Annotated in this window: 53 protein-coding genes and 1 riboswitch (2 of these 54 only partly in view); of the genes, 21 read left to right on the top strand and 32 right to left on the bottom strand. The window is 74.6% G+C overall.

Annotated elements, in window-relative coordinates:
• A protein-coding gene (locus tag C8D89_RS23335) for a helix-turn-helix domain-containing protein (protein WP_116710531.1) crosses the window boundary here: on the top strand, positions 1–485 show its final stretch. Its footprint begins 1177 nt before the window's first position; 485 of the gene's 1662 nt are visible here — the last part of the coding sequence; its start codon lies off the left edge, out of view; its stop codon occupies positions 483–485.
• Positions 486–510: 25 nt separating this feature from the next.
• On the opposite strand, the gene lepA is transcribed toward C8D89_RS23335, so the two are convergent.
• A complete protein-coding gene (lepA, locus tag C8D89_RS23330; protein WP_116710530.1) occupies positions 511–2424 on the bottom strand; it encodes a translation elongation factor 4 in 1914 nt (637 codons plus the stop codon).
• A gap of 182 nt (positions 2425–2606) precedes the next feature.
• Between lepA and rpsT the strand changes: the two genes are divergently transcribed.
• On the top strand, positions 2607–2900 hold the full coding sequence (rpsT, locus tag C8D89_RS23325; protein WP_116710529.1) for a 30S ribosomal protein S20: 294 nt from the start codon (positions 2607–2609) through the stop codon (positions 2898–2900).
• A 155-nt stretch (positions 2901–3055) separates the two neighbouring features.
• Here rpsT and holA read toward each other — a convergent pair whose 3' ends face one another.
• Entirely contained in the window at positions 3056–4087 is a 1032-nt protein-coding gene (holA, locus tag C8D89_RS23320) for a DNA polymerase III subunit delta (protein WP_165825895.1), read from the bottom strand.
• A 157-nt stretch (positions 4088–4244) separates the two neighbouring features.
• Positions 4245–4355: riboswitch (SAM riboswitch) on the top strand.
• Positions 4356–4367: 12 nt separating this feature from the next.
• On the opposite strand from holA, the gene thrC reads away from it, so the two are divergent.
• On the top strand, positions 4368–5630 hold the full coding sequence (gene thrC, locus C8D89_RS23315) for a threonine synthase (protein ID WP_116710528.1): 1263 nt from the start codon (positions 4368–4370) through the stop codon (positions 5628–5630).
• A 92-nt stretch (positions 5631–5722) separates the two neighbouring features.
• Here the strand turns inward: thrC and C8D89_RS23310 are convergent, their stop codons facing one another.
• Complete coding sequence (locus C8D89_RS23310) at positions 5723–8104, bottom strand: ComEC/Rec2 family competence protein (protein WP_116710527.1); 2382 nt, start codon at positions 8102–8104, stop codon at positions 5723–5725.
• A 47-nt stretch (positions 8105–8151) separates the two neighbouring features.
• Entirely contained in the window at positions 8152–9246 is a 1095-nt protein-coding gene (locus C8D89_RS23305; protein WP_243418324.1) for a ComEA family DNA-binding protein, read from the bottom strand.
• Between the two features lie 365 nt (positions 9247–9611).
• Between C8D89_RS23305 and C8D89_RS23300 the strand changes: the two genes are divergently transcribed.
• On the top strand, positions 9612–10076 hold the full coding sequence (locus C8D89_RS23300) for an MSMEG_3727 family PQQ-associated protein (RefSeq protein WP_116710526.1): 465 nt from the start codon (positions 9612–9614) through the stop codon (positions 10074–10076).
• Between the two features lie 27 nt (positions 10077–10103).
• A complete protein-coding gene (locus C8D89_RS23295; protein WP_116710525.1) occupies positions 10104–11792 on the top strand; it encodes a PQQ-dependent dehydrogenase, methanol/ethanol family in 1689 nt (562 codons plus the stop codon).
• 15 nt (positions 11793–11807) lie between these two features.
• Here the strand turns inward: C8D89_RS23295 and C8D89_RS23290 are convergent, their stop codons facing one another.
• From C8D89_RS23290 to rsfS, 4 genes are read right to left on the bottom strand one after another with little or no spacing between them, the layout of a single operon-like run.
• Positions 11808–12239 carry an SRPBCC family protein gene (locus tag C8D89_RS23290; protein WP_116710524.1) on the bottom strand — a complete coding sequence of 144 codons (432 nt, stop codon included), beginning with the start codon at positions 12237–12239 and terminating at the stop codon, positions 11808–11810.
• Positions 12240–12293: 54 nt separating this feature from the next.
• A complete protein-coding gene (gene octT, locus C8D89_RS23285) occupies positions 12294–13019 on the bottom strand; it encodes a diglucosylglycerate octanoyltransferase (protein ID WP_116710523.1) in 726 nt (241 codons plus the stop codon).
• Positions 13016–13630, bottom strand: coding sequence for a histidine phosphatase family protein (locus C8D89_RS23280; protein ID WP_116710522.1), 615 nt, complete (start codon positions 13628–13630; stop codon positions 13016–13018). The genes octT and C8D89_RS23280 overlap by 4 nt, the downstream gene beginning before the upstream one ends.
• Positions 13627–14031 (bottom strand): ribosome silencing factor, encoded by a 405-nt coding sequence (gene rsfS, locus C8D89_RS23275; protein WP_116710521.1) that lies wholly within the window; start codon positions 14029–14031, stop codon positions 13627–13629. Before rsfS ends, C8D89_RS23280 begins: the two co-directional genes overlap by 4 nt.
• 93 nt (positions 14032–14124) lie before the next feature.
• On the opposite strand from rsfS, the gene C8D89_RS23270 reads away from it, so the two are divergent.
• Together C8D89_RS23270 and C8D89_RS23265 are read left to right on the top strand one after the other, a co-directional pair.
• Positions 14125–15279: an FIST signal transduction protein gene (locus tag C8D89_RS23270; protein WP_116710520.1), complete on the top strand. Its 1155-nt coding sequence runs from the start codon at positions 14125–14127 to the stop codon at positions 15277–15279.
• 87 nt (positions 15280–15366) lie between these two features.
• Positions 15367–15777 (top strand): pyridoxamine 5'-phosphate oxidase family protein, encoded by a 411-nt coding sequence (locus C8D89_RS23265; protein ID WP_116710519.1) that lies wholly within the window; start codon positions 15367–15369, stop codon positions 15775–15777.
• 637 nt (positions 15778–16414) lie between these two features.
• Here the strand turns inward: C8D89_RS23265 and C8D89_RS23260 are convergent.
• The 4 genes from C8D89_RS23260 to C8D89_RS23245 form a co-directional block, all read right to left on the bottom strand.
• Positions 16415–17770: a DUF6777 domain-containing protein gene (locus C8D89_RS23260; RefSeq protein ID WP_133252031.1), complete on the bottom strand. Its 1356-nt coding sequence runs from the start codon at positions 17768–17770 to the stop codon at positions 16415–16417.
• 173 nt (positions 17771–17943) lie between these two features.
• Positions 17944–18579 carry a nicotinate-nucleotide adenylyltransferase gene (gene nadD, locus C8D89_RS23255; RefSeq protein WP_116710517.1) on the bottom strand — a complete coding sequence of 212 codons (636 nt, stop codon included), beginning with the start codon at positions 18577–18579 and terminating at the stop codon, positions 17944–17946.
• A gap of 28 nt (positions 18580–18607) precedes the next feature.
• Entirely contained in the window at positions 18608–20071 is a 1464-nt protein-coding gene (locus tag C8D89_RS23250; RefSeq protein WP_116710516.1) for a VWA domain-containing protein, read from the bottom strand.
• A gap of 1 nt (position 20072) precedes the next feature.
• Positions 20073–20954, bottom strand: coding sequence for an AAA family ATPase (locus C8D89_RS23245; RefSeq protein WP_243418323.1), 882 nt, complete (start codon positions 20952–20954; stop codon positions 20073–20075).
• A gap of 174 nt (positions 20955–21128) precedes the next feature.
• Here C8D89_RS23245 and C8D89_RS23240 point away from each other — a divergent pair, with 174 nt between their 5' ends.
• The 7 genes from C8D89_RS23240 (at position 21129) to C8D89_RS23205 (ending at position 30105) form a co-directional block, all read left to right on the top strand.
• Positions 21129–22610, top strand: coding sequence for a hypothetical protein (locus C8D89_RS23240; RefSeq protein ID WP_116710514.1), 1482 nt, complete (start codon positions 21129–21131; stop codon positions 22608–22610).
• Between the two features lie 215 nt (positions 22611–22825).
• Complete coding sequence (locus C8D89_RS23230) at positions 22826–23269, top strand: BLUF domain-containing protein (RefSeq protein WP_116710512.1); 444 nt, start codon at positions 22826–22828, stop codon at positions 23267–23269.
• 35 nt (positions 23270–23304) lie between these two features.
• Positions 23305–25473, top strand: a complete 2169-nt coding sequence (locus C8D89_RS23225) for a RecQ family ATP-dependent DNA helicase (RefSeq protein ID WP_116710511.1) — start codon at positions 23305–23307, stop codon at positions 25471–25473.
• 72 nt (positions 25474–25545) lie between these two features.
• Positions 25546–27162 carry a glycan biosynthesis hexose transferase WsfD gene (gene wsfD, locus C8D89_RS23220; RefSeq protein WP_116710510.1) on the top strand — a complete coding sequence of 539 codons (1617 nt, stop codon included), beginning with the start codon at positions 25546–25548 and terminating at the stop codon, positions 27160–27162.
• A gap of 126 nt (positions 27163–27288) precedes the next feature.
• Positions 27289–27621, top strand: coding sequence for a DUF3040 domain-containing protein (locus C8D89_RS23215; protein WP_116710509.1), 333 nt, complete (start codon positions 27289–27291; stop codon positions 27619–27621).
• A 49-nt stretch (positions 27622–27670) separates the two neighbouring features.
• Positions 27671–28564 (top strand): MOSC domain-containing protein, encoded by an 894-nt coding sequence (locus C8D89_RS23210; protein WP_116710508.1) that lies wholly within the window; start codon positions 27671–27673, stop codon positions 28562–28564.
• A 32-nt stretch (positions 28565–28596) separates the two neighbouring features.
• Positions 28597–30105, top strand: a complete 1509-nt coding sequence (locus C8D89_RS23205; RefSeq protein WP_116710507.1) for an acyl-CoA synthetase — start codon at positions 28597–28599, stop codon at positions 30103–30105.
• A gap of 6 nt (positions 30106–30111) precedes the next feature.
• On the opposite strand, the gene C8D89_RS23200 is transcribed toward C8D89_RS23205, so the two are convergent.
• The 15 genes from C8D89_RS23200 to C8D89_RS23135 all read right to left on the bottom strand — a co-directional run bounded on the left by C8D89_RS23200 (position 30112) and on the right by C8D89_RS23135 (position 46160).
• Positions 30112–31404: an aldehyde dehydrogenase family protein gene (locus tag C8D89_RS23200; RefSeq protein ID WP_423717251.1), complete on the bottom strand. Its 1293-nt coding sequence runs from the start codon at positions 31402–31404 to the stop codon at positions 30112–30114.
• The gene (gene proB / locus C8D89_RS23195) at positions 31401–32537 is read right to left on the bottom strand and encodes a glutamate 5-kinase (RefSeq protein ID WP_116710506.1); all 1137 of its coding nucleotides are present in this window, start codon (positions 32535–32537) and stop codon (positions 31401–31403) included. The genes C8D89_RS23200 and proB overlap by 4 nt, the downstream gene beginning before the upstream one ends.
• The gene (gene obgE / locus C8D89_RS23190) at positions 32534–34051 is read right to left on the bottom strand and encodes a GTPase ObgE (RefSeq protein WP_116710505.1); all 1518 of its coding nucleotides are present in this window, start codon (positions 34049–34051) and stop codon (positions 32534–32536) included. The genes proB and obgE overlap by 4 nt, the downstream gene beginning before the upstream one ends.
• Before the next feature lie 170 nt (positions 34052–34221).
• Positions 34222–34491 carry a 50S ribosomal protein L27 gene (gene rpmA, locus C8D89_RS23185; RefSeq protein ID WP_116710504.1) on the bottom strand — a complete coding sequence of 90 codons (270 nt, stop codon included), beginning with the start codon at positions 34489–34491 and terminating at the stop codon, positions 34222–34224.
• Between the two features lie 30 nt (positions 34492–34521).
• Entirely contained in the window at positions 34522–34821 is a 300-nt protein-coding gene (gene rplU / locus C8D89_RS23180; RefSeq protein ID WP_116710503.1) for a 50S ribosomal protein L21, read from the bottom strand.
• A gap of 198 nt (positions 34822–35019) precedes the next feature.
• On the bottom strand, positions 35020–38280 hold the full coding sequence (locus tag C8D89_RS23175; RefSeq protein ID WP_116710502.1) for an Rne/Rng family ribonuclease: 3261 nt from the start codon (positions 38278–38280) through the stop codon (positions 35020–35022).
• Between the two features lie 195 nt (positions 38281–38475).
• Entirely contained in the window at positions 38476–39276 is an 801-nt protein-coding gene (locus C8D89_RS23170) for a TIGR03936 family radical SAM-associated protein (RefSeq protein WP_207787380.1), read from the bottom strand.
• Positions 39276–39800 (bottom strand): GNAT family N-acetyltransferase, encoded by a 525-nt coding sequence (locus C8D89_RS23165; protein ID WP_243418322.1) that lies wholly within the window; start codon positions 39798–39800, stop codon positions 39276–39278. Before C8D89_RS23165 ends, C8D89_RS23170 begins: the two co-directional genes overlap by 1 nt.
• A 2-nt stretch (positions 39801–39802) precedes the next feature.
• Positions 39803–41767: a TIGR03960 family B12-binding radical SAM protein gene (locus C8D89_RS23160; protein WP_243418321.1), complete on the bottom strand. Its 1965-nt coding sequence runs from the start codon at positions 41765–41767 to the stop codon at positions 39803–39805.
• Positions 41768–41867: 100 nt separating this feature from the next.
• Positions 41868–42272, bottom strand: coding sequence for a nucleoside-diphosphate kinase (ndk, locus tag C8D89_RS23155; protein ID WP_116710501.1), 405 nt, complete (start codon positions 42270–42272; stop codon positions 41868–41870).
• Between the two features lie 51 nt (positions 42273–42323).
• The gene (locus tag C8D89_RS23150) at positions 42324–42692 is read right to left on the bottom strand and encodes a DUF4233 domain-containing protein (RefSeq protein WP_116710500.1); all 369 of its coding nucleotides are present in this window, start codon (positions 42690–42692) and stop codon (positions 42324–42326) included.
• Positions 42689–44272, bottom strand: a complete 1584-nt coding sequence (gene folC, locus C8D89_RS23145; protein ID WP_116710499.1) for a bifunctional tetrahydrofolate synthase/dihydrofolate synthase — start codon at positions 44270–44272, stop codon at positions 42689–42691. The genes C8D89_RS23150 and folC overlap by 4 nt, the downstream gene beginning before the upstream one ends.
• Positions 44273–44296: 24 nt before the next feature.
• A complete protein-coding gene (locus C8D89_RS29890) occupies positions 44297–44572 on the bottom strand; it encodes a DUF6457 domain-containing protein (RefSeq protein ID WP_207787379.1) in 276 nt (91 codons plus the stop codon).
• Between the two features lie 77 nt (positions 44573–44649).
• Positions 44650–44784 carry an MFS transporter small subunit gene (locus C8D89_RS30855; RefSeq protein WP_279323403.1) on the bottom strand — a complete coding sequence of 45 codons (135 nt, stop codon included), beginning with the start codon at positions 44782–44784 and terminating at the stop codon, positions 44650–44652.
• A complete protein-coding gene (locus tag C8D89_RS23135) occupies positions 44781–46160 on the bottom strand; it encodes an OFA family MFS transporter (protein ID WP_116710498.1) in 1380 nt (459 codons plus the stop codon). Before C8D89_RS23135 ends, C8D89_RS30855 begins: the two co-directional genes overlap by 4 nt.
• A gap of 102 nt (positions 46161–46262) precedes the next feature.
• Here C8D89_RS23135 and fdhD point away from each other — a divergent pair, with 102 nt between their 5' ends.
• Entirely contained in the window at positions 46263–47111 is an 849-nt protein-coding gene (fdhD, locus tag C8D89_RS23130; protein ID WP_116710497.1) for a formate dehydrogenase accessory sulfurtransferase FdhD, read from the top strand.
• A gap of 8 nt (positions 47112–47119) precedes the next feature.
• Entirely contained in the window at positions 47120–48046 is a 927-nt protein-coding gene (locus C8D89_RS23125; protein WP_165825894.1) for an alpha/beta hydrolase, read from the top strand.
• A gap of 21 nt (positions 48047–48067) precedes the next feature.
• On the opposite strand, the gene clpX is transcribed toward C8D89_RS23125, so the two are convergent.
• The 4 genes from clpX to tig all read right to left on the bottom strand — a co-directional run bounded on the left by clpX (position 48068) and on the right by tig (position 52657).
• Positions 48068–49354: an ATP-dependent Clp protease ATP-binding subunit ClpX gene (clpX, locus tag C8D89_RS23120; protein ID WP_116710496.1), complete on the bottom strand. Its 1287-nt coding sequence runs from the start codon at positions 49352–49354 to the stop codon at positions 48068–48070.
• Positions 49355–49627: 273 nt separating this feature from the next.
• The gene (locus tag C8D89_RS23115; protein ID WP_116710495.1) at positions 49628–50281 is read right to left on the bottom strand and encodes an ATP-dependent Clp protease proteolytic subunit; all 654 of its coding nucleotides are present in this window, start codon (positions 50279–50281) and stop codon (positions 49628–49630) included.
• A gap of 29 nt (positions 50282–50310) precedes the next feature.
• Positions 50311–50913: an ATP-dependent Clp protease proteolytic subunit gene (locus C8D89_RS23110; protein WP_116710535.1), complete on the bottom strand. Its 603-nt coding sequence runs from the start codon at positions 50911–50913 to the stop codon at positions 50311–50313.
• Positions 50914–51088: 175 nt separating this feature from the next.
• The gene (tig, locus tag C8D89_RS23105; protein WP_116710494.1) at positions 51089–52657 is read right to left on the bottom strand and encodes a trigger factor; all 1569 of its coding nucleotides are present in this window, start codon (positions 52655–52657) and stop codon (positions 51089–51091) included.
• 605 nt (positions 52658–53262) lie between these two features.
• Here tig and C8D89_RS23100 point away from each other — a divergent pair.
• Entirely contained in the window at positions 53263–54060 is a 798-nt protein-coding gene (locus C8D89_RS23100; protein WP_116710493.1) for a pentapeptide repeat-containing protein, read from the top strand.
• 73 nt (positions 54061–54133) lie between these two features.
• Here C8D89_RS23100 and C8D89_RS23095 read toward each other — a convergent pair whose 3' ends face one another.
• Entirely contained in the window at positions 54134–54520 is a 387-nt protein-coding gene (locus C8D89_RS23095; RefSeq protein WP_116710492.1) for a DUF4180 domain-containing protein, read from the bottom strand.
• A 350-nt stretch (positions 54521–54870) separates the two neighbouring features.
• Here C8D89_RS23095 and C8D89_RS29485 point away from each other — a divergent pair, with 350 nt between their 5' ends.
• From C8D89_RS29485 to C8D89_RS23070, 4 genes are all read left to right on the top strand, one after another.
• On the top strand, positions 54871–55410 hold the full coding sequence (locus tag C8D89_RS29485) for a helix-turn-helix domain-containing protein (RefSeq protein WP_165825893.1): 540 nt from the start codon (positions 54871–54873) through the stop codon (positions 55408–55410).
• Between the two features lie 79 nt (positions 55411–55489).
• Positions 55490–55927, top strand: coding sequence for a Clp protease N-terminal domain-containing protein (locus C8D89_RS23080; protein WP_116710490.1), 438 nt, complete (start codon positions 55490–55492; stop codon positions 55925–55927).
• A 53-nt stretch (positions 55928–55980) separates the two neighbouring features.
• Positions 55981–56553 (top strand): Clp protease N-terminal domain-containing protein, encoded by a 573-nt coding sequence (locus C8D89_RS23075; protein WP_116710489.1) that lies wholly within the window; start codon positions 55981–55983, stop codon positions 56551–56553.
• 103 nt (positions 56554–56656) lie between these two features.
• Positions 56657–57091: the 5' portion of a class I SAM-dependent methyltransferase gene (locus tag C8D89_RS23070; protein ID WP_207787378.1), read on the top strand. 363 nt of this gene lie beyond the right edge of the window; 435 of the gene's 798 nt are visible here — the first part of the coding sequence; its start codon is at positions 56657–56659; its stop codon lies off the right edge, out of view.

Genomic DNA, 57091 nt, shown 5'->3' with positions numbered 1-57091 from the left:
AGGCGGCCGGCGCGGTCCGGCTGGCAGGAGGGCAGGCGCACGAAGCGCTGTCCGCGCTGCGGGACGCGTGTCGCGCCTGGCGGGAGCTGGGGGCGCCGTACGAGGCGGCGAGGGTCCGCGTGCTCCTCGCCGCGGCCCACCGCGAGCTCGGGGACGACGACACGGCGCAGTGGGAACGGGACGAGGCCGTCGCGACCTTCACCGCGCTCGGGGCCCGCCCCGATCTCCGTACCCTCGCCGATTCCGTGGGCGCGGCCCCCGGCGGTCTCACCGCACGGGAGGTCGAGGTCCTCCGTCACCTGGCTGCGGGCGCGAGCAACCGGACCATCGGCACTGCGCTGGTGATCAGCGAGAAGACGGTCGCCCGACACCTGGCCAACGTCTACACCAAGCTCGGGGTGACGTCCCGGACCGCGGCGGCCGCTGTCGCGTTCGCCCGCGGCCTCGCGCCACCCACCCCGGCCGCTCCCCCCCGACCGCGCTGACCGAGCGCGGCCACCGACCGCTCGGTTACTTCTTGCTCTTGCTCTTCTCCACCGCGTTCTGGTCGGTCGAGAGCGCCGCGACGAAGGCCTCCTGCGGGACGTCGACCCGCCCGATGGTCTTCATCCGCTTCTTGCCCTCCTTCTGCTTCTCCAGCAGCTTGCGCTTGCGGGTGATGTCCCCGCCGTAGCACTTGGAGAGCACGTCCTTGCGGATCGCGCGGATGGTCTCGCGAGCGATGATCCGCGAGCCGATCGCGGCCTGGATCGGCACCTCGAACTGCTGGCGCGGGATGAGCTCGCGCAGCTTGCCGGCCATGCTGTTGCCGTACGCGTACGCGGCGTCCTTGTGCACGATCGCCGAGAACGCGTCGACCGGCTCGCCCTGCAGCAGGATGTCGACCTTGACCAGGTCGGCGGCCTGCTCGCCCGCGGGCTCGTAGTTCAGCGACGCGTAGCCGCGGGTGCGTGACTTCAGCACGTCGAAGAAGTCGAAGATGATCTCGGCGAGCGGCATCGTGTAGCGCAGCTCGACCCGGCTGTCGGACAGATAGTCCATGCCCTGGAGCGACCCGCGCCGCGACTGGCACAGCTCCATGATCGCGCCGACGAAGTCCGACGGGGCGAGCACCGAGACCTTGGTGATCGGCTCGTAGATCGTCGACACCTTGCCCTCGGGCCACTCCGCGGGGTTGGTGACCTCGACCTCTCCCCCGTCGTCCAGCTCGACGCGATAGACGGTGTTGGGCGCGGTGGAGATGAGGTCGAGGCCGTACTCCCGCTCGAGCCGGTCGCGGGTGATCTCCAGGTGCAGCAGGCCGAGGAACCCGCAGCGGAACCCGAACCCCAGCGCCGCCGAGGTCTCCGGCTCGTAGGACAGCGCGGCGTCGTTGAGCCGCAGGCGGTCCAGCGCGTCGCGCAGGATCGGGTAGTCGGACCCGTCGATCGGATAGAGCCCGGAGAAGACCATCGGCTGCGGGTCCTGGTATCCGCCGAGGGGCTCAATGGCGCCCTTGCGCTCCCAGGTCACGGTGTCGCCGACGCGGGACTGGCGGACGTCCTTGACGCCGGTCATGAGGTAGCCGACCTCGCCGACGCCCAGGCCCTGGCAGGGCTTCTGGTCCGGCGAGATGATCCCGACCTCGAGCAGCTCGTGCACCGCGTTCGTCGACATCATCCGGATGCGCTCGCGCGGGGTGATCTTGCCGTCGACGACGCGGATGTAGGTGACGACGCCGCGGTAGGTGTCGTAGACCGAGTCGAAGATCATCGCGCGGGCCGGGGCGTCGGCGTCGCCGACCGGGGCGGGCACGCGGCGCACGACCTCGTCGAGGACGGCGGGCACGCCCTCGCCCGTCTTGGCGCTGATGCGCAGGACCTCGTCGGGCTCGCAGCCGATGAGGTGGGCGATCTCCTCGGCGTAGCGCTCGGGCTCGGCGGCGGGGAGATCGATCTTGTTGAGCACCGGGATGATCTCGAGGTCGTGCTCCATGGCCAGGTAGAGGTTGGCCAGGGTCTGCGCCTCGATGCCCTGTGCGGCGTCGACCAGCAGGATCGCGCCCTCGCACGCGGCCAGCGAGCGGCTGACCTCGTACGTGAAGTCGACGTGGCCGGGGGTGTCGATGAGGTGCAGGACGTGGTCGCGCATCTCGCCGTCGGGACCGGCGGCGTACCAGGGCAGGCGCACGTTCTGCGCCTTGATGGTGATGCCCCGCTCGCGCTCGATGTCCATGCGGTCGAGGTACTGCGCGCGGTAGGCCCGCTCCCCCAGCACGCCGGTCAGCTGCAGCATGCGGTCGGCCAGCGTCGACTTGCCGTGGTCGATGTGCGCGATGATGCAGAAGTTGCGGATGCGCTCGGGCGGCGTGAACGTCTCGTCGGCGTAGCCCGCCGTGCCCGGCCGTCCAGGGGTGCTCGCGGACTGCTGGGTGGTCTGGGTCAACGGATTCCTCACGTCTCGCTCGGCCGGGCTCCCCACCATCGTCCCATGCCGCGGGCCCGGGACCGGCCGCCGAGGCGATCGGCGGTGCTTGGTAACCTGGCTGCTACTGCGTGGTGCGGTCGAGCGCCCCCGCGCGCTCTCCAGTGCATCGACCCCCGACAGACGAAGGTTCCGGACACGCCGTGGCGAACATCAAGCAGCAGGTCAAGCGCATCCGCAAGAACGAGGAGGCGCGCCGCCGCAACAAGGCGGTGAAGTCGCGCATCAAGACCGCCATCCGCCGCTACCGCGAGGCCGTCGAGGCCGGGGACGGCGAGCAGGCCACCACGCGTCAGCGCGAGGCCGCCCGCCTGCTCGACAAGGCCGTCAGCAAGGGCGTCATCCACAAGAACCAGGCCGCGAACAAGAAGTCGCGCATGGCCCACCGCGCCGAGCGCTTCACGGTCGACGCCAAGGCGGGCAAGACCCCGGCCTGATCGGCCCAGCAGCTTCGACGGCCCGTTCCCGCGCCCGCGGGGACGGGCCGTTCTCGCGCGTGGGCACCGGGCGCGCCGGCCCCGGGTGCCGCAGCGAGGGACGCCCTGGCTGCGGGGGGCGCAGTCACGGTGTCCCTCGCTCCAAGGGGGACGGGTCAGCGGCGCGAGGTGCCCCGCGCCGCGACGACCTCCTGCACCGCGTGCTCGAGCGCGTACGACGGGTCGGCGGCGGCGCCCTTGACGTCGGCGTTGAGGTCGGCGACGACGCCCATCGCCCGGGTCAGCCCGTCGGCGCCCCAGCCGCGGGCCTGGCCCTGCGCCTTGCGGACCTTCCACGGCGGCATCTTCAGCGCCGACGCCATCGCGTAGGGGTCGCCACGGCCGGCGGCGCTGACGCGGGCGACGGTGCGGACCGCGTCGGCGAGGGCGTCGGCGACCAGCACGTGCGCGACGCCGGTCTCCAACGCCCAGCGCAGCGCCTCCAGCGCGCCGGCGCGGTCACCGGTGATCGCCCGCTCGGCCACCGCGAACCCCGTCACCTCGGCGCGCCCTCGATGGAAGCGGCGCACCGCGTCGGCGTCCACCTGTCCGCCCGAGTCCGACGCCAGCTGCGAGGCCGCCGCCGCGAGCTCGCGCAGGTCGGAGCCCACGGCGTCCATCAGCAGACCCAGCGCGTCGCCGGTGATCCGCCCGCCGGCCTGGCGCACCTCGGCGCGCACGAAGTCGGCCCGCTGGTCGTCCGACAGGCCGGTCGCCGGTGACTCGGTGGCCCCCGCCGACCGCAGCCCCTCGAGCAGCGCGTCCCCCTTGCCGCCGCCCTTGCCACCGCTCTTCTTGGCCGGACGCCGCCCGCCGCTCTTCGGTGGCCCGCGGTGCACGACGACGAGCGTGACGCCCTCGCTGGGCGCCTTGGCGTAGTCGAGCAGCAGCGTGGTGACCTCGGCGCTCGCGTCGTGGGCGTTCTCGAGCACGACGACGCGCGACTCGGCGAACAGCGACGGGCTCACGAGCTCGCCCAGGACGCCGGCGGTGACCTCGCCGACCGGCAGGTGCGCCACCTCCACCGCCGGGTCGGCCTCGCGGGCCGCGGCGATCGCGCGGGCCACCGCGCGCTCCACGAGCAGCGCCTCGTCGCCGACCACCAGGTGCACCGGCGCCGGCACCTCCGACGCGCTCGCGGGACTCACGGGATCGATGGTGTCACGCAGGTGCGACGCCCCGGACCGGACCGCCCTCGGCGGGTGAGCCGGGTCTCGATCCAGACACGGCCGGTGGTCGCCCTCGTCGGAAGTGACGTAGTGTCTTTGCCCGAGCGTCCCCCGGGACGCCGACACAACCACATACGGCTCATCCAGAGGGGTAGAGGGACCGGCCCGACGACACCCCGGCAACCGGCGTCAGCGTGCAGCGGCGATCACGGTGCCAATTCCGACCCGTCCGCGGGGAAGATGAGGAGGACTTCCTGCCATGACGCTGACTGCCCAGCCGACGACGAGTACCGGCTACGACCTCGGGCCCGCGTCCTCGCTCTCCTGTCGGGCCTGCGGCCACCGCATGGACCTCGCCGCCGAGTTCGCGTGCCCGCAGTGCTTCGGGCCCCTCGAGGTGGCCTACGACTTCGGCCGCGTGACCCGCGAGGACATCGAGCGCGGACCCCGCAGCATCTGGCGCTACAAGTCCTTGCTGCCGGTGCCGACGACCGTCGAGCGGCACCCCAACACCGATCCGGGCTGCACCCGCCTGCTGCGCGCCGACCGTCTCGGCGCCGCACTCGGCATCCGCAACCTGTGGGTCAAGGACGACACCGGCAACCCCACCCACTCCTTCAAGGACCGGGTCGTCGCCGTCGCCCTCGCCGCGGCCCGCGAGCTCGGCTTCACCACGCTCGCCTGCCCCTCGACGGGGAACCTCGCCAACGCCACGGCAGCCGCCGCGGCGCGCGCCGGCTGGGACTCGGTCGTGCTCATCCCGGCCTCGCTCGAGCGCGCGAAGATCCTCATGACCGCGGTGTACGACACGAACCTCCTGGCCTGCGAGGGCACCTACGACGACGTCAACCGCCTGGCCACCGAGCTCGCTTTCGAGCAGGAGGACTGGGCGTTCGTCAACGTCAACGTCCGCCCGTACTACGCCGAGGGCTCGAAGACGCTGGGCTACGAGGTCGCCGAGCAGCTCGGCTGGCGCGTCCCGACCCAGACGGTCGTCCCGATCGCCTCGGGCTCGCAGCTGACGAAGGTCGACAAGGCCTACGGCGAGCTCATGCGCCTGGGGCTGGTCGACGACACCGACTACAAGGTCTTCGGTGCCCAGGCCGCCGGCTGCTCGCCCGTCTCGACCGCCTTCCGCGAGGGCACCGACGTGGTCCGCCCGCAGAAGCCGGACACCATCGCCCGGTCGCTGGCCATCGGCAACCCCGCCGACGGGCCCTACGTCCTCGACGCCGTACGCCGCTGCGGCGGCGTGGTCACCGACGTCACCGACGAGGAGGTGCGCGACGGCATCCGGCTGCTCGCCCGCACCGAGGGTGTCTTCGCCGAGACCGCCGGCGGGGTGACCGTGGCCAACGCGAGGAAGATGGTCGAGTCCGGCGATCTCGACCCCGACGCCGACACCGTCCTGCTCATCACCGGCGACGGGCTCAAGACCCTCGACGCGATCGAGCACCAGGTGGGCCCGAAGGCGACGATCCCGGCGACGTCGTCGGCGGTCCGCGAGGCCCTGGGGCTGTAGTGGCGGGGTGGAGCGTGCCCTGGGGACACGCTCCGCCGTCCCTCCGGTGAGAGCCCGCGGAGCCCGTGTCCCGAGGACACGGCTCCGGGTGGTCACCGTCGCCTCGGGTCGGGGCGCGGGTCGCCGCGGGCGACCACGGACGGGCCGGCGCCGTGACCGGTGCCGGCCACGACCGCGATGTCGCCCGACTCGTCGGTGCGGCGCACGAGCGCCCCGCTGCGGGCGAGCAGGCCCACGATCTGCGGGTTCGGGTGCCCGTAGGTGTTGCCGCGGCCCACGCTGACCAGCGCGAGCGACGACCGCGCCGCGGTGAGGAAGGCCGGCAGCGACGACCGCGAGCCGTGGTGGGGCACCTTGAGGATCTCGGCGTGCAGGTCGGAGCCCACCCCGAGCAGCGAGGACTGCGAGGCCAGCTCGGCGTCGCCGGGCAGCAGGACCCGCCCGACCGGGGTGTGGGCGCGCAGCACCACCGAGGTGTCGTTCACCGCGGAACCGTCCTCCCCGTCCACGTGCGCCACAGGCCGGACGGGGCCGAGGACCTCGAGCACCAGCCCCGGCCAGCGCAGCACCGTGCCCCGCCCGAGCCCGACCAGCGGCGCCCGCGCCGCCCCCGCGCGCCGCACGACCTGCCCGAGGGTGTCGGCCGGCTCCCGCGCCGGCCCGAGCGCGATCCCGCCGACCGCCCGCCCCGCCAGCGCGCCGGCGAGCCCGCCCACGTGGTCGGCGTGCAGGTGGCTGAGCACCACCAGCGCCAGCGACCGCACGCCCAGCCGGGCCAGGCACGCGTCGATCACGCCGGCCTCCGGGCCGACGTCGACGAGCACCGCGCGCCCCGGCTCGCCGGTCGCCAGCACCAGCGCGTCGCCCTGACCGACGTCGCACGCCACCACCGACCACCGCGCGGGCGGCCACCCCGGCGGCGCGACCCGCGTCGGCACCAGCACCAGCAGCGCGCCGACCAGGACCGCGGCCACCACCGCGCGCAGGCGACGCCACCGCAGCACGACCGCCGCCAGCACCACGGCCCCGGCGAGCAGCAGCGCGCCCGGCACCCCACCTGGCCAGGTGATCGTCGCGCCCGGCACCGCCGCGCACCGCCGCGCCACCCACACCAGCCACGACACCCCGGGCCCGGCGAGCGACACCAGCACGTGGGCACCACCGGCCCACACCGGCGCCACCGCCGCGGTGAGCACCCCGAGCACGGTCACCGGGGCCACGGCGGGCGCCGCGAGCAGGTTCGCGACCACCGCGACCAGGCTCACCTCACCCGAGAGACCGGCGATCACCGGCGCGGTGACCACATGCGCGGCCACCGGCACGGCCAGGGCCTCCGCGACGCCCGGCGGCACCCCGCGCGCCCGCATCCGCGCGACCAGCCCGGGCGCGAACAGCACCAGCGCGCCGGTGGCGAGCACCGACAGCGCGAACCCCGGGTCGGTGGCCAGTCCCGGGTCGACCAGCAGCAGCACGACCACCGCCGCGCACAGCGCCGGCACCACCGAACGCCGCCGCCCCACCGCCAGGGCGAGCACCGTGACCCCGCCCATCACCGCCGCACGCAGCACGCTCGGCGAGGGACGGGCGAGCACCACGAACCCGACCAGCGCGAGCCCCGCCAGCACCGCCGCCGTCCGCGGACCCGCGCGGACGAGCCGGGCCACGAGCACCACCGCGCCGCACACGATCGCGACGTTGGTGCCCGAGACCGCGGTGAGGTGGGTGAGCCCGGCCGTGCGGAAGTCGTCGGCCAGGCCCGGGGCCACGCCCGAGGTGTCCCCGACGACGAGGCCGGGGAGCAGACCGGCCGGGTCCTCGGCGAGCACCGCGCGGGCGGCGTCGCGCAGCCCGGCGCGCAGCTCGCCCGCGACGCGCTGGGCCGACGGCACCGGTCCGGCCGCCCCGGGTGGCCCGCGGACCTGCAGCACCGCGACGGTGAGGTCGGCGCGGTCGGGCGGGGCGAGCTTCCCCCGCGCACTCACCCGCTGGCCGGGCAGCAGGCCCGCCCAGTGCTCGGCGGGCGCCATCAGCACGACCCGCCCACCCGCGCGCCAGGCCGGGGCACCGCCGATGTGTCCGCCGACCTGCCCTCCGACGAGCTCACCCCGGACCACGACCCGTCCGGCCCCGGGAACCGACGAGCGCACCGGCCGCGGATCGGCCGTGACCACGAGGTCCAGCCGGGCCGACGCCCCGGTGCCGGTGGCCGGGCGCACGGGATGGCTCGCGACGGCGTGGGCGGCGAACCCGGCGACCAGACCGACGGCGGCCGCGCACCCGCCGGCCGCGACCACCGCGGCGCGCAGGCCTGCCCGCCGCCGGGCGTCGACCCGCCGCGCGGCCACGACCACCGCCACCCCGGCGAGGGCGACGAGGACGGCCGCCGCGCCCCAGCCCGCGGTGAGGGCCGCGACGGCCACGCCCCACGACGCCAGCGCGGCGGGCACGAGGCGCAGGTCGGGCGGGGCGGGCACCTCCGACGGTGGGGTCGCCGTCCCCGGAGGGCGAGCCACACCGCGACTCACACCGTCACCAGGTCGCGCAGGTTGGCCAGGCGGGCCTCGCCGATGCCGCTGACCTCCTGCAGCTGCTCGACGGCGGTGAAGCGCCCGTTCTGCGCGCGCCACTCGAGGATCCGCTGGGCGGTGACCGGGCCGACGCCGGGCAGCTGGTCGAGCTGCTCGAGCGTCGCGGTGTTCAGGTCGACACGGCCACCCGGTGCGGGAGCGCCGCCCGCTCCCCCGCCCGTCGGAGCGGCGCCTGACCCCGCAGCGCCGGCGCCCGCCGCCGCGGGCGTCGGCACCCCGACGACCACCTGCTCGCCGTCGGCGATCCGGGCGGCGAGGTTGAGCCCGGTCAGGTCCGCGTCGGGTGTGGCCCCGCCGGCGGCGTCGACCGCGTCGCCGACGCGGCTGCCCGGGGCGAGGCGCACGAGACCCGGGCGGTGCACCTTGCCGGACACCGACACGACGATCGGCCCCGCGTCGACGGGGGCCGCCGAGGGCGGGCCGGCGGTCGCGGGCGGCGCGGGCGCGCCCGCGACCAGCGGCAACGACGGCACCGGCTCGGGCACCGGGCGGTCGGCCCACACGCCGACGGCCGCGACCACCGCGGCGACGGCGGCGACGGCGGCGAGGGCGAGCGCGCCGGTCCGTCCCGGATTCCAGCGAGCCCCCGCCCAGGACGCGGGGAGCCACCGCTCCGCCCACCGGCGCGCCCGGTCGCCCCGTGGCGACGGGTCCCAGGCGCTGCCGCGCCTCGGGGCCGCGACGTCGTCCGGGTCGTCGTCCCCGTCGTCCCACCACGGGTCGTCCGACTCCGGCGGCGCCTCACGAGCCCCGGCCGGAGACCGAGCACCGGCGGTCCCCGGGAGGCGCAGGCGCGCCGCCGGCGTGCCGGACGGGGCGCCGGGCCACCCGACCCGCGTCGATCCGTCCGCGCCCGACGGCGAAAGGTCGACCTCCCCGGGCCCGCCCCACGGGGTCCCCCCGACCGATCGCGCCGGAGCGCGATCGCTCCGTGGTGCCCCGGCCGACGTCGCGCCGAGCGAGCGGAGCCGGTGACGCGAGCGGTCGGCGGGCACGTCGGGCGCCGTCGACGCGGTGGAGCGGAACACGGTCGAGACGCTAGGAACGCCCTCCCCGGAGGCGGTACCGCTCGCCCCGGCCCTGGGGACGGCCGGTGACCCTGTGGACGAGACGAGGCCACGTCTCCCCGGAGCCAGGGACGGACGGCCGCCCCGGTTCGTCCGAACGCCGCGGCGAGCCCTCGCCGCCCGAGGGCCGTCAGCCGATCGCAACCTCGCGCCGTTGCCGGGCGGATCCGTGCGCTGCCACCGTCGGGTGACGGTTGACCGCTCAGCTGGGCCCCGCCTCGACGGCGACACCGTCCGCGACGACCCACTCCGGCGTCCGAGGAGCCCGACGGTTCCCGGCCGGTGTCCCCGTCCGAGGGCGACTTCTCCCGAACCTCGGAGCGCTGATGACCACTCGACTCCAGGACGTGTCCCAGGCCGTGGACGAACTCGGCCTGGACAGGAAGAACCGGGCGGCGATCGGACGGCTGACCGCGTCCGGCTCGGTCGGCTACGCCACCGAGGACGCCGACGGGTGGATGCGGGCGCGGGTGCGGATCGTGCCGGACCAGATGATCTGGGAACCATCGATCCTGGTGCTCCCGCACGGCGGCGACGCGGAGCTCGACGTCGTCAACGACGACGCCGGGACGCACGCGGCGCTGTTCCCCAGCAACGGTGACCGCCAGTTCCTCCCGCTGCCGTCGTACTCGCGCGGCACCGCGCGGATCAACCTCGACGGGCCGGGCCTGTACTGGTTCAGCTCCGCGATCGGCAACGACCAGGGCAGTGGCCTGCGCGGCGTCATCCTCGTCCTCGGCGACGTCCCCGACCACGCCCGGCTCGACCGTCCCGACCAGCCGCGCCCCTAGCCACGCCGTCCACCAGCGAGGTACCCCATGACCACCGAGTACGTCGACGCCGGCACCGCGACGAACCAGGGCGAGTTCAGCGGCATGACGGGCTCCGCGCCGCCGGTGACCCGTGACATCGCCGCCGAGCGGCTGCGCGACGCGCGCTCCGAGCCGCAGAACTGGATGACCTACTACGGCGCCTACGACGGCCAGCGGTTCAGCCGCCTCGACCAGATCACCCCCGACAACGCCCACCGGCTCGCGCCGGCGTGGATCTTCCAGTCGGGCTCCGCGGGGACGCATGCCGGCGAGTCCACCTACGCGTTCGAGGCCGCCCCGATCGTCGTGGACGGCGTGATGTTCCTGGCCGGGTGGGACGGCTGGGTGTGGGCCCTCGACGCGACCAACGGGCACCAGCTCTGGCGCTACAAGCACGAGGTGCCGACCGACCTGTCGCTGTGCTGCGGCAACGTCAACCGCGGCGTCGCCGTCGCCCACGGGAAGGTGTACGTGGTCACGCTCAACGCCCACGTCGTGGCCCTCGACGCCGCGACCGGCGCGTGCGTGTGGGACACCGCGTACGGCGACGTCCGCGCCGGCGAGAGCGCCACGGTCGCCCCGCTCGTCGTCAAGGACATGGTGATCGTGGGCAGCTCGGGCGGGGAGTTCGGCGTCCGGGGCCACCTCGACGCGTTCGACCTGGAGACCGGTGAGCGGCGGTGGCGGACCTACATGGTGCCCCGCCCCGGCGAGCCCGGCTCCGAGACCTGGCCCGACGGCGAGGAGTGGGCCCGCGGCGGCGGCAACTGCTGGATCACCGGCACCTACGACCCCGAGCTCGACCTCGTCTACTGGGGCACCGGGAACCCCTCTCCGGACTTCGACGGGGAGGTCCGCGAGGGCGACAACCTCCACACCGACAGCGTCGTCGCCGTCGAGCCCGACACCGGTGCCATCCGCTGGCACTACCAGTACACGCCGCACGACCTGTGGGACTACGACTCGAACATGGAGAACATCCTGTTCGAGTCCGACGGGCGCCGGCTGCTCGGGCACTTCGACAAGAACGGGTACTTCTTCGTCCTCGACCGCACCGACGGCACGCTGGTCAGCGTCACGCCGTTCGTCGACCGCATCACCTGGGGCGAGATCTCCCCCGACGGCACGGTCACCCCGAAGGTGTACCCCGCGGACGAGGGCGAGCCGGTGCACTTCTGGCCCGGGCCCGGCGGCGGGAAGGAATGGACGCACGCCGCCTACAGCCCCGACACCGGCCTCTTCTACGTCCCCGTGCAGGACGTCGGCGCGACGATCACCCGTCGACGCCAGGACTTCAAGGAGAGCGTCCCCTACTGGAGCGCCAGCGTCGCGGTCGACACCGAGGACATGGCCGGGTACCTCATGGCCTTCGACACCTCCGGGCGCGAGGTGTGGCGTTGGCACAACGAGGTGCCCATGTGCGCCTCGGTCCTCGCCACCGCCGGCGGCGTCGTGTTCACCGGCCGGCCCACCGGCGAGGTCGGCGCGTGGGACGCCCGCACCGGGGAGCTGCTCTGGGAGTTCCAGACCGGCAGCGGCATCCACTCCAGCCCCACCACCTACAGCGTCGACGGCCGCCAGTACGTCGCGGTCCCCTCGGGCTGGGGCAGCTGGGCCGACGGGTTCCTGCCCGGGCTGATCGGCGGTTCCCACGGCGACGCCGTGGTCGTGTTCGCCCTGCCCGAGGACCGCTGAGGGCAGCGCGCACGATCAGACCCCGGGCATCGTGAGCATCTCCGCGAGGCGGCGCATGTTGCGCCGGCCCGCGGCACGCAGGACGACACCGGCCGGCGGCAGCAGCGGTCGTGCCACCCCGCGCGCCCCGAGCTCGAGCGTGAGGGTCAGGTGGCACCCCCGCTCCCGGTCGGTGACCTCGCCGACGATGTCGACGTCGACGCCGCGGAACCGCAGCCGCGTGCGCCAGTACCACGGCCGGTCGAACGCGAGGATCTCCGCGTCCGCGGTCCCCATCCCGTGCCACGTCCCGCGGAAGCGCGACCCGACACCGAGCGGCTCCCGACCGAGAAGGTCGACACGGCGGCACGCCGGGTTCCACACGGCCTCGGTGCGCAGGTCCGCGACGTGGTCGAACACCGTCTCCGGGGCGGCGTCGACGTCCAGCCGGTTCACCACGGTCACCATGGGCACCACCGTCGCGCGACGACATCCCGGAGGGCAACGTCCCTGGCGATCGGCTCAGCCCGCCAGCGCCTCCCCGACCGCGCGACCGATCGCCTCGCCGACGACCGCGTGCGCCGGCCAGCCCCAGTGGATGCCGTCGGGGTTGCCGTGGCCGCCGAGCACGTGGTCGGCGACGAGCGGGGCCGGGTCGACGAGCACGACGTCGTGCGCGTGCGCCCAGGCGGTCATCGCCGCGACGTGGCGCTCCCGCCCGGCGTGCACCCCGCCGTAGAGCGGTGCCCGGTGCACCGCGGGCAGCATCCCGACCACGGGCAGGCCCGGGATCAGCGCGGTCACCGCGACGCGCAGCCGCTCGAGGTGCCGCACGGTCTCGCGCGGGGGCAGCGCCACCGGACCCGCCGGGCCCAGCAGCCGCGCCGCCCGGGGCGTCAGCCACGCGTGCCCGTCCCGCAACGCCCGCCGCAGCCGCGCCGGCCGCACGGCGGGGATCAGCTCGCGCACCGACGTCGGCACCGGCGAGGGCAGCGTGTCCATGCCCCCGACCCCCAGCACCACGGCGTCGGCGCGGCGCAGCGACGCCCAGATGCGCGGGTCGCCGGCCATCGCCCGCCACGCGTGGCGCGCCGTCCAGCCCAGGCCCGCGTGCAGCTCGGCCCGCCCGCCGGCCGTCCGCGCCGCGACGTGGGGCCACAGGCGGGGTTCGTCGGCCGGCTCGGCGCGGTCGGGGCCGTGGAAGGACAGCGAGTCGGCGACGACGACGAGCACCGGCCCGGCGCTCACGCCTCGAGGCCCCAGGCCCGCAGGCGCCAGCGGTCGATGCGGTGCTCGAGCACCGCCCAGGCGCAGTTGGCGAGCGGTTGCAGCGAGTGCCACGCCTCGATCGGCCAGCCCAGGGTGGACGCCGTCAGCGCGCTGATCGTGCCGCCGTGCGCCACGACCATCGCCGTCTGCCGCTCGTCGGTCCCGGCCAGCTCGCCGGCGAGGTCGTCGAGGACGGGGACGGCGCGGCGGGCGACGTCCACGCGGGACTCCCCACCCGGCGGCGCCCAGGCCGGGTCGGTGCGCCAGGACTCCAGCCCGCCGGGCCAGCCGTCCTCCACCTCGCGACCGGTGAGACCCTCCCAGTCCCCGAGCGCGGTCTCGCGCAGCCGCGGCTCCGGGCGGGGGACGAGGGCGGCCTCCTTGGCGACGGCCTCCGCGGTGCGCCACGCCCGGACCTGGTCGGAGGCGACGAGCAGCACCGGCTCGTAGACGGTGAGCACGGGCGCGGCGGCGAGGGCCTGGGCGCGTCCGGTCTCGTCCAGCTCGGGGTCCAGCCGCCCCTGCATCCGGCTCTCCGCGTTCCAGGTCGTGCGCCCGTGGCGCACCAGGACGAGGCGCTGGAGGCTCACTCGCCGGCGGCGCTCTGCTCGCGGTCCGCCGGCGGTCCGTACACCACGTCGGGCAGGGGCACCGACGGGCAGTCCTTCCACAGCCGCTCGAGGCCGTAGTACTCGCGTTCCTCGGAGTGCAGGACGTGCACGACGATGTCGTCGAAGTCGAGCAGCACCCACCGCGCCTCCTGCGTGCCCTCGCGGCGCACGGGCTTGGCGTCCAGCGCGCGCAGCTTCTCCTCGACGCTGTCGACGACGGCCTGCACCTGGCGCTCGTTCGGCGCCGAGGCGATGACGAAGCAGTCGGTCAGCGGGAGCCGCTCGGACACGTCGATGGCGACGACGTCGCGGGCGAGCTTGTCGGCGGCGGCGAGCGCGGCGGTCTCGGCCAGACGGCGCGCGCGGTCGGTGACGGCCACGAAACCCTTCGAGGGATCGGCGACGGGAGCACACCGATCCTACTCGACGCCCACACCGGGTCGTCGGCGCCGAGACGGCCTTATCCTGGTCGGATGTCGGACTTCGGGGACGGGCTGGCCCAGGGCGCCGACCTGGTGGCCGCCGCCGAGAACGCCGTCGCCCAGGCCACGGCCCCGCTCGGGGGCCGGCGGCCCGACCTGCTCGCCGTGTTCGTCTGCCACCCGGACCCCGGCGAGGTCGCCCGGGCGGGCGCGCGGGCGATGGAGGTGGCGGGCGCGCGAGCGGCGATCGGCTGCAGCGCCGGCGGCGTGATCGGCGACGGGCGTGGCGTCGAGGCCCGGCCCGCGGTCGCGGTGTGGGCGGCGGCGCTGCCCGACGCGACGCTGACCCCGTTCCGTCTCGAGGCCACCCGCACCGAGACCGGCATGGTGGTCGGCGGGATGCCGCAGCGCCGCGACGACGACGCGGTCGCCCTGCTGCTGGCCGACCCGTACACGTTCCCCATCCAGGGCTTCGTCGAGCAGTCCGGGGAGGCGCTGCGCGGCCTTCCCCTGGTCGGCGGCCTCGCGTCGGGACCCGGCGGGGCCGGCGCGGCGCGCCTGTTCCTCGACGGTGCCGTGCACGAGCGCGGCGTCGTCGGCGTGACGATCGGTGGCGACGTCCGGGTCCGCACGCTGGTCAGCCAGGGCTGCCGGCCCATCGGCCCGACGATGACGGTGACGGCCGCGGAGGGCCCGCACCTGCAGGGCCTCGCCGGCGTGCCGGCGTACCGCAAGCTCGAGCAGATCCTCCGCGAGCTCGACGAGTCCGAGCAGCAGATGGTCGCCCAGGGGCTGCACCTCGGCATCGCCATGGACGAGTACGCCGACGACCACCGTCAGGGCGACTTCCTCATCCGCGGCGTCGTCGGCGCGGACCCCGAAGGGGGCACGATTACGGTCGGTGACGTCGTCGAGGTCGGGCGCACGGTGCAGTTCCAGGTCCGCGACGCCCGGAGCGCCGACGCCGACCTCGACTGGCTGATGACGCGCCACCGCGGCGACGGCGACACCGCGGGTGCGCTGCTGTTCTCGTGCAACGGGCGGGGACGGGCGATGTTCTCCGACGCCGACCACGACGTGCTCGCCGTGCGGCGCGGCCTCGAACCCCAGGGCGTCGCCGGGTTCTTCGCCGCCGGCGAGATCGGGCCGGTCGCCGCGCGGAACCACCTGCACGCGTTCACGGCGTCGGTCCTGGCCTTCGGCTGACCCGACCCGGGCCCTCGATCGGGGCGGGACCACCGGCTCTACGGTGGAGGTCGACCACGAGCCCCGCACGAAGGACCACGACCACCGATGTCCGTCGCGCCCCAGCAGGTCGAGCGACTCCCGGACGACGTCGTCTCGCTGCTGCGCGGACCCAACCGGTGCTTCGTGGCGACCGTGATGCCGGACGGGTCGGCGGAGACCACCGAGACGTGGGTCGACACCGACGGCACGCACGTGGTGCTCAACGCGGTGGAGGGCCTGCCGCAGGTCCACAACGTCCGCCGCGACCCGCGGGTCTCGGTCGCCGTGGCCGAGGCCGGGCGGCCCGAGCACTACGTCGCCGTGCGCGGCCGGGTCGTCGAGGTCACCCCGGACGGCGCCGCCGAGCACCTCCAGGCCCTGGCGCGGCGCTACCTGGGCGGGCCCTGGCGAGGCGACCCCCGCCAACGGCGCCTCATCCTGCGCATCGCCCCGACCGCGGTGCACCGGCGGGGCTGACCCGCCCTCATCGGTGCACGGCGATGCCCTCGCTGCCGCCGGAGCGCGCGAGTCACTTGGCGAAGCAGTCGTCGGCGGGGCGGCCCAGTCGCACCACCCGTCGGCGCCCTCCGCCGACGACGCGGGCGTGGCCAGCACGTGACCCAGAAGTCGTCACCGGCGCAGACCGGCCGGTCGCCCGACCACAGCAGCCGCGCCTGCGGGTGGCGGGCCCGCAGCTGCTCGTGCTCGGCGAGGATCGCGGCGGCGTCCCACGCCTGCCCGCGGTCGACGATGCCCGGGCGCTTCACGAGCAGCGCGATCGCGCCGATCACGAGACCGCCGGGCCCGCGACGGGCGGGCGGGGGCGCGGGCCAGGGCGCGGGGATCGGCGGCACCGAGGGGTGGGGGTGCGGCGGCCACGGCGGCGCGGGCGGTCAGGGGGTCGAGGCGGACCGGCGATCGGGCCGTGATCGGCGGAAGTGCGCGTCGGCGTGCTCGCGGAGCCACTCGGCGCCCGTTTTCGGCGATCAGGCCCCGGGGCGGGTGCCGACGGCGGCGCGGCGGCGACCACGGCGAGCGGCACCACGCGCCGACGAGCCGCCGGCGGGCGGATCGAGGTCTTCCGCGCCGTCCGGCTCCGGGCGACGGTGCCGGCTCATCCCGATGCCTGGGTGAGCGTGCAGTCGGGGTTTCCGGTGGCGGTCCACGACGTGCCGTCGGCGTCGCTCGGCGCGAACCGGGTAGCGGGCGACCGGTCCGGGCTGAGCACGAGCCCGCCCGTGGAAACGGAGTACGACCCACCAGCCGGATTCCCCGAGTAGCTCCCTGCCCCATCGAGTACCAGTTCCGCGGGCAAGCCGCAGGCGTCGCTCGCCGTCCACGAACCCGCGAGGTCGGCGGTGGTCGGTGTGGCCGGCGTGCTCGACGGCGGCGTGGTCGTCGTGGTGGTGCCGGTGGTCGCGGCCACATCGGGCACCGCGACGGAGACGCCGGGCTCGCTCTCGGCCGGTGGCGGCGTCTCCGCGAGGCGCGGCGCGGCACCCCGCTGCGCGGACGGATTCCGGCCCTCGCGGGCCGTGTCCCCGGAGCTCTGCCCCGCCTCCTGCCCCGCCTCCTGCCCCGGACTCTGGTCCGAGTCCTCGTCCGCGTCCTGGTTGGTCGCGTCCTCGTTCGACTGGTCCGCGCCGCCGTCCGAGCCACCGCTCGACCCCTGGTCCGCGCCGTCACCCGAGCCACCGTCCGAGTCCTCGTCCGGCTCGTTCACCGGCGGCGGGAAGGTGACGGACACGTTGACGGTGACGTCGTCCCCGCCGTCGGTGCCCCCGGGGCGCCGGTGGCCGTGACCGGTGTGGACGTCGACGACGGTGTAGTCGTTCGTCACCGTCGTGGTCTGGTGGTCGATGACCGTCACCGAGCTCGAGGAGAACGACGTCCACTGCGGCCCGATGTAGGCGATCGAGCTGTACGACCGGGGCGCGGCCAGCGGGTTGCCGCAGGCACAGCGGATGACGGGATTGCCGTAGCGGTCGACGAGCACGGTGGTGCCGGCCTGCAGTACGGCGGGCCAGGCGTTCACCCGTCCGCCGACCCAGCCGTGGTTGGTGACGAAGGTGTCCGACCGCAGCACGACCGAGGTGAGCCCCTCGACGTACCGCGAGATCGTGGTGGTCGACGCGTCGCGCAGGCCGAGGACGGAGGCCCAGCCCGCCGCGCGGTCGGGATGCCGGGCGAGGGAACGGGTGAGCTGGCCGCGGTCGCACACGCCGCCGCTGCCGGCGCTGCCGTAGAGGCCGGGGCTCCTGCCGTCCCGGCGCCCGCCCGTGTTCGCGACCGGGCGGACGTCGGGGACGTCGGTACCGACAGCATCCATGAAGGGCGCGGTGCCCGTGGTGCCCACCGGCTCGAGCGCGACCCCGGTCGGCGCCCCCGTCTCGCGAGCGACGATCGCCCCGCCGAGCGCGGCGACGAGGAGCGCCAGCACCACGATCGCGATCATCGCGCTACGGGGCACGCGACGCGGTGGTGGCGCGACCTGAGCGAGGACGGGTGGCGGTGGCACGGACATCTCGAGATCGACTCCCCCGGTGGCCCGCCCCCGACGGGCGGCGTTCGAGTGGATCTCGGGAGACCGTCGCGCGCCGTTAGTCCAACGCTCAACCTGTCACTCGTTCGTGTGGCCCGTCGCTACTCGGAGACCACGTGCTCCGTCGGACCGAGCACCGCGCCCTGCTCGCGGTGGCGGTAGAGCCCGCGCTTGGCGATGTACTGCACGACGCCGTCGGGTACGAGGTACCAGACCGGCTCGCCCGCGGCGACGCGCTCGCGGCAGGCCGTCGACGAGATCGCCATGGCCGGCACCTCGAGCAGGCTGACCGCGCCGCGGGGCAGGTGGTCGCCGTCGAGCTCGAAGCCGGGCCGCGTGACCCCCACGAAGTGGGCGAGCCGGAACATCTCGTCGGCGCGGTGCCACGACAGGATCTGCTCGAGCGCGTCGGCGCCGGTGATGAAGAACAGCTCGTCGTAGGGGAAGATCGCCGCCAGGTCCTGCAGGGTGTCCACGGTGTACGTCGGACCGTCCCGGTCGACGTCGACGCGGCTGACGGTGAACCGGGGGTTGGACGCGGTGGCCACCACGGTCATGAGGTAGCGGTCCTCGGCCGCGCTGACCTCGTAGCCCGCCTTGCGGTAGGGCTGGCCGGTGGGCACGAAGACGACCTCGTCGAGGGCGAAGCGGACCTGGGCCTCGCTGGCCGCCACGAGGTGTCCGTGGTGAATGGGGTCGAAGGTGCCGCCCATGACCCCGATCCGGCGGCCGCTCATCCGTTCAGCCTAGATCGTCGGCGCACCCTCACACCGGCAACAGTCCCGACACCACGCCGGCGAGCTGGGCGGCCGTGCGGCACTCGTGCATCGGCACGACCTGGCCGTAGCGACGCGCGGCGGAGTCGCCGGTGCCCCACTGGGCCTGTGGCTCGGGGTTGAGCCAGTGGACGTGCCGCGCCTGCTCGGCGAGGTCGGCGAGCACCGCCAGGTTCGGGTCGCGGTAGTTGGTCCGGGCGTCGCCGAGCACGAGCAGCGAGGTCCGCGGGCCGACCACGTCCGGCCAGCCCGCACGGAAGCGACCCAGCGCCGACCCGTAGTCGCTGTGCCCGTCGAAGGCGACGAGCCCGGGCCGTGCGGTGATCTCGGACATCACCCCGGCGAGGTCCGCCCCCGGGCCGAACAGGTCGGTGACCTCCACGCACCCGTCGACGAAGCAGAAGATCCGGATGCGGGAGAACTGCTCGCGCAGGGCCTGGACCAGCATCATCGTGAAGTGGCTGAACCCCGCCACCGACCCCGAGACGTCGCAGAACAGCACCAGCTCGGGGCGTCCCGGCCGGGGCCGGCGGAACGCGGGGCGCATCGGGACCCCGCCGGTGGACATGGACCGGCGCAGGGTGCGCCGCAGGTCCATCGGCCCGCGGCGGGCACGACGGCGCCGGGCGGCCAGGCGCGAGGCGAGGTGCCGGGCCAGCGGGGCGACGCGGCGGCGCAGGTCGGCGAGCTGCTCGGCGTTCGCGGTGAGGAAGTCGACGCGGTCGCCCTGCCTGGGCACCCCGGTGCGCGCCGCCGCCTCGCGGCCGCGGATCTCGGCACCGCGCCGGCGGGTCTCGTCGGTGACCATCCGCCGGAACGACGCGATCCGCTCGCGCACCTCGCGGCGCGAGACCTCCTCGGCGAACGGGCTGTCCCACGCCGCGTCCGGCCCGCCGCGCAGGTCGGCGAGCACGCGGGCCAGCAGCGTCTCGGGGCGCACGGCGTTGAGGGCCTGGTAGGCCGACCAGCTCGACGGACGGCCGCCGTCACGACCACCGCCCTCGCCCCGGTCGCCGCCCCCGCCCTGCCCCTGTCCGCCCTGGCCCTGCCCGCGTCCCACGGCGCCGAGGCCGTCGACGATCGCGCGCGCGAGCTCGGCCATCGCGGCGGTGTCACCGTCACGCAGCAGGCCGGCGAGCAGATCGCGCAGCGCGTCGACGTCGACCGACCCGTCCTCGGCGTAGGGCAGCGCGACCTCGCCGAGGGCCGCGCCCTGCCCGAGCGGGAACCACAGGTCGAACAGCGCGTCGAACACCGCGCGCTGCCCCGAACGCCGCAGCATCGCGGCCGCCAGGCCCTCGCGCAGCTGCTCGCGGCGCAGCAGGTCCAGCTCGGCCATCACCGCCGCGGCGTCGACCGACTCTCCCGGTCCGACCGCGATGCCGGCCCGGCGGAGCGCGCCGACGAAGTCGACGAGGTGCGCCGGCAGGCCGCCGGTGGTCGGGGCGGACACGTCAGTTCAGTCGCAGCTCGGCGACCGCGCGCTCGGCGTCGGAGCGGTGCTTGAGCACGACACCGAGCGTGGCGCGCACGGTCGCGTCGTCGAGGGTGTCGAGACCGAGGGCGAGCAGCGTGCGGCCCCAGTCGATGGTCTCCGACACCGAGGGCGCCTTGCGGAGCTGGATGCCGCGCAGCACGCCGACGATGCGCACGAGCTCCTCGGCCAGCGCCTCGGGCAGCTGGGGCACGCGGGCGAGGACGATGCGCCGTTCCAGCTCGGGGTCGGGGAAGTCGAGGTGCAGGAACAGGCACCGGCGCTTGAGCGCCTCGGAGAGCTCGCGGGTGGCGTTGGAGGTCAGCAGCGTGAAGGGGCGCTGGTTGGCGGTGATCGTGCCCCACTCGGGCACGGTGACCTGGAAGTCGCCGAGCACCTCCAGCAGCAGGCCCTCGACCTCCACGTCGGCCTTGTCGGTCTCGTCGACGAGCAGCACGGTGGGGTCGGTCCGCCGGATCGCCGTGAGCAGCGGGCGCGGCAGCAGGAACTCCTCGGAGAACACGTCGTCGCGCGTCGCGTCCCACGACTCGTCCTGGCTGGCGGTGATCCGCAGCAGCTGCTTGGCGTGGTTCCACTCGTAGAGCGCGCGGGCCTCGTCGATGCCCTCGTAGCACTGCAGGCGCACGAGGCCGCTGCCCGTCGCGTCGGCCACGGCCCGCGCCAGCTCGGTCTTGCCCACACCGGCCGGGCCCTCGACCAGCAGCGGCTTCCCGAGCCGGTCGGCGAGGAAGACGGTGGTCGCCACCGCGGTGGACGCGAGGTAGCCGACGTCGGCGAGCCGGGTGGTGACGTCGTCGACGGAGTCGAACAACGCCTTCTGGTCGACCGGCTCGGTGCTCACGGGCCGCATCCTGCCCGGTGCGCGGGCACCTGTCCCGGCGATGTGGCCGCTTCGGCACCCGACCGGCGCCCCCCCCCGAGCTGGGGGAAGCGAACAAAATACTACGATCCGGGGAAGTTTGGGCAACGCGACGACGTGACATTCGTTGGAGTTCAGGTGAACGCTAAGCGAACGGTGTCGCCCCTGCGACTCCTCAGCGCCACGCTCGCGGCGGCGGTCGCGCTGCTGACCGTGCTGGCCCTCGTCGTCGCCCTCGTCCGCCCCGGCCCTCCGGGGTTGTGGGCCTACGTCGACGTCCTCGAGGCCTACAACCTCCCGACCTGGTTCGGCGCCGCGCTGCTGCTCGTCACCGCCGGCGCCCTGGTCGTCGCGGGCGCGGCCGCCCGCGCCGCCGGCGTGCGCGGGGCCTGGTGGTGGTACGCCGCGGCCGTCGGCCCGGCCGTGGCGTCGCTGTGCGTCGGGACGGGGCTGCACACCCGTGTCGACGGGCTCGCCCGGCAGGCGGTCGGCGAGAACGCCCTCACCACCGACTGGCTGCCGGCCGCCGTGGTGATCGGGCTGGTGCTCGCGGTGCCGTTCGGCGTGCTCGCGCGGTACGTCCCGCACGGGCGCCGGATGATCGCGGCCGTCGCGGTCTTCGCGGGGGGTGCGCTGGGCAGCGAGCTGCTGGTGCGCGCGCTCGGCGACGGTGGACGGGCCCTGGCCGTGGTCGCCGAGGGCGTCCAGCTCGCCGGCGCGGCCGGCCTGCTCCTGGTCGCCGTCACCGCCGTGCGGCTCGCCGGTGACGGGCCCGGGGTGCGCCTGGTCTCCACGACGCCGGCGGGCGCGGACCCCCTCGAGCCGGGCGAGCCCCGGCGCTGGCCGCTGTGGGCGGTCGCGATCGCGGTCACCGCGGGGCTCAGCGCCCTCAGCCTGGTCGCCAACCTCGCCTTCCCCGATCCCGGTCCGAAGCTGGCCCCCTGGATCGGCTACCTGGACGTCGACAACGAGGGCAACCTGCCCACCTGGTGGAGCGTCGGACTGCTCGTCTCGGCCGCCGTCGCACACCTCGTCACGGGCCTCACGGCACGCCGCGAGGGCGCGCCCGCGTCGACCGGGTGGTTCGTGGGGGCCTTCATCCTGCTGGGGATGTCGCTGGACGACATGACCACGATCCACGAGCGGGTCGGCGACATGGTGCGACCCGAGGGCGCCGGGGCGGCGGGCGCCGAGGGCGGCAACTTCTCCTTCTACTGGGTCGTCCCGGGCGCCGGGGTCGCCCTGCTCATCGCGATCGCGCTCGGTGCGCTGGCCCTCAAGCTGCGCGGCCGGCCCCGCTGGCTGCTGGTGGGCGGCCTGGGCGTGCTGTTCTTCTTCGCGCTCGGGGTGGAGGGCATCCAGGGCGCGCTCATCGCCGCGGGCGGCGGCGGGCAGACGCTCCAGGTGCTGGGCTACCACGTCGAGGAGCTGGGCGAGAACGCCGGCGCGCTCCTGCTGACCGCGGCCGCGACCGCCGCCCTCGCGGTGCGCCGCCGCGCGGGCGCCCTCGACGTCCGCTACGCCGGCCACGGGATCCCGGCCGAGGACCCGTCCCCGGTGGAGCCGGCGCCGGACACCCCCACCGAGGTCTTCGCGGCCGTCCCCGTCTCGGCGACCGCGCCCATCCGCCAGCGCTAGGCACCGCGCTCGCTCGCGGGCGGGACCCTCGGGTCGGCACGGCCCCCTCCTGCGGCCGGCTGGACCGCATCCGGCGACCCGGCCCGCGCCACGCCCGCGAGCGCCTCCGGAGCGCGGCCGAGCATGGTGTTCATGCGCGTGCACGCACTAGTTTCGTGGACCCTCGCGCGGCCGGCGGGCGGGTGCGCCAGGGCACTCAGCGTGGAGGTGGGCACATGTCCGACGCAGGCACCACGTTCCGGCTGATCTACAGCAGCCACAGCCGGATCCCCACGGCGGACCGGGAGACGGCGCTCGCCAGGATCTTCGACGTCTCCCGGGCGAACAACAAGAAGGCGGGCGTGACCGGCGCGCTGCTCATCACCGACCACTACTTCGTCCAGGCCCTCGAGGGCGACGAGGCGATCGTGACCGGCCTGTACGAGCGGATCAAGGACGACTCCAGGCACGACCAGGTGTCGCTCCTCGAGTCCGGCACCGTGGAGTCCCGGGCGTTCCCGCGGTGGTCGATGGCCCAGGTCTCGAAGAGCGGTCACGCCGACATCCCCCTCCACGACGTCGGCGGGCGCATCCACCCGGCCGCCCGCGCGACGCTGCGCGTCGACGAGATCGAGGTCCTCACGCGGATGAGGAACGTGATCGGGGCCGACACCGTCTGAGCCGGCCGGGTGCGTTGTCGGGCCCTTCGTCCACCATGGACCGCGTGACGACAGCGATCACCGACCTGCGCGCCGACGCCGAGGCCACGCTGCAGCGCCTCGCCGGCCCGGACGCCGTGCTGCGCGAGGATCAGTGGGCGGCGATCCACGCCCTGGTGGCCGAGGGCCGGCGGGCGCTGGTGGTGCAGCGCACGGGGTGGGGCAAGTCGGCGGTCTACTTCGTGGCCACCGCCCTGCTGCGTGCCCGCGGCAGGGGCCCGACGGTCATCGTGAGCCCGCTGCTCGCGCTCATGCGCAACCAGATCGAGGCGGCCGGACGGGCGGGCATCCACGCCGTCACCGTCAACTCCGCGAACACCGACGACTGGCAGGACGTCTACGGCCAGGTCCAGGCCGGCGCGGTCGACGTGCTGCTCGTCAGCCCGGAGCGGCTCAACAACCCCGAGTTCCGCGACCAGGTGCTCCCCGAGCTCTCGCGCACCGCGGGCATGCTCGTGGTCGACGAGGCGCACTGCATCTCGGACTGGGGGCACGACTTCCGTCCCGACTACCGGCGGCTGCGCACGTTGATCGCCGAACTGCCCTCGGGCGTCCCGGTGCTCGCCACGACCGCGACGGCCAACGACCGCGTGACGACGGACGTGGCCGACCAGCTGGGGGTGTCCCACAGCCGGGACGCGCAGCGCAGCGCAGCCGGACCCTGGGACCCCGCCGAGGCCCTGGTGCTGCGCGGCGAGCTCGACCGTGCCTCGCTGCGCCTGGGTGTTCTGCAGCTCGGCAAGGGCGCCGACCGTTTCGCGTGGCTCGCCCAGCACCTCGACGACCTCCCGGGCTCGGGCATCGTCTACACGCTCACGGTCTCCGCGGCCGACGAGCTCGCCGCGTTCCTGCGCGAGCGCGGCCACGCCGTCGCCGCGTACACGGGCAAGACCGACCCGGCCGACCGCGAGCGCGCCGAGGACGACCTGCTGGCCAACCGCGTCAAGGCCCTCGTCGCGACGAGCGCGCTGGGCATGGGGTTCGACAAACCCGACCTGGGCTTCGTCGTCCACCTCGGCGCACCGCAGTCGCCGGTCGCCTACTACCAGCAGATCGGGCGCGCCGGCCGCGGGGTCGAACGCGCGGAGGTCCTGCTCCTGCCCGGACCCGAGGACCGCGACATCTGGGCCTACTTCGCCTCCCTGGCCTTCCCCGCCGAGCCCCAGGTGCGTGTCGCCCTGAGCGTGCTCGGCGACGCCGGGCGCCCGATGTCCACCGCCGCGCTCGAGCCGCGGGTGGAGCTGTCCCGGGGCCGGCTCGAGATGATGCTCAAGGTCCTCGACACCGATGGCGCGGTGCGCCGGGTCAAGGGCGGCTGGGAGGCCACCGGCCGGCCCTGGGAGTACGACGGCGCGCGGTACACCGGCCTGGCCCGGGCCCGCCGCGCCGAGCAGCAGGCGATGCTCGACTACATCGCCACCGACGGCTGCCGCATGGAGTTCCTGCGCCGACAGCTCGACGACCCCGGGGCTGCGCCGTGCGGGCGCTGCGACAACTGCACGGGCCACCGCCACGACCCGACGGTGGGCGAGGACGTCCGGGTGCAGGCGCAGGAGACGCTCGACCGTCCGGGCGTCCCGATCGCGCCGCGCAAGCAGTGGCCCAGCGGCATGGACGCCCTCGACGTCCCGCTCAAGGGCAAGATCAGGCCCGAGGACGCCGCCGAGGAGGGCCGCGCGCTCGGCCGGCTCACCGACGTCGGCTGGGGTCCGCGCCTGCGCCCGCTGCTGCGCGCCGACGACCTCGTGCCCGACGCCGCGGTCGACGCCGCGGTCGAGGTGCTCAAGGGCTGGGACTGGGCGCAGCGCCCGGCCGGGGTGGTGTGGCTGCCGTCGCGGGCACGCCCGGTGCTGGTGGAGAGCTTCGCCCAGCGCATCGCGTCGATCGGCCGGCTGCCGCTGCTCGGTGCCCTCGCCGACTCCGCCCCGCCGCGCTACACCGACCCGGAGGACGACAGCGAGCCGGAGCCCCCGAACTCCGCCCAGCGCCTCGCCGAGGTGTACCGGCGCCTGTCCGTCCCGCCCGGCATCGACCCGCGCAGCGGCCCGGTGCTGCTCGTCGACGACGTCGCCGACTCGGGCTGGACGCTCACCGTGGCCGCGGCGCTCCTGCGTCGCGCCGGCGCGCCCGCCGTCCTGCCGCTGGTGCTGGCCACCACGGGCTGAGAGAGGCCTCTGGCATCCTGCTGCGCAGGTGGGGGGCCGATCGGGGCGTCCTCTGCCGACCCAGGGGGGACGATGACGGTCGGGACGACGGTGCCGGGGAGCGTCCTCGGTACACCCGGTCCCATCCCCGACGGGCCCGCCGGTCGACCCCGGATCCGCCGCCTGCTGCTCCCCCTCGTCGCCGCCCTGCTCGTGGGCGCGGCGCTCGTCCTGCGCCTCGGCCTCGTGGGCGGCGACGCGATCGGTGCCGCCGACAACGGCGACGGGATCCGTCTGTACTGCGTCGCCCAGCTCGCCCCCGACGCGACGGACGGTGTCGCCTCGGGCCACGGTGTCACCGTCACCGAGTTCCGCACCGGCGGTCCCGCCTGCCCGCGGGAGGCCCCGACGACGTCGGCGGGCCTGATCCTGCAGGCCACCGTCGCCGTCGCACCGCTGCTGGACCGCACGCCCCCCGCACCCGACGGCTCGCTGCGCTTCTCCCTCGAGTGGCTGGCCGCCGTCTACGTCACGCTCCTCGCCCTCGGTGCCGGGCTGGCGGCCGCGGCGAGCACCTCCGGCACCCGGCGTCGGCGCCGCGTCGCGGCGAGCGTCCTCGCCGTCGTGGGGCCGCCCCTGGCCCCGCTGCTCGTCGTGCCGTGGTGGTCCCGGTTCCTGGTCTCGACCTTCAGCGAGGCCGCCGGCCTGGTCGGCGCCGTGTGGCTCGCGTGGGGCCTGCTCGTGGTGGCCGTGACCCGCCCGACCCATCGGGGCGCCCGCGCGACCGGGCTCGCCCTGATCGCCGTCGGCGGCCTCGTCGCCGTGACCGCCAAGCCCGGCTACCTGCCCCTGGGCGTCGTCGTGGCGCTCGCGTGCCCGCTCGTCGCCGTGGGCGTCGGGTGGCGGCGGCGCCTGCCGGGGGTCGTCGCCGCCGTGGCCGTCGTCGTCCTGGCCGCTGCGCCGGTGCTGTCGTCGATGCGTGCCCAGGAGGCGGCCTACGACGTCGTGAACGCCCACAACCTCGCCTTCACCGCGGTGCTGCCCGAGTCCGGGCCGGCCGCGACCGCCGGGCTGGGGCTGGCGCCGGGCGCGTGGCGGCACGCCGGCGAGCACTTCTACTTCGAGGGCGGCCGCACCGTGCCCCGGTGGACCGAGACCGTGGCCGCCCGCCCCGACGACCTGCGGGCCGACGCCTACGCGTGGGTGATCGCGCACCCCCGGGTGCTGGCGCGGATGGTGCACCGCGGGCTCGTGGCGACGCTGCGTCCCCAGATCCCCTACCTCGCCCAGGAGACCTCCGGGCCCGGCACCACGAGCGGGGAGATCCGCCGGGAGCCCGTGCCCGAGGGGTCCCAGACGATGGGCCCGATGTTCGTCTACCTCGACGGGCTGTCGGGACGCTGGGTGCCCCCCGCCGTCCTCGCGATGGCGGTCCTCGCCGCCCTCCTCACCGTCGTGCTGCCGCGGCGCACGCGGGGGTCGCCGGACCTGCGCACGGCGGTCGGCCTGGCACGCACGGCGGGTCTGCTCGCGCTCACCGCGCTCGGGGTCGTCGTGCTCGCCGTCCTCGGCGACGGTTACTGCGAGCTCGCCAAGCACGTCTGGCTGGGTTCCTACGTCCTCGTCGTCGCCGGCACCGTGCTGGCAGCGGCCGCGGTGATCGCCGGCCTCCGCGTGGCGCGGAGCCGGCGCCCGGCCGACGGCCGATGAGGACCGACCCAGCTGCTCCACGATCCCCTCTCAGCGTCCGTTCAGCTCCGTCGGCGAGGGTGGAATCGCCGGGAATGTCCGTTCCCGGCGTTCCCTGCGCCCTCCCGCCGACGAGAGGACCCGGGCATGGCGACGTCCCGCTTCCCCGAGCCCCAGGAACCGCGGCCGCTGTCGGACCACGAGCAGCGGGCGCTGTCCGACCTGGAGCGGCGCCTCTCCGACGACGACCCCGCGCTGAGCCTGAGCATGCGCCGCCGCCGGTCGTGGTTCGGGTCGCTCTCCTCCCGCGCCTTCAACGCGATCATCCAGGTCGTGGTGGTCCTGGTCGTGCTCCTCGTCGTGCTGCCGTCACCCTGGGCGGCCACGCTGATCGCGCTGGTCGTCATGGTCGTCCCCACCGCGCTGCTGGCGTACGACATGCGGCGCGAGAAGCGGAAGCGCGACACCCCGGGGACCTGACCGAGCGGTCGGTTCCCGGCGGGGGTCGCGGGGTGGTAAGCCGTGCGGTGTGACGATCGCCGCCCTGTACCGCTACCCCGTCAAGTCGATGCTCGGGGAGTCCCTGAGCCGCGCCGTCCTCGATGAACGGGGGGTCGTGGGCGACCGCGCCTACGCCGTGCTCGACGTCGAGACCGGCATCGTCGCCAGCGCCAAGGTGCCCAAGCGCTGGGCGACGCTGCTGGAGTTCTCGGCCGCCTACACCGGGGAGCCGGTGCCCGGCGAGGCCGCCCCGCCGGTCGTCATCACGTTCCCCGACGGGTCGACCCGACGCAGCGACGATCCCGACCTCGACCAGGCGCTGACCGACGTGCTGGGCCGGGAGGTCCGGCTCGTCACCACACCGCCCGACGGCCCCAAGTTCGAGGAGCTCTGGGTCGACATCGAGGGTGTCGAACGCGCCGACCTGGCCCCGGAGAAGCTCATCGAGGCCACCACCTCGCGTCAGGAGGACACCGGCGAGGCGATCAGCAGCTTCGACGTCGCCGCCTTCGCCCCGCCCGGGCGGTTCTACGACCTCGCGGCCATGCACGTGATCACCGAGTCGACGCTGCAGCGCCTGCGGGAGCTGGCGCCCGAGAGCGATTTCGACGCCCGCCGCTACCGCCCGAACGTGGTGCTCGCCGACACCGACCCCGGGTTCGTCGAGAACGACTGGCCGGGCCGCGAGATGGCCCTGGGTGACGGCGTCCGGCTGACCTACACCTTCCAGACCATGCGCTGCGTCATGACGACGATGGCGCAGGAGGACCTCCCCGAGGACCGCAACACCCTGCGCACGGTCGCGAAGAACAACCGCATCCAGATCACACACGACGTGGTCGGCGGGATGTGGGCCTGCGCCGGCGTGTACGCCGACGTCAGCGCGGGCGGCGAGGTCGCCGTCGGCGACGCCCACGTCTGACACGCCGCCCGCGCACCCGAGGAAGGACACCCGTGGACCCCCGCTCGAGCACGGTCGACGGGGTGCTGGCGCGTAGCGCCCGCCGCACCCCCGACCGCGTCGCCCTGCACTTCGCCGACCGCACCTGGACCTACCGAGCGCTCGACGACGCGGTCACCCGCGCCGCGGGGTACCTCGGCGAGCTCGGTGTCGGCGCCGGCGACCGCGTCGCCACCTACGGGCGCAACTCCGACGCCTACCTGCTCGCCTTCCTCGGGTGCGCCCGGCTCGGCGCGATCCACGTGCCGATCAACTACGCGCTCACCGGCGAGGAGCTCGGCTACCTCCTCGAGCAGTCCGGCAGCCGCCTGCTGCTGATCGACCCGGCTCTGGCCGCCCCCGTCGACGCGCTGCCCCAGCAACCGAAACAGGTCGTGCCGTTGCGCGACGCGCCGGGTTCGCTGCTCGAGCGGGCCAGCAGCGGCGACGTGCCCGAGCTGACCGCCACCGTCACCGACTCCGACCTCGTCCAGCTGCTCTACACGTCCGGGACGACGTCACGCCCCAAGGGCGCGATGATGACCCACCGCGCGCTGGTCCACGAGTACGTCTCGTGCGTGCACGCCCTGGAGCTGGGCGCCGACGACGACCCGCTGCACCCCATGCCGCTGTACCACTCGGCGCAGATGCACGTCTTCCTCATGCCCTACCTCATGGTCGGCGCGATCAACCACCTCATGGAGGCGCCCGACGTCACCGAGATCCTCCGGCGCGTCGAGGCCGACCGCATCGGGGCACTCTTCCTCGCCCCGACGGTGTGGGTGCCGCTGGCCAACCACGCCGAGTTCGTCACCCGCGACCTGTCGAGCCTGCGCAAGGCGTTCTACGGCGCGTCGATCATGCCGGGACCGATCCTCGCGCGGCTGCGCGAGCACATGCCCGGCCTGCGGGTCTACAACTGCTTCGGCCAGTCCGAGATCGCGCCGCTGGCCACCGTGCTGCGCCCCGAGGAGCACGACGAGCGCCCCGAGTCGTGCGGGCGCCCGGTGCTGTTCGTCGAGCTGCGGGTGGTCGACGACCACGGGGAGGACGTCGAGCCCGGCGGCACCGGCGAGGTCGTCTATCGCTCGCCGCAGCTCTGCGAGGGCTACTGGGACAAGCCCGACGAGACCGCCGAGGCGTTCCGCGACGGCTGGTTCCACTCGGGCGACCTCGTCCGGATCGACGATCAGGGCTACATCACCGTCGTCGACCGGATCAAGGACGTGATCAACACCGGCGGGGTCCTCGTCGCCTCCCGCGAGGTCGAGGACGCGCTCTACACCCACGGGGCCGTGGCCGAGGCCGCGGTGATCGGCGTGCCCGACGAGCGCTGGATCGAGGCGGTGGCGGCGTTCGTGGTGCTCAAGGCGGACGTGCCGACGGACGAGCTGATCGCCCACGCGCGGGCCCACCTCGCCGGGTTCAAGACGCCCAAGCAGATCCACGTCGTCGACGAGCTGCCCCGCAACCAGTCGGGCAAGCTGCTCAAGCGCGTCCTGCGCGACCAGGTGCCGTCCTGAGCGGACCTACTCCGGGTGCCCGATCGCCGTCGAAGCCGGGACGACGACGTACTGGCGCAGGCACAGGTCGGTGAACACCACGGGCCCGCGGGGGCCGGGGACGTGGTCGACGTTGATGCCCGTCTCCGGCACGCGGCGGAGCTTGACCCCGTCGAGCAGGCGGGTGGTGGCGTTCCAGAACGCGCCGGTCCCGGCGTACGTGTCGAGGAAGGTGCGCGCGGCGGCCTCGTCGGCGGTGACGATCGCGGCGGCGAGGCCGGAGGTCTCGCGGTTGGCGATGGTCGCGGCGTCGCCCGGCCCGTCGGCGGGGGCGAGCGTCACCGTGCCCTCGTGCCCGTCGTCGAGCGCCCACTCGTGGCCCAGCGGGTGCTCGTGGGGCGGCAGGGACGCGCGCAGGCCGCGCTCGCCGAGCAGGTCGACGAGGCCGGGCACCAGCTCGTCCCAGCGGTGGCGGTCGACGAGCAGGAGGTTGAGGCGGTTGCAGACCCCCAGACGGTCGAGGGAGGAGGTCACCAGGGTGTGGGCCAGCTCGACGGTCGCGGCGCGGTCGACGTAGAGCACCCCGCCCCCGTCGGCGTGCGCGAGCGTCCGCACGCCGTGCTGCGCGGCCTCGAGCCCGAGCGCACGGGTGGTGTCGCCGGAGCCGCGCAGGATCACGAGCGGGATCAGCCCGGGCCGGCGCACGAGCTCGATCGCGCACTCGCGCCGCGGGTCGGTGACGAGCACGACGGCGTCGGGGTCGAGCCCCGCCCCGGCCAGCGCGGGCGCGACGACCGCCTCCATCAGCGCGGTCGCCGACGCGAGCGCCGCGCCGCCCGTGCGCAGCACGCCGGCGTTGCGTGACTTGACCAGCTGCGAGGCCACGTCGACGACGACGTTGGGGCGGGCCTCGAAGTTCGCGCCGATCACCCCGACCGGCCGACGGCGCTCGATGAGGCGCAGCCCGTCGGGGCGCTCCTCGAGGACGGTGTCGGTCACCGGCGTCGGGACGTCCGCGAGGTCGAGCAGCGACTCGGCCATCGCGTCGAGACGGGCCCGGTCGAGGCGGAGGCGGTCGACGAGCGCGCCGGTGGTGCCCGCCCGCTCGGCCGCCTCGACGTCGGCGGTGTTGGCGGTGAGCACCGTGTCGGCGGCCTCCGCGAGCAGCCCCGCCATCCCCCGCAGCGCGGCGGCGACCTCGTGATCGGCCGCGGCCGCCATCCGCGGGGCCGCCGCGGCGGCACGCCGCCCGCAGTCGGTGACGATCGCGGCGGGGTCGGTGGCCGGGTCGGTAGCGGTGGCGGCGGGGCTGGCGGTCACGACGAGCTCACCTCGGCGGGGACGGGATCGGGCGGGGACACGACGGGCACGAGGTCGTCGGCGTGCACCACCTCGCGGCGCTGCTCGGGCGGCAGGTCGTCGCTGGAGCGCCCGGAGATCTCCGGCAGCTCCTCGGCGTCGAAGGCCACCACCCCGCGGGCGACGACCTCGCCGCGCGGGTCGACGAGGTCGACCACATCGCCGGACTCGAAATCGCCGTCGGACCCCGTGATGCCGGCCGCGAGCAGCGAGCGGCGGCGCCCGACGACCGCGCGCACGGCCCCGGCGTCGAGGTGCAGGCGGCCGCGGGTGCCGGCCATGTGGCGCAGCCAGAACCGGCGCGCCGACAGGCGGGGGCCGTGCGGGGCGAAGACCGTGCCGACCTCCGCGCCGTCGAGGGCCGCACGCGCGTCGGCCGCGGCGGCCACGAGCACGGGCACCCCGGCGCCGCTGGCGAGGTCGGCGGCCGCGAGCTTCGAGGCCATCCCGCCGGTGCCCAGCGACGACGGCTTGCCGACGCGCACGCCGGCGAGGTCGGACCCGCCGGTCACCTCGCGGACCAGCGACGCGCCCGGCGCGCGCGGGTCGGCGTCGTAGACCCCGTCGACGTCGCTGAGCAGCACCAGGGCGTCGGCGGAGATCACGTGGGTGACGAGGGCGGCGAGGCGGTCGTTGTCGCCGAAGCGGATCTCGTCGGTGGCCACCGTGTCGTTCTCGTTGACCACCGGGACGACGCCCAGGCCCAGCAGGCGCTCGAAGGTGCGGCGGGCGTTGCGGTAGGGCCCGCGGCGCACGACGTCGTGCGAGGTGAGCAGCACCTGCCCGACGGTGCGCCCGTGGCGCGCGAAGGCCTCGGCGTAGGCGTGGGTCAGGTGCACCTGCCCCGCAGCGGCCGCCGCCTGCTGGGTGGCGAGGTCACGGGGCCGGCGCGGAAGGCCCAGCGGGCGCAGCCCCGCCGCGATCGCCCCCGAGGACACGAGCACCACCTGCGTGGCCTGCGCCCGTGCGGCGACGGCGTCGACGAGCGCGTCGAGGCGCGCGACATCGAGACCACCGTCGACGCTGGTCAGCGACGTCGACCCGACCTTGACCACCAGCCGGCGCGCACCGGCGACGGCGTCGCGGGCACTCATGCCTCGTCCTCGGCGAGGTCCTCGTACTCCTCGTGCCACGGCGCGATGCCCAGTTCGGCGTCGTCGCGGTGACGGCGGCGCTCGTCGCGAGCGGCCCGTCGCTCGGCGGCCGAGGCACGCTCGACGCGGCCGTGACCCTCGAGGCGAGGGTCGGCGCCGCGGTTGCTCCGTGGCTGCTGCATGGCCGCGACGCCCGCCGGCGTCGAGGGCTCCCAGTCGAACGTGTACACGCCGATCGTCACCATGTCGCCCGGCTGGGCCCCGGCCTCGGCGAGGGCCTCCTCGACGCCGAGACGGGCGAGACGGTCGGCAAGGTAGCCGACGGCCTCGTCGTTGGCGAAGTCGGTCTGGCGCACCCAGCGCTCGGGCTTCTCGCCGCGCACCACCCAGGATCGTCCTTCGTGGCCATCCTCGGGGTCCGGCTCGACCGTGAAGCCGGCGTCGTCGACCGCGGTCGGACGCAACACGACCCGCGGGGCGGCCGACGGCGCCGCGGCGGCGCGGGCGTCGTCCACGGCGGCGGCCATGGCGTAGGCGAGCTCCTGCAGCCCCGCGTGGCTCGCCGTCGAAATCTCCACCACCGGCCACCCGAACGCGGCCACGTCGTCGCGGACCATCTCGGCGAGCTCGGCGGCGTCCGGCACGTCCATCTTGTTCAGTGCCACGATCCGGGGTCGCTGCGCGAGGTCGGTGCCGAGCTGCGGGGTGTAGGCCGCGAGCTCGGCCTCGAGCGCGCGGATGTCGGAGACCGGGTCGCGGTCGGGCTCGAAGGTCGCGCAGTCGACGACGTGGACGAGCACCGAGCACCGTTCGATGTGGCGCAGGAAGTCCAGGCCGAGGCCCCGGCCCGCGCTGGCGCCGGGGATGAGCCCGGGGACGTCGGCCACGGTGAACGTGGTCCCGCCCGCGGACACGACGCCGAGGTTGGGCTGCAGCGTGGTGAACGGATAGTCAGCGATCTTCGGCTTGGCCGCGCTCAGGGCACTGACCAGCGACGACTTGCCGGCACTCGGGTAGCCGACCAGCCCGACGTCGGCCATCGAGCGCAGCTCGAGCACGAGGTCGCGCGATTCCCCCGGCTCGCCGAGCAGGGCGAACCCCGGAGCCTTGCGCGACGGGCCGGCCAGCGCGGCGTTGCCGAGCCCGCCGCGCCCGCCGCGGACGGCGACGAACCGCGTGCCCGGGCCGGTGAGGTCGGCGAGGACCTCGCCGTCGGCGTCGAGCACCACCGTCCCCTCGGGCACCGCCAGCTCGATGTCGTCGGCTCCTGCCCCGTGCCGGAAGCTGCCCTGACCCGGGCGACCGTTGCCGGCGGTGGCGTGCGGGCGGTGGTGGAAGTCGAGCAACGTGTGCACACCGGGGTCGACGACGAGGACGACGTCCCCACCCCGCCCGCCGTTGCCGCCGTCCGGCCCGCCGAGGGGCACGAACTTCTCCCGGCGGATCGAGGCACACCCGTGCCCGCCACTGCCCGCCGTGACGTGCAGCGTCACGTGGTCGACGAAGCGGGCCATTCGGGGGTACCGGTTCCTTCCGGGTTTGTCAGCGGTGGGCCATCGCTGACGTTGAGTGTCCGTAACACCACACGCTCGATGCGTCGCGTGCGCGACGCGCAGTGCGGAGAACGACGAAAGGGGTGGGCCCGATTCCCGGACCCACCCCTGACGCTACTGCTGAGTGCCTATCAGGCGGAGGCGGTCTCCTCCGCCGGGATCACGCTGACGTTCTTGCGCCCGCGGCGGGACCCGAAGGTCACGGCGCCGGGGACGAGGGCGAAAAGCGTGTCGTCGCCGCCGCGGCCGACACCCGTGCCCGGGTGGAACTTGGTGCCGCGCTGGCGGACGAGGATCTCGCCGGCCTTGACGACCTGGCCGCCGAAGCGCTTGACCCCGAGTCGCTGGGCGTTCGAGTCGCGACCGTTGCGGGAGCTGGACGCACCCTTCTTGTGAGCCATGAGCGGGCTTCCTCCTACCCAGGAAGGGTCTTACGCAGTGATGTCGGTGACCTCGAGGCGGCTGTAGCGCTGGCGGTGGCCGACGCGCCGCTTGTACCCGGTCTTGTTCTTGTACTTCAGGATCTTGATCTTCGGGCCCTTGGCGTCGCCGACGATGCTGCCGGAGATCGAGACCTTCTCCAGGTCGGACGCCGAGCTGAGCACGGTGCTGCCGTCGACGACGAGCACGGGCTGCAGGTCGACCGTGTCACCGTCGAGGAGCTCCACGTCGATGACGTCGCCGACCGCGACCTTGTACTGCTTGCCGCCGGTCTTCACGATCGCGTACATCTCCGCGTGGACTCCTGTCTGGCGTGGGGTTCGGGTCCCGGCGCGCGGCCCGTGCGGGGCGGGCTCGGCGCGCCGGTGCCGCGGGTAGGACCCGACGGGCACCGACGTCCTAGGCTACCCGTCCGCGAACCGCGGCCCGCACCCCGGGGGTCGGGCCGCGGCGGTCTCGCGCCGCGGGACGTGCTCTGTCGTGCTGTCTCAGCTGCTCTCGCCGGCCGGCGGACCCGCCGGCCGGGAGGCGGCGCGACGCCGTCGTGGGCGTCCCGACGATCCGGTCGGCACCTCGGGCGCCGGCGCCGGTGCGGGCTCCGCCTGGGTCTCGGGCGACCCCGCCGGTGTCACGAGCGCCGGATCCCGCCCGTTGCCGTTGCCGGCGGTGGCGCCGATCGCCCCGGTCACCCGCGGCGCCTCGGCGGGGGCGGCGTGGTCCGGCCCGGCGCCGTTGGCGACGGGGACGTGGTCGGCGAGGTCGGTCTCGAGGGCGACCTCGGCCTCCACCGCCTCGCGGATGACCTCCTCGACGCCCTCCGGGCTCTCGACCTCGTCGTCGGTGTCCTCGACACCCGCCGCCACGGTGGTTCCCGGTGTCGCGGCGGCCTCAGCCGCCTCGGCGGCGTCGGCCCCGGCGTCGGCCCCGGCGTCGGCCCCGCCGTCGGCTGGCGTGCCCGCGCCCGGGCTCGCGTCGGCCAGCCCGGCCTCGAGCGCCACCTCGGGCTCCTCGGCCCCGGCCACCGGCGCCTCCGCCGGCTCCGGCGGCTCCGGCGGCGTCACCGTGCCCGAGTCGGACGTGTCGGCGGCGTCGACGGTGTCGACCGCCTCGGTCTCGTCGGACGACCCGGCGAGCCCGCTCGCGGCCGCCACCGTGGCGGGCGAGGCGCCCTCGGAACGGTCACCGCGCCGCCCGCGCCGCCCCCGGCGCCCGGACGACCCGGACGACCCGGAGCCCGACCCGTTCGACCCGGACCCGGACCCGGTGGCCCCCGAGCCCGACCCCGAGCCGTTACCGGCGGCCGACCCGTTGCCCGGCCCGCCGTGCTCGTGGCCCATCACCGGCTCGGTCGAGACGATGACGCCCCGGCCCCGGCAGTGCTCGCACGTGGTCGAGAACTCGTCGAGCAGGCCCTGCCCGACGCGCTTGCGCGTCATCTGCACGAGGCCGAGCGAGGTGACCTCGGAGACCTGGTGCCGCGTGCGGTCCCGGCCGAGGCACTCGGTGAGCCGCCGCAGCACGAGGTCGCGGTTGGACTCCAGCACCATGTCGATGAAGTCGATGACGATCATGCCGCCGATGTCGCGCAGCCGGAGCTGGCGGACGATCTCCTCGGCGGCCTCGAGGTTGTTGCGGGTGACCGTCTCCTCGAGGTTGCCGCCCGAGCCGGTGAACTTGCCGGTGTTGACGTCGACGACGGTCATCGCCTCGGTCCGGTCGATCACCAGCGTCCCGCCCGAGGGCAGCCAGACCTTGCGGTCGAGCGCCTTGATCAGCTGCTCGTCGATGCGGTGCGCGGCGAACACGTCCTCCGGTCCGGTGTGGCGGACGAGCCGCCCGGCGAGTTCGGGGGCGACGTGCGACACGTAGCCCTCGAGCGTCTCCCACGCCCGCTCGCCGGAGACGACGAGCGAGGAGAAGTCCTCGTTGAACATGTCGCGCACGACGCGGATGAGGAGGTCGGGCTCCTCGTAGACCAGCGTCGGCGCCTTCGAGCTCTTGGCGCCGGCGGTCTTCTCGATGACCTCCCACTGCGCGGTGAGCCGGCGGACGTCCCGCTCGAGGTCCTCCTCGCTGACCCCCTCGGCCGCGGTGCGGATGATCACGCCCGACTCGTCGGGGACGATCCGCTTGAGGATCTCCTTGAGCCGCTTGCGCTCGGTGTCGGGCAGCTTGCGGCTGATCCCGGTGGCGCCGCCGGCGGGCACGAACACCAGGAAGCGACCGGGCAGGCTGATCTGGGTGGTCAGGCGGGCGCCCTTGTGGCCGACCGGGTCCTTGGTGACCTGCACCAGCACCTGGTCGCCGGACGACAGCGCCTGCTCGATCTTGCGCTGCTTGCCCTCGAGGCCGGACGCGTCCCAGTTGACCTCGCCCGCGTACAGGACGGCGTTGCGCCCGCGCCCGATGTCGACGAACGCGGCCTCCATCGACGGGAGCACGTTCTGCACCCGGCCGAGGTAGACGTTGCCGACCATCGAGTTCTGGCCCTCGCCCGCCACGAAGTGCTCGACGAGGACGCCGTCCTCCAGCACCCCGATCTGGCTGCGCCCGGCCTGCTGGCGGACGACCATCGTGCGCTCGACCGCCTCGCGGCGCGCCAGGAACTCCGACTCCGAGAGGATCGACGGGCGACGGCGGCCGGACTCGCGCCCGTCGCGGCGCCGCTGGCGCTTGGCCTCCAGGCGCGTCGAGCCCTTGACCCCGCGCACCTCGTCGTTCGACGACTTCCCGCCCTCCGGGCGCTCCACCCGGTCGCGGACGTGGGTGACGGTGTTCGGCGGGTCCTGCTCCTCGCCGTCGCCGTTGCCGTCGCCCTCGGCGTCCGAGGAGCGACGGCGACGCCGCCGCCGACGCCGCGAGCTGCCGGACGACTCGGAGCCCTCGTCGGACGACTCGGTGTCCTCGGACTCCGACCCGTCACCCTCGTCGGACGAGTCCTCAGACGATTCGTCGGCGCCGCCCTCGTCGGCGTCCTCGCCCGACTCGGACTCCCCGGCCTCGCCGTCCTCGCCACCACCCCGGCCCCGGCCGCGGCCGCGGCGACCGCGCCGCCGGCGACGGCGCGCGCCGTCGTCCTCGTCGCCGTCCTCGCCGGTGGTGTCGGGCCCGGTGTCGGGAGCCGTCGTGTCCGGGGCCTCGGTCGGCGTCTCCGCGCCGCTCGCGGCCTCGTCCTCGCCCGGCGGGGCGTGGTCGCCGGTGGTCTCGGTCTCGGTCGCCTCGCCGGGGGTCACGACGCCGGTCGAGCGGCTCCCGCGGCGGCGCCGCGAGCGGGAGGGGGCCGCCTCGGCGCTCGTCGCCGCGTCGGGCGCCAGGAACATCGGCGCGGCGAACGCCGGCGCGGCCGGGGCCGCGGGGGTCGACGGGGCCACCGGCGGCGGGAGCGTCGTCGCGGTGTCGCCCTCGGTGTCCACCGCGTCGAGGGCGTCGGGTTCGGCGACCTCGGTCGGCCCGCCCGCGGTCGCCTCGGCGACGGTGCCGGCGGCCGGGAGCTCCGCCGAGGGGAACAGGTCGTCGACCACCCGGGCCACGACGTCACGGTCGACGCTGGACTGCGCGCTGCGCGCCCCCACCCCGAGGCGGGCCAGGACGGCCAGCAGCTCGCGGCTCGACGTGCCCACCACCCGGGCCAGTGCGTGGACCCGCACCCTGTCCGGGAGCGCGGCCAGGGCCTGCGCGTCGGGGCGTCCGGGTGCGACGGAATCCCCCGTGGCGGTGTCTCCGCCGGACGGGGTGTCGGTGTCGGTCATCCATCTCCTCCGCCCCCGGGCGCGACACGGGGGTCGCGGCCACACGGGGACCTCGCGTGGTCTCGCCGTGGCGGCCGTCGGGGACGGTCGCCGACTTCGGCACGGCCGGCGGTGTCGGGCCGGTGGGCCCGGGAGCCGTCGGGTCGTGCGGTTCGGCGACGTGGGAGCACCGGGGCCGACCGGGTCCGCCCGTGGCTACGCGGTGGGTGCCGCGCGGTCCGCCGCGAGCGGGTCGATCAGCTCCCCGCGCTCGTCGAGCCGACCCTGGGCTCTCCGGGTGGCCCTGACGGGCTCCGGGAACTCGAGGCCGGCGACGGCGCGGAGGGCACTGCACACGTCGTCGGGTCGCGCGGCCGGCGTGGTGTGCCGTACGACCGCCGTCAGTCTCCCACACGTCGCCGCTCGTGCACGGTCCTCCCGGCCCCCCTCCGTGGGTTCGTCCGTCCGGGTGAGCGCGAGCACCAGTTCGGCGACGGCCGCGCGCACGTCGAGGGGACGCGGCCCGTTCTTGGTGAGGCGCTCCACGGACACCTCGCGGGCCGCGACGAACGCCGCCACCGCCGAGGCGAGCACGTCGTCGCCCACCCCGGGCGTCTCGATCTCCCAGCGGCTGGCGTCGATGCGGTCGGCCAGCGCCCCCGGTCCGGCCAGCACGCACTCGACGACCGCCAGGCCCTCGGGCAGCACCGCGTCCACCTCACGGGCGACCAACGCCGGGTCGAGGTCCTCGGTGACGCCGATCTCGAGGTATTCGGCCTCGCTCGCCGCGCCGGTGGGGGCGGCGCCGATCCAGGAGAGCTTCGGGTGCGGGCTGAAGCCGTGCGACAGGGCCACGGGCACCCCGGCGCGGCGCAGCGTCCACTCCATGGTGCGGGCGATGTCGCGGTGCGAGCTGAACCGCGCGCGGCCCCGCTTCGCGTAACGCATCCGCAGCTTGGCCACGGTCGGCGCCGACGGGTGGGGTGCCTCGCCGGCCTTGGGGCTCCGAGCGGCCATCACCCCGTCCCTCCCGGTCCTCCGCCCGCGGTGGGCAGGACCACGATGTCGTCCCCGGCCGGGGTGAACCCGGCCGCACGGTAGAACGCCGCCCCCGCCGGGGACGGTCGCAGCACGAGCCGCACGAGACCCCGCTCGCGGGCATGGGTGACGGCGGCGCCGAGCAGCCTGCGCGGCACGCCCCGCGGCGCAGCGCCCAGGGCGACGAGGCTGCCGACGTAGCCCCACCGCTCCCCCGGACGGCCGGGCGCGGGCATCGCGGCGACCTCGGCGACGTCGAGCGAGCCGACCACGCCCCAACCGGACCCCGAGCGGACCTCGGCCACCCACACCGCGTGGTGTGAGAGCTCGGCGCGCCACCACGTGGCGAAGCCGCGCTCGAAGCCGGGGTCCGCGCCGGGCGCGACGCGCCCCCGCTGCTCGACCCACGCGCGGCGCAGGGCGGCGACGGCGTCGCCGTCGGGGGCACCCGCCCGGCGTACGCGGACCTCCGGCTGCTCGGTCGGCGGGCCCTCCGTCGTCACGGTCAGTCGCTGCGATCGGCGGCGAAGGCGGGGTTGCGCACCGGGGTGGACGTGCGGTGCTCGACGGGAGTGAGGGGCAACGAGACGCTGCCGGGAGGCGCCATCTGGATCTCCGTGCCCATCGTCGGGCAGACGCCGCAGTCGAAGCACGGCGTCCAGCGGCAGTCGTCCTGCTCCTCGGCGGCCAGCGCGTCCTGCCAGTCGTCCCAGAGCCAGCCGCGGTCCAGACCCGAGTCGAGGTGGTCCCACGGCAGGATCTCGTGCTCGCCGCGCTCACGGGTGGTGAACCAGGCGAGGTCGACCCCGTCGAGCTCCGACGCGGCGGCGGCGACCCAGCGCTCGTAGGAGAAGTACTCGCTCCACCCGTCGAACTGCTGCCCGTCGCGCCACGCCCGCTCGATGACCCGCCCGATGCGGCGGTCACCGCGGCTGAGCAGGCCCTCGATCATGCTGGGCTGGCCGTCGTGGTAGCGCAGACCGATGTTGCGGCCCAGGCTCCGATCACTGTTGATGGCCTCGCGGAGCTTGCGCAGCCGCGCGTCCACCACCTCGGGCGCGGTCTGCCCGGCCCACTGGAACGGCGTGTGCGGCTTGGGGACGAAGGCGCCGATCGAGACGGTGGCGCGGACGTCGCCGCGGCCCGCGGCCCGGCGACCCGCCCGGATCACCTCGTGGGCCATCGACGCGATCTGCAGCACGTCCTCGTCGGTCTCGGTCGGCAGACCGCACATGAAGTAGAGCTTGACCTGCCGCCACCCGTGCTCGTAGGCGGTGGAGACGGTGGTGATCAGCTCCTCCTCGGAGACCATCTTGTTGATCACCTTGCGCAGCCGCTCCGACCCGCCCTCGGGAGCGAACGTCAGTCCGCTGCGCCGCCCGGAGCGCGTCAGCTCCTCGGCGAGGGTGACATTGAACGCGTCGACCCGGGTGCTCGGCAGGCTCAGGCCCGTGCCGGTGCCCTCGTAGCGGTCGGCGAGGCTGGACGCGATCTCGCCGATCCCGGAGTGGTCGGCGCTCGACAGCGACAGCAGGCCGACCTCGTCGTACCCCGACGCCTTCAGGCCCTGCTCGACCATCTCGCCGACGCCCTGCGGCGAGCGCTCGCGCACCGGCCGAGTGATCATCCCGGCCTGGCAGAACCGGCAGCCGCGGGTGCAGCCGCGGAAGATCTCGACGCTCATGCGCTCGTGGACGGTCTCGGCCATCGGGACGAGCGGCTGCTTCGGGTAGGGCCAGTCGTCGAGGTCGGAGGTCGTGCGCTTGTGGACGCGCGCCGGGGCGGCGTCGCTGGTCGGCGTGACCGCGGCGATCGCGCCGTCCTCGCCGTAGGTGACCTCGTAGAGGCCCGGGACGTAGACCCCGGGCACGCCGGCGAGGCGTTCCAAGGTCCGTCGGCGGTCGAGGCCCTCAGCCTTCGCGATCTTCACGACCTCGGTGATCTCGCCGACGACCTCCTCGCCGTCGCCCAGCGCGACGAGGTCGACGAAGTCGGCGATCGGCTCGGGGTTGAACGCCGCGTGCCCGCCGGCGAGGACGAGGGGGTGGCTCGTGTCGCGCTCGGCGGCATGGAGGGGGACGCCTGCGAGGTCGAGGACCGACAGCAGGTTGGTGTAGCCCAGCTCGGTGGCGAACGAGACCCCCAGCACGTCGAACGCGCCCACCGGCCGGTGGGAGTCGACGGTGAACTGCGGGACGCCGTGCTCGCGCATCAGCGCGGCGAGGTCCGGCCACACGGCGTACGTGCGCTCGGCGAGGGCGTCGGAACGTTCGTTGAGGACCTCGTAGAGGATCATCAGGCCCTGGTTGGGCAGCCCGACCTCGTACGCGTCGGGGTAGCACAGCGCCCAGTGGACCGGCACCGAGTCCCACGGCTTGGTCCCCGCGTTGCGCTCGCCGCCGACGTACTGCACCGGCTTGCGGACCCGGGGCAGCAACGGCTCCAGGCTCTCGAACACGGACTCGACCACGGACCCAGGGTAACCAGCGGGGTCACCCGCTCCGGTCGGTGCCGTCCGGACGCCGAGACAAGGCTCGTCGATCACGATGGACGCACACTCGGCGTCGGACTCAGCCGAACCAGAGCTTGATCTCGCGCTCGGCGGACTCGGGCGAGTCGGAGCCGTGCACGATGTTCGACCCCGTCTCGAGGGCCAGGTCGCCGCGGATGGAGCCGGGGACGGCCTTCTCGACCGGGTCGGTGCCGCCCGCGATCTGGCGGAAGGCCGCGACGGCGCGCGGGCCCTCGACCACCATGGCCGCGACGGGCGCCGAGGTGATGAAGGAGAGCAGCTCCTCGTAGAAGCCCTTTCCCTCGTGCTCGGCGTAGTGCTGCTCGGCGAGCGAGCGGTCGACGGTCTTCAGCTCCAGCGACACGAGGCGCAGGCCCTTGCGCTCGATGCGCGAGACGACCTCGCCGATGAGGCCGCGCTGCACGCCGTCGGGCTTGACCAGCACCAGGGTGCGCTCGTCCACGTCGTTCCCCTCAGTCGGACAGTGTGTCGCCCGCGAGGGTAGCGAGGGGCCTCAGCCGCCCTGGTCGGCCCACCGTGCGTGGCGCTTGAGCACCTCGTGGCGCATCCAGAGCATCCCCAGCCACGTGAGGCAGAAGACCACTCCGAGCACGCCGAGCGACGGCGAGACGATCCAGCCGAGCAGCATGAGTACCTGCAGGCCCAGGGCCAGCGGCAGGCCCCACGGGCGCGAGAAGGTCGCGATCGCGACGATCATGCCCACGGTCAGCACGACCACCCACGCGATCTTCGCGGGTGTCAGCCCGCCCTCGACCTTGTCCATGACGAGCAGGGCGAGCGGGACGATGATGACCTCGAGCGAGAGGCACGCGCTCGCCGGCCCGCGGAACGCCCGCTTCGCCTCGGCCGCCGAGGCGCTCATGCCGGCTCCCTCCCCAGCAGCGTCCGGGCCTCGCCGGCGGCGACGACCGACCCGACGACGAGCACGCCCGCGCCCGCCACCGGGGTGTCGGCGTCGTCGGTCTCCTCGGCCAGCCCGATCGCGGTCTCCAGCGCGGCGTCCATCCGCGTCTCCACGACGACGCGATCGGCGCCGAAGAACCCGACCGCGAGGCTGCCGAGCTCGTCGGGATCCATCGCCCGCGGCGATGACACCGCCGTGATCACGACCTCGTCGAGCACCGGCTCCAGCGCCGACAGGATGCCCTCGGCGTCCTTGTCGCGAAGGATGGCCACCACCCCGACCAGCCGGCGGAACGAGAACTCCTCGCGTACCGCCTTCGCCGCCGCCCGGGCGCCGTGCGGGTTGTGCGCCGCGTCGACGACGACCGTGGGCGCCGAACGCAGCCGCTCCAGCCGCCCGGGCACGCGCACCGAGGCGAACGCGTCGCGCACGGCGTCGATGTCGAGCTTCCGCGACGCGCCCGCCCCGAAGAACGCCTCCACCGACGCCAGGGCCAGGGAGGCGTTGGCCGCCTGGTGCTCGCCGAACAGCGGCAGGTAGATGTCGTCGTACTCGCCGCCGAGGCCCTGCAGGCGCAGCTGCTGGCCGCCCACGGCGACCTCGCGGCCCAGCACCCCGAACTCCAGCCCCGAGCGGGCGACCTCGGCGCCGACCTCGACGGCTCGCTCGAGGAGCACCTTTGCGGCCGCGGGGTCCTGCTGCGCCATGAGCGCGACCGACCCCTCCTTGATCACCCCGGCCTTCTCCGCGGCGATCCCGCCGAGCTCCGGGCCCAGGTAGTTGACGTGGTCCACGTCGATCGGCGTGATCGCGGCGATCGTGGCGTCGGCGACGTTCGTCGCGTCCCAGCTGCCACCGAGACCGACCTCGAGCACGGCGACGTCGACCGGTGCGTCGGCGAAGGCGGCGAACGCCATGCCGGTGAGCACCTCGAACTTCGAGAGCTTCGGCCCCTCGCCCTGTGCCGACTTCTCCTGGGCCCGGTCGACGATGCCCAGGTACGGCGCGAGCTCGGTGTAGAGCTCGACGTACCGGCGTGCGCTGATCGGGACGCCGTCGAGGGCGATGCGTTCGGTGGCCCGCTGCAGGTGGGGGCTGGTGAAGCGCCCCGTGCGCGGACCGATGCGCGTGAGCAGGGCGTCGATCATGCGCGTCACCGAGCTCTTGCCGTTGGTGCCCGCGACGTGGATCACCGGGTACGACCGCTGCGGGTCACCCAGCACCTCCACCAGCGCGCGGATGCGCTCCAGCGAGGGCTCGATGCGCGTCTCCGGCCAGCGCTGGTCGAGGTCGGCCTCCACCGCGCGCAGGGCGGCGAGCGACTCCGCGTCGTCGGCCTCCCGGCCGGGCACGTCGTCGCTCGGCCCCGTGGTGACGCCCTGGCTCAGCGCGTCGGCCAGCGCGCCCCCGCCGGGCCCGGAGCCCGTGTCGTCGGCGCCCCCGGCCATGGCCAGGAGCTGGGCGAGCTCGTCGGCATCCGCGTCACCCGACGCGTCCTGGTCGGCGGACACCCGACCCCATCGGTCGTCGCTGGTCATCGCCCCCGATGCTACGGCGGATGGTCAGGGGCGGGCGCGCTCGCGGGCCCGGGCCGCCAGGTGCTCGGCCCAACCCTGCGCCAGCTCCCGCTCCCCCGGCCCGGACCCTGCTGCGCGCCCCGCCGCGAGGCCCAGCAGGTAGGCGGTGATGGGTGCGGCCGGGCGGGCGACGCCGTGCGCCACGTCCCGGGTCATGTCGAGGACGAGGGGCTGGACGACCTCCGGGTCGACCAGCTCCCCGAGCTCGTCGATGCCCAGCTCGCGGGCGACGTCGTCGATCCAGTCGGAGAGGGTGCTCACACCGGGCATCTTGGCGCTGCGCGCTCGTGAGTGCTCGTCCGCGCCCTGGCGCGGACGAGCACTCACGGGACCGGAGGTCAGAAGAGCGCGGGAATCTTCAGCACCAGCGAGTACACCCCGTACAGGAACGGGATCAGCACCCACAGCCACGCGACGACGGCGAGGACGGTGCGGCCGGCGCTCGACGGGCCGGCGGCGGTGTGGTCGGTCATCGGGATGCTCCCTGCCTGCGCTCCTCGGCGGCGGCCGAGCCCTCGGGCGCGGCACGCTCGGCGTCACTGACGTAGTGCTTGGGGTCGACCGGCCGGATGAGCTCGTTGGCCACGAACCCGACGGCCAGCAGCCCGGTCATGATGATGAAGGACGTCGTGTACTTCGCCGGTCCCTCGGCGTCGCTGGCGTCGACGATCGCGTTGACGATCAGCGGGCCGAGCACGCCGGCCGCCGACCAGGCGGTCAGGAGGCGGCCGTGGATGGCGCCGACCTGGTAGGTGCCGAACAGATCCTTCAGGTAGGCCGGGACGGTCGCGAAACCCGCGCCGTAGAACGACAGGATCAGCAGCGACGCGATCAGGAAGATCACCTTGTTGCCCTCGCCGAGAGTCAGGATGGCGAGGTAGAGCAGGGCGCCGAGGCCGAGGTAGACGCGGTAGATGTTCTTGCGCCCGACGAGGTCGGAGGTCGACGACCACACGAACCGGCCGAGCATGTTCGCCAGCGAGAGGATCGCGACGAACGCCGCTGCCGCCGCCGCGAGCTGCTGCTCCGCGGTGGTGGTGCGGAAGAAGTCGCGGAAGATGCCGTCGGCCCTCTCGAGGATGCCGATGCCCGCGGTGACGTTGAAGCACAGCACGATCCAGAGGAACCAGAACTGGGGCAGCCGGACGGCCTTGGAGACCGAGACGGCCGGACCCTGCTGCGCGGGGTCCTCGGACTCCGCCGGGGCACCGGGCGGGCGCCAGCCCTCGGGCGGCACGCGGATCAGCAGCCAGCCGAGCGACATGAAGATCGCGTAGGCGACGCCCATGACCGCGAAGGTCGAGGCGAGGCCGCCGGGCGTGCGGCCGAACGCGCCGAGCAGGGCGGACTCGACCGGCGAGGCGATGAGCGCGCCACCGCCGAAGCCCATGATGGCGATGCCGGTGGCCATGCCGGGGCGGTCGACGAACCACTTGATCAGCGTCGACACCGGCGAGATGTAGCCGATGCCCAGGCCGATGCCCCCGACGCCGCCGTAGCCCACGACGACGAGCCAGTACTGGTCGAGCGCGATCCCGCCGGCGGAGATGAGGAACCCGGCGGCGAAGCAGGCCGTCGAGACGGCCATCGCCCAGCGCGGGCCGCGCCGCTCGACCGTCGTGCCGACGATCGCGGCCGACAGACCGAGCATGACGATCGCGAGCTGGAACGGGAGCGCCGTCGCGGTGCCGGACAGGCCGAGACCCTGGCTCAGGCCCGTCTTGAGCACGCTCCACGCGTACGCCTGGCCGATGCCGAGGTGTACGGCGAGGGCAGCCGGGGGAACGAGCCAGCGACTCCACCCCGGGGGTGCGACGATGGCGGAACGATCGAAGAATCCGCCGGCCATGGATGGTCCCCTTTCGCCGACACCGTCCGGTACGACGGCCGGTACCCGGTCGGTTGAGTAGTCACACACCGATCACACACAGCCACGGATCGGAGGCGGGTCATGGGACGCGTGACGGTGCGGCGACCGGTGCTGCGCATCGAGGACGGTCAGACACGACGGCGGCCGGACGCGCTGGCCGCCGAGGAGCCGCTGGAAATCCGCGTTGACGGCCGTCCGCTGGCCGTCACGATGCGTACGCCCGGTCACGACGTCGAGCTCGCCCACGGCTTCCTGCTCACCGAGGGCGTCATCGGCGACCGCGAGGACGTGGCCACGGCCCGCTACTGCGACTCGGTCGACGACAGCGGGCGCAACACCTACAACGTGCTCGACGTCGCCCTGGCCCCCGGCGTCGCCCCGCCCGACGACTCCGTCGAGCGCCGCTTCTACACGACCTCCTCCTGCGGGGTGTGCGGCAAGGCCTCGCTGGACGCGGTGCGCACCCGGACCCGCTACGCGCCGGGAGCCGACCCCGTGCGCCTGACGACGGAGGTCCTCGCGGGCCTGCCCGACACGCTGCGCGCCGCGCAGGCGGTGTTCGAGACCACCGGCGGCCTGCACGGCGCCGGTCTCTTCCACGCCGACGGCACGCTCGTCGTCGCCCGCGAGGACGTCGGCCGGCACAACGCCGTGGACAAGGTCCTGGGGAACGCCCTGCTGGACGGCGGGGTCCCCGCGTCCGGCACCGTGCTCATGGTGTCGGGGCGGGCATCGTTCGAGCTGACCCAGAAGGCCGTCATGGCCGGGGTGCCGGTGCTCGCCGCGGTCTCGGCGCCGTCGTCGCTGGCCGTCGAGATGGCCCGCGAGGCCGGGATGACCCTCGTCGGTTTCCTGCGCGGACGGTCGATGAACGTCTACGCGGGCGCCGAACGGGTCGTGACGGCGGACGCGCCTCTCGTCGGGGGCTGACGAGCACCGTGCTCTCGCGCCGCCGGTTCCTCCTCGGTTCCGCCGGCGCCCTCGGCGTCGCCGGCGCCGTGGGCGTGGGCGGGCTCCTGGTGGGCCAGGACGACCCCGCGCCCCCGCCGCAGCGGATCCCCGCCCCACGGCGCCGCCCCGTCGCGACCGACGCCGTCGGCACCGTGGAGTGGGTCGATTCGCCGGCCCGGGGCCGCCGCGTGCGCCTGGTGACAGTGCTCCCGCCCGGCGGCGAGCGCGCCGGGTTGCCGGTGTGCCTCTGCCTGCACGGCCTGCGTGGCAACGGGACGTGGTTCTCGGGAGCGGGCAACCGCGGCCTGCTCGGCGACGCGTGGGCCCGCGGGGTGCCGCCGTTCGCGGTGGTCGCCGTCGACGGCGGCGACAGCTACTGGCACCCCTACACCCGGGGGGACGACCCGCTGCGCATGCTCCTCGAGGAGGTCCCGGTCTGGCTGCGCGACCGCGGGCTCGCCACCACGCCGGCGTCCGGCGACCTGCCCGGTGAGCCGGCGCTGGCGATGGGCATCTCGATGGGCGGGGCGGGCGCGCTGGTCTACGCCCGCGAGCGGATGCGCCGCCGACGCCCGGTGCGCGCCGTCGCGGCCGTCAGTCCCGGCCTGTTCACCGATTGGCGTGTCGCCGCCCGGCGCCCGTTCGCCGGGGAGGCCGACTGGGTCGCCCACGATCCGCTGCGCTTCGCCGGGGAGCTCGCCGGCCTCCCCACGGGGGTGTGGTGCGGCGACCGCGACCCGTTCGTCGACGCCGCGCGCCGCTACATCGCGCTCGCCCGGCCCGAGGTGGGCGCGATCAGCCCCGGGCGTCACGACGGCGTGTACTACGCCCGCGTGCTGCCCGACGTGATCACGTTCCTGGGCCGGCACGCCCACGACGGGGCCGTGAGCGCGGGCGGGCGCCGCGTGGGCTGACCGCGCCCGCTCTCCCGGGCCTCAGGCCGACTTGTCGCGGCGCTCCCGGCGCGAGGGCTGGCGCGGGACGATCGTCGGGTTGACGTTCTCCTTGACCGTCTGCTCGGTCACCACGACCTTGGCGACGTCGTCGCGACCCGGGATGTCGTACATCACCGGGTTGAGGACCTCTTCCATGATCGCGCGCAGGCCGCGGGCGCCGGTGCCGCGCAGGATCGCGAGGTCGGCGATCGCCTCGAGGGCCTCGGGGGCGAACTCGAGCTCGACCCCGTCCATCTCGAAGAGCTTCTGGTACTGCTTGACCAGCGCGTTCCGCGGCTCGGTGAGGATCTGCACCAGGCTGGGCTGGTCGAGGTTCGACACCGAGGCGACGATCGGCACGCGGCCGATGAACTCGGGGATCAGCCCGAACTTGATGAGGTCCTCGGGCAGCGTGTCGCCGAACGACTCCGCCGACTCCATCTCGGCCTTCGAGCGGATGTCGGCGCCGAAGCCCAGACCGCCACGGCCGATGCGCTCGGCGATGATCTTCTCGAGACCCGCGAAGGCCCCGGCCACGATGAACAGGACGTTCGTCGTGTCGATCTGGATGAACTCCTGGTGGGGGTGCTTGCGCCCGCCCTGGGGCGGCACCGACGCCGTGGTGCCCTCGAGGATCTTCAGGAGGGCCTGCTGGACGCCCTCGCCCGAGACGTCGCGCGTGATCGACGGGTTCTCCGACTTCCGCGCGATCTTGTCGACCTCGTCGATGTAGATGATGCCGGTCTCGGCGCGCTTGACGTCGTAGTCGGCGGCCTGGATCAGCTTCAGCAGGATGTTCTCGACGTCCTCGCCGACGTAGCCGGCCTCGGTGAGCGCCGTCGCGTCGGCGATGGCGAACGGGACGTTGAGCAGCTTGGCCAGCGTCTGCGCGAGGTAGGTCTTGCCGCAGCCGGTGGGCCCGAGCATGAGGATGTTGGACTTCGCCAGCTCGACGGTGTCGTCGTTGCGGCTGCCCTCGCGGTTCTTCTCGCCGGCCTGCACCCGCTTGTAGTGGTTGTAGACCGCGACCGACAGCGTCTTCTTGGTGTCTTCCTGGCCGATCACGTACTGGTCGAGGAACTCGTGGATCTCGGTCGGCTTCGGCAGCTCGTCGAGCTTGACCTCACCGGCCTCGGCGAGCTCCTCCTCGATGATCTCGTTGCACAGGTCGATGCACTCATCGCAGATGTACACCCCGGGACCGGCGATGAGCTTCTTGACCTGCTTCTGGCTCTTCCCGCAGAAGGAGCACTTCAGCAGGTCCCCGCCGTCGCCGATGCGTGCCATCGCAGCAGACCTCGTGTCCCCTCCGGCGCACCGGGTCGGTGCGCTCATCGTGGTTGACCGTACCCGCCCACCCCGTCGAACGGGGAGGTTCTGGGAGGGTCCTGGTGTCGCGGAATCGTGCTGGTCGCGGGCCCGCGGACGGTGTCGCGGACAGGGCGCGCCCGGTCGTTCCTCGACGGGCGGTCGGCCCGCTGCGCCCGGGTGCGCCGGCGCGTCGTCCCGGGCGGGGCCGCCCGTGCGACGGGGCGGCCCCGGGGACCGGGAACGGGTGCGTCAGCGCGAGGCGGAGAGCTTCCGGCTCGCCACGACGTCGTCGATGAGCCCGTAGTCCTTGGCCTCGGGAGCCGTCAGGATCTTGTCCCGCTCGACGTCGGCACGGATCTGCTCGGCGCTGCGGTTGGTGTGCCGCGCGAGCGTGTCCTCCATCAGGCGACGCATGCGCGAGATCTCCGCGGCCTGGATCTCCAGGTCCGACGCCTGACCGTAGAAGCCCTCGGTGGCCGGCTGGTGGATCATCACGCGGGCGTTGGGCACCGCGAGCCGCTTGCCCGGCGCGCCGGCGGCGAGGATGACGGCCGCAGCCGACGCCGCCTGCCCGAGGCACACGGTGGCGATGTCCGGGCGGACGTACTGCATCGTGTCGTAGATCGCCATCAGCGCGGTGAACGAACCACCGGGCGAGTTGATGTACATCGTGATGTCGCGGTCCGGGTCGTTCGACTCCAGGAACAGCAGCTGCGCCATCACGTCGTTCGCCGAGGCGTCGTCGATCTGCACCCCGAGGAAGATGATCCGTTCCTCGAAGAGCTTGTTGTAGGGGTTCGACTCCTTGACGCCGTAGCTGGTGCGCTCGACGAAGGAGGGAAGGATGTAGCGCGCCTGCGGCGAGGCCGGAGCCGTGCCGCCCGGCACGTGGAGCTCACTCATCTGCTGGGACTCCTGTCTGCGGCCGTGTCTCAACTCTGGGGCGCGTCGCCGTTGCTCGACGGCTGATCGGTGGAGCGCGTCACGACGTGGTCGATGAACCCGTACTCGAGGGCCTCGTAGGGGTCGAACCACCGGTCGCGGTCCGAGTCCTCGGTGATCCGCTCGAAGGTCTGGCCCGTGTGCTGGGCGATCAGCTCGGCGAGCTGACGCTTGAGCTTGCGCATCGACTCGGCGCGGATCGTGATGTCCGATTCGGTGCCGCCGAGACCGCCCGAGGGCTGGTGCATCATGATCTGCGCGTGCGGCAGCGCCAGGCGCTTGCCCCGGGCGCCGGCCGAGAGCAGGAACTGCCCCATGGACGCGGCGAGGCCCATCGCGACCGTGGACACGTCGGGCTCGATCCACTCCATGGTGTCGTAGATCGCCATGCCCGCCGACACCGAACCGCCGGGCGAGTTGATGTAGAGCGTGATGTCGCTCTTGGGGTCCTCCGCGGCGAGCAGCAGCAGCTGCGCCGAGATCTGGTTGGCGATGGTGTCGTTGACCTCCTGACCCAGGACCACGATGCGCTCCCGGAGGAGGCGCTCGTAGACCGAGTCGTTGAGCGTCATCGACCCTCCGGCGGAACGCATGACCGCCCCGGCCGGGATGGAGAGGTGCTGGCTCACCTGGGTCCCTGCTTTCACGTAGAGAGGTATCGGTCTGGCGTCGGTCGGGCCCACCGACTTCGACAGTAACCACCGGAAGGGACCGGGGAGTCCGTCGACGGGCCGTGTTCGCTCCTGGCCGAGCGACAGGCCGTGCGGGTCAGGTGCGCGAGGTCGAGTCGGGGGCGCCGACGACCTCGGTGTCGGCCGTCCCCGTCGAGTCGTCGACCTCCACCTGCGAGCTCGGCGACGCCGGGTCGCTCGCGTCGGTGCCGGCGTCGGCGACCTGGGTGCCGTCGCCCGGACCCGCCGCGGTGTCGGCGCCCTCGGCGGTGGGGGCGTCCTCGTCGGCGGTGACCTCGGTGGGCCCCTCGACGGCCTCGTCGAGCGTCTCGCCCTCGACCTCGCCGGCGGTGCCGAACAGCTCGGACAGGTCGACCGGCTCGCCGTCCGGACCGGTGATCGTCGCGGCCTGCACGACGGTGGCCAGCGCCTTGCCGCGGCGGACGTCGGCGAAGATCGCGCCGAGCTGGTTGGCCTGCTGCGCCTGCTGGATGTACTCCTCGGGGCTCACCCCGAAGCGCTGGGCCTGCATCATGATGCGTTCCATGAGCTCCTGCTGCTCGACCTGGACGCCGGTGTCGTCGGCGATCTTGTCCAGGAGCAGCTGGGTCTTCACGGCCTGCTCGGCGGTGGTGCGCAGCTCGGTGTCGAACTCCTCGCGGGTCTGGCCCTGGGACTCGACGTACTGCGTCAGCTTCTGCTCGTCGTGGTCGAACTCGTGGACCGCCTCGTGGGCGCGGACCTCGACCTCGGACTGCACGACCGACTCGGGCAGCGGCACGTCGGCGGCCTCGAGCAGCGCCTCGAGGACGCGGTCCCGCGCCTGGCTGCCCTGCTCCATGCGCTTCACCCGTGCGTAGCGGGTGCGCAGGTCGTCCTTGAGCTCGTCGAGGGTGTCGAACTCGCTGGCGAGCTGGGCGAACTCGTCGTCGGCCTCCGGGAGCTGGCGCTCCTTGACCGACTGCACGGTGACGCTGACCTCGGCGTCCCGCCCCGCGTGCTCGCCGGCGACCAGCGTCGTCGTGAACTGCTTGGTCTCGCCCGCGGTCATCCCCTCGAGCGCCTCGTCGAGGCCCTCGATGAGCTGGCCGGAGCCGACCTCGTGCGACATGCCCGTGGTCTGGGCCTCCTCGACGGCCTCGCCGTCGACGGTGGCCGAGAGGTCGATGACGACGAAGTCGCCGTTCTGCACCGCGCGGTCGACGCCGGTGAGCGTGCCGAAGCGGGCCTGCAGGCCCTTGAGCTGGTCGTCGACGTCGGCGTCGCTCACCTCGGCGTCGTCGACCTGTACGGAGATCGACGCGTAGTCGGGCACCGTGATCTCCGGGCGCACGTCGACCTCGGCGGTGAAGGAGAGCTTGTCCCCGTCCTCGATCTCGGTGACCTCGATCTCGGGCTGACCCAGCGGCTGGACCTCCGCCTCCGAGACGGCCTCCCCGTACTTGGCGGGGATGGCCTCGTTGACGACCTCCTCGAGCACGACCCCGCGACCGAGGCGCTGGTCGAGGATGCGCGCAGGCGCCTTCCCGGGACGGAAGCCCGGGATGCGCACCTGCTGCGCGATCTTCTTGTAGGCCCGGTCGAAGTTGGGCTTGAGCTCGTCGAAGGGCACCTCGACGGCGAGTTTGACGCGCGTCGGCGACAGGTGCTCGACGGTGGACTTCACTGGTCGTCTCTCCTCGGGGCAGGACTGCGCTCGTGCGGTGACCCGTCGTCGGACGGGTCGGGTCCGAGGCGTGACGCGGGAGGCCACCTCACCGCTCACGGTCGAGGAGCACCGGGAGCCGGTGCCTGCACCTGTTTGCGCGCCCGCCCGGGCGTGGCGGCGAGTCTAGACGTGCCCCCCGACCGCGCGCCGTGGCGCCCGCACGCCGGCCGGTGAGCCCCCGACGGGTGCCCGCGCGGGCCCGCCGTCGGGCGCCGCGCCGCGACCGCCGACCTCACCGGAACCGGCGCCGCGCCCGCGGTACGCGGTCGGCCGCCCGCCGCCCGTCTCCCGCACCTGACGACGCGCCGCACGATCGCGCGGCGACACGCCGCACGGTGCGTCCGTCCGGAGGACACCGGACCGTCCCGGCGCGGGGCCGGACGCCGTCGGGGCGGCTGGCACGGTGGAGGGGACCGCGCCCCCGACGGGCACGGAGAGGTCACGAGGAGGAGCAGTGAGCCGGATGAAGAGGATCCGCGGCGGCATCGAGCGCGCGCTCGAGACCTTCGAGGCGCTGTCCGGCCTCGGGCCCAGGCGCCGCAAGCGCGCCCGGCGCTGACGGTGTGAGCGCCTCGGCGCCGGCGAGGTCGGCGGACTGCGCCCGGTGCCTGGCGCTGTGCTGCGTCGGCCCGGCGTTCGTCGCCTCCGCCGACTTCGCGCTGGACAAGCCGGCCGGTGTCCCGTGCCCGCACCTGCGCGCCGACGACCTCTGCGGCATCCACGACCGCCTGCGGGAGCGGGGCTTCGGCGGCTGCGCGGTGTTCGACTGCTTCGGCGCGGGCCAGCAGGTCGTGCAGGTGACCTTCGGCGGCGCACGCCGTCGGACGACCGCGATGTTCGATGCCCTCGAGGTGCTGCGCCCGCTGCACGAGGTGCTCGCCCTGCTCGACGAGGCGGTCGCCTCGCCCGGGCACGGGGCCGCGGCCGCCGACCTGCGCACGCGCGTCGAGGCCCTCGTCTCCCTCGACGCCGGGGCCCTCGTCGACGTCGACCTGGCTGCGGTGCGCGGCGAGGCGGGCGCGCTGTTCGACGCGGTCGTCGTCGAGGCCCGCACGGGCCGGCGGGGTCCCGACCTGCGTGGGGCCGACCTCGTCGGCGCCGACCTGCGTCGCCGCGACCTGCGCGGTGCGCGGCTGCGCAGCGCCCTGCTCGTCGGCGCCGACCTGCGCGGCGTGGACCTCGACCGCGCCGAGCTCCTCGGCGCCGACCTGCGCGGCGCCGACGTCCGCGGTGCACACCTGGCGGGCGCCCTGCTGCTCACCGCACCCCAGCTCGCCGCCACGCGCGGCGACCACGCCACCACCGTCCCCGCGCACCTCGCCCGTCCCGACCACTGGGCTCCCGTACCGCCCGCGCGGTGACCGTGCGCCCGAGCGCGCTGGTCGCCCTGGCCGCGGTCCCGGAGACCGGCCGCGCGTGGCTCGGTCCGTCTCGTCAGGACGGCGTGCTCATGTCCGCGCCCCTGAGACGCGCGTCCAGCTCGTCGAGGTCGTCGACGAACCACAGGTCGTCGCCCCCGTTCGCCTCGTGCACCCAGTCGGCGACCGGTCCCGTCGCCGGCCCGAGGTGGTCGAGGGATCCGATGACGACGAGGCGCAGCCGGTGGTTCACGAACCTCTGGACGATCGCGCCCGCGACACCGCTGGACAGCCGGACGAACTCGGGGGTCAGCCGGCCGACGGGCACGGCGACGATCTCCGCCTGCGCGCCGTACGCCTCCCCGAGCAGGTCGGTCGCGTCCGACTCACCCGCGATCGCGGGGCCGGACTCGCTCAGCTGCAGGACGCGCACGCCGTGGCGCACGGTGGTCGTCGCGGTCACGGGAGGACCCCACCACGTCCGACGACGGTGATCGAGCGGTTTCCCGGCGCCGGGGGTGGCGGCCCTGCCGCTGAAGAGCCACCTGTCGCAGCAGGGCCGCCGCCGCGGCTTCCGTGTGAACCGCCGCGCACATCGTGCCCGGCGGGCACGATCCGACCGCGCCCGGGGGTGACCGAATCGTGACCTTCTCCGAACCCGCCCACCGTCCTCCTCGGCGGCCACGGACCGGCACCGACCGCTCAGCGACTCCGCGCGCCTTGATCGGTCAAGCCGCGTCGTATCGCGCGATGTGGATATTCGGTCCGCTGCCCGCGACACGGGACCGTCCGGGCGGGGGCGCGGACGGGGACGTGGCGCGCACGCGGGCAGGGGCCATGGCCCGCGAGGCCCGCGAGGCCCGCGAGGCCCGCGAGGCCCGCGAGGCCCGCGAGGCCCGCGAGGCCCGCGAGGCCCGCGAGCTCCGTGCCCGGGTCCGTTCCCGACGTGCCGACGCACGACGCGGCACGGCCGGCGCGCACCGTGCAGCCCCCGCCGACGCCGACACGGCAGCAGAAGGTGTGGTCCGCCGCGCGGTGGCCTTCATCGAGGAGAACGCCGCGGAGCACGTCATCGCGGCGGACATCGCATCGGCCGCCGGGGCCAGCGTCCGCCGGCTGCAGGAGGTGTTCCGCGCTCGACGGGGCACGAGCCCCACGGGGTTGCTCCGTGCGGTGCGCCTCGAGCGCGCCCACGCCGAGCTGGTCGCGGCCGACCCCTTCGAGGGTCGGACCGTCGCGATGATCGCGGCCTGGTGGGGCTTCACGCACCGAGGGCGCTTCTCCGGCCTGTACCACCGGGCCTACGGCCAGCACCCCCGTCACACGCTGGACACCCCGCCGCCGCGCGGCTGAGCCGCCGCTCCCGGTGCCCGTCCGACGATCGAGCGATCTCCGCTGTGTCGGCGTTGCGGGGCTGTCGCAAGATGGTGGCGTGTCGACGCAGCGACATGGGGACGAACGGGACACCTGGGACGGGCTCGCGCAGGCCCGGCGCGAGGCGGCGCGGCGCGGCGATCGCTGGGTCGGCACGCAACACCTCCTGCTCGCGCTCCTCGCCCGGCCGGAGGGCGAGGCCCAGCGGGTGCTGCGCGACGCGGGCGTGACCCGGGTGCAGTGCGAGCTCGCGCTCGCCGGGTTGCACGGTCCGACCGCTCCGGCGACGCACACCGATCCCCGGGACGTCGACGTCGCGCGTCGGGCGCAGGTGCTGCTCGACCGTGCCGCACGGACGACCGCGGGCGGTGGGATCACCGACGAGGCGCTGCTGGCGGTCCTGCTCGTGGACGACGATCCCGGCCTGGCCCGAACGGTGCTGAACTACCTCGGGGTGGGGCGGGGCCTGGCCCGCGTGCTGACGCGCCAGCCGTGATGAGGTCGGTCGTGCGCCACCGAGGTGTGCACGGCCGGCGGTGATGGCAGTCTGTGACCGTGCTGTCGGGGCCCGGGAACGACCTGCCGGCGCGGCCGGCGTCGCCCGGGACGGGTGCGTCGTGCGACCAGGAGCTGATGTCGTGGGCGCACGGGCTCGGCGCGGTTCAGGAGGCCGAACGCGTCGGGTCGTGGCGGGTGGGCACCGAGCACCTGCTGGTCGCGAGCCTGCTCGACCCCATCGCACGCCGGCTCGCGCACGAGGCGGGCGGTGACTTCTCCGCGGTGCAGGCGCAGGTGGGGCGGCCCGTCGACGTCGGCATCGGCGCGCGGCCGGGCGTGCTCCCCGCCCCCGACGAGATGCACCTGAGCGACGGCTCGGTGCGCGCGCTCGGGGCGCTGCAGGAGCGCACGGGGCGCGAGGCGGACCTGACCGGTTGGGTGCGCCGCGATCGCAGCACCGACCCCCGCGGCCGCAGCGTCGTCCGCCGACGGCTCCTGGCGCTCCTGCTCGAGGAGACCGCGCCGGGTGGGGCGCGGCGGGTCGTCGACGCGCTCGGGCTCACCGCGCAGGCGACGTGGCTCATCGGCCGCCTGGGCGAGCCGGACCCGTCGGTGACGCTCTGACGAGGGGGGCCGGGCGGTGCCGGCCCCCGGTCTCGCGCTCCGGCGCGACGGATGACGCCGCACGGGCTTGTGGCAACTCCTGCTGCGTGCCAGAACATTCCCCGTGACCGAGGACCAGCACCGTCGATGGGTCGGGTCGATGCCGGACGTCTACGACCGGTGTCTGGCCGACGCGGTCTTCCGTCCGTTCGCGGTGGACGTCGCACGGCGGGCCGCACGCCTCCGGCCGAGCAGGGTGGTGGAGGTCGCCGCCGGCACGGGGGTGGCGACCGCGGAGCTCCTCGCGGCGACCCCGGAAGCCCACCTCACGGCGACGGACCTCAACCCGGCGATGGTCGAGGCGGGCGAGGAACGGGTTGCTGCGGCCGCATGGCAGCGCGCGGACGCGTCGAGTCTCCCGTTCGACGACGGCGTCTTCGACCTGGTGGTGTGCCAGTTCGGGGTGATGTTCTTCCCGGATCGGCCCGCGGCGTACTCCGAGTTCCGCCGGGTGCTGGCGCCCTCGGGTCACGTGCTGGTGAACACCTGGGACCGGATC

The organism is Actinomycetospora cinnamomea (genome assembly GCF_003096675.1).
Taxonomy (GTDB): domain Bacteria; phylum Actinomycetota; class Actinomycetes; order Mycobacteriales; family Pseudonocardiaceae; genus Actinomycetospora; species Actinomycetospora cinnamomea.
This window is presented reverse-complemented; position numbering and strand designations above follow the sequence as displayed.

Excerpts from the sequence above, each read along its gene's own strand:
- C8D89_RS23265 (WP_116710519.1), top strand. The coding sequence starts at position 15,367 with ATGTCCGTCGCGCCCCAGCAGGTCGAGCGACTCCCGGACGACGTCGTC.
- C8D89_RS23150 (WP_116710500.1), bottom strand. The coding sequence starts at position 42,692 with ATGAGCGCCTCGGCGGCCGAGGCGAAGCGGGCGTTCCGCGGGCCGGCG.
- C8D89_RS23270 (WP_116710520.1), top strand. The coding sequence starts at position 14,125 with ATGTCGGACTTCGGGGACGGGCTGGCCCAGGGCGCCGACCTGGTGGCC.
- C8D89_RS23135 (WP_116710498.1), bottom strand. The coding sequence starts at position 46,160 with ATGGCCGGCGGATTCTTCGATCGTTCCGCCATCGTCGCACCCCCGGGG.
- rpmA (WP_116710504.1), bottom strand. The coding sequence starts at position 34,491 with ATGGCTCACAAGAAGGGTGCGTCCAGCTCCCGCAACGGTCGCGACTCG.
- C8D89_RS23175 (WP_116710502.1), bottom strand. The coding sequence starts at position 38,280 with ATGACCGACACCGACACCCCGTCCGGCGGAGACACCGCCACGGGGGAT.
- C8D89_RS23110 (WP_116710535.1), bottom strand. The coding sequence starts at position 50,913 with ATGCGTTCCGCCGGAGGGTCGATGACGCTCAACGACTCGGTCTACGAG.
- clpX (WP_116710496.1), bottom strand. The coding sequence starts at position 49,354 with ATGGCACGCATCGGCGACGGCGGGGACCTGCTGAAGTGCTCCTTCTGC.
- nadD (WP_116710517.1), bottom strand. The coding sequence starts at position 18,579 with ATGAGCGGCCGCCGGATCGGGGTCATGGGCGGCACCTTCGACCCCATT.
- C8D89_RS23230 (WP_116710512.1), top strand. The coding sequence starts at position 22,826 with ATGTCCGACGCAGGCACCACGTTCCGGCTGATCTACAGCAGCCACAGC.
- C8D89_RS23225 (WP_116710511.1), top strand. The coding sequence starts at position 23,305 with ATGGACCGCGTGACGACAGCGATCACCGACCTGCGCGCCGACGCCGAG.
- C8D89_RS23115 (WP_116710495.1), bottom strand. The coding sequence starts at position 50,281 with ATGAGTGAGCTCCACGTGCCGGGCGGCACGGCTCCGGCCTCGCCGCAG.
- C8D89_RS30855 (WP_279323403.1), bottom strand. The coding sequence starts at position 44,784 with ATGACCGACCACACCGCCGCCGGCCCGTCGAGCGCCGGCCGCACCGTC.
- fdhD (WP_116710497.1), top strand. The coding sequence starts at position 46,263 with ATGGGACGCGTGACGGTGCGGCGACCGGTGCTGCGCATCGAGGACGGT.
- C8D89_RS23290 (WP_116710524.1), bottom strand. The coding sequence starts at position 12,239 with ATGGTGACCGTGGTGAACCGGCTGGACGTCGACGCCGCCCCGGAGACG.
- proB (WP_116710506.1), bottom strand. The coding sequence starts at position 32,537 with ATGAGTGCCCGCGACGCCGTCGCCGGTGCGCGCCGGCTGGTGGTCAAG.
- C8D89_RS23215 (WP_116710509.1), top strand. The coding sequence starts at position 27,289 with ATGGCGACGTCCCGCTTCCCCGAGCCCCAGGAACCGCGGCCGCTGTCG.
- rplU (WP_116710503.1), bottom strand. The coding sequence starts at position 34,821 with ATGTACGCGATCGTGAAGACCGGCGGCAAGCAGTACAAGGTCGCGGTC.
- C8D89_RS23295 (WP_116710525.1), top strand. The coding sequence starts at position 10,104 with ATGACCACCGAGTACGTCGACGCCGGCACCGCGACGAACCAGGGCGAG.
- C8D89_RS23170 (WP_207787380.1), bottom strand. The coding sequence starts at position 39,276 with ATGGCCGCTCGGAGCCCCAAGGCCGGCGAGGCACCCCACCCGTCGGCG.
- thrC (WP_116710528.1), top strand. The coding sequence starts at position 4,368 with ATGACGCTGACTGCCCAGCCGACGACGAGTACCGGCTACGACCTCGGG.
- wsfD (WP_116710510.1), top strand. The coding sequence starts at position 25,546 with ATGACGGTCGGGACGACGGTGCCGGGGAGCGTCCTCGGTACACCCGGT.
- obgE (WP_116710505.1), bottom strand. The coding sequence starts at position 34,051 with ATGGCCCGCTTCGTCGACCACGTGACGCTGCACGTCACGGCGGGCAGT.
- folC (WP_116710499.1), bottom strand. The coding sequence starts at position 44,272 with ATGACCAGCGACGACCGATGGGGTCGGGTGTCCGCCGACCAGGACGCG.
- C8D89_RS23300 (WP_116710526.1), top strand. The coding sequence starts at position 9,612 with ATGACCACTCGACTCCAGGACGTGTCCCAGGCCGTGGACGAACTCGGC.